Origin of the sequence: Pseudomonas sp. P179, assembly GCF_000478485.2 — a bacterium.
Classification (GTDB): domain Bacteria; phylum Pseudomonadota; class Gammaproteobacteria; order Pseudomonadales; family Pseudomonadaceae; genus Pseudomonas; species Pseudomonas aeruginosa.
On record NZ_KI517354.1, the window covers coordinates 730,708 to 782,633 of the forward strand.

The 51,926-nt window shown below is 61.7% G+C and carries 69 protein-coding genes and 1 pseudogene (2 of these 70 only partly in view); 24 read left to right on the plus strand and 46 right to left on the minus strand.

Annotation, left to right across the window (positions count from 1 at the left end):
* From HMPREF1224_RS15940 to HMPREF1224_RS15960, 7 genes are all read right to left on the minus strand, one after another.
* Window positions 1-89, minus strand: the 5' portion of a protein-coding gene (locus HMPREF1224_RS15940) for a DUF2388 domain-containing protein (RefSeq protein WP_010793114.1). Its footprint begins 259 nt before the window's first position; 89 of the gene's 348 nt are visible here — the first part of the coding sequence; the start codon lies at window positions 87-89; its stop codon lies beyond the left edge, outside the window.
* A 129-nt stretch (window positions 90-218) separates the two neighbouring features.
* Window positions 219-464 (minus strand): hypothetical protein, encoded by a 246-nt coding sequence (locus tag HMPREF1224_RS0111920; protein WP_004354886.1) that lies wholly within the window; start codon window positions 462-464, stop codon window positions 219-221.
* Window positions 461-949, minus strand: a complete 489-nt coding sequence (locus HMPREF1224_RS0111925; RefSeq protein WP_031628295.1) for a hypothetical protein — start codon at window positions 947-949, stop codon at window positions 461-463. Before HMPREF1224_RS0111925 ends, HMPREF1224_RS0111920 begins: the two co-directional genes overlap by 4 nt.
* A 104-nt stretch (window positions 950-1,053) precedes the next feature.
* Complete coding sequence (locus HMPREF1224_RS15945; RefSeq protein ID WP_003160542.1) at window positions 1,054-1,317, minus strand: hypothetical protein; 264 nt, start codon at window positions 1,315-1,317, stop codon at window positions 1,054-1,056.
* 35 nt (window positions 1,318-1,352) lie between these two features.
* Window positions 1,353-1,616, minus strand: a complete 264-nt coding sequence (locus HMPREF1224_RS15950) for a hypothetical protein (RefSeq protein ID WP_003160543.1) — start codon at window positions 1,614-1,616, stop codon at window positions 1,353-1,355.
* On the minus strand, window positions 1,613-1,981 hold the full coding sequence (locus tag HMPREF1224_RS15955) for a hypothetical protein (RefSeq protein ID WP_003160544.1): 369 nt from the start codon (window positions 1,979-1,981) through the stop codon (window positions 1,613-1,615). The genes HMPREF1224_RS15950 and HMPREF1224_RS15955 overlap by 4 nt, the downstream gene beginning before the upstream one ends.
* The gene (locus HMPREF1224_RS15960) at window positions 1,978-2,607 is read right to left on the minus strand and encodes a glycoside hydrolase family 19 protein (RefSeq protein WP_010793116.1); all 630 of its coding nucleotides are present in this window, start codon (window positions 2,605-2,607) and stop codon (window positions 1,978-1,980) included. Before HMPREF1224_RS15960 ends, HMPREF1224_RS15955 begins: the two co-directional genes overlap by 4 nt.
* 59 nt (window positions 2,608-2,666) lie before the next feature.
* On the opposite strand from HMPREF1224_RS15960, the gene HMPREF1224_RS44040 reads away from it, so the two are divergent.
* Complete coding sequence (locus tag HMPREF1224_RS44040) at window positions 2,667-4,310, plus strand: D-glucuronyl C5-epimerase family protein (protein WP_157787407.1); 1,644 nt, start codon at window positions 2,667-2,669, stop codon at window positions 4,308-4,310.
* Between the two features lie 62 nt (window positions 4,311-4,372).
* Here the strand turns inward: HMPREF1224_RS44040 and HMPREF1224_RS15965 are convergent, their stop codons facing one another.
* From HMPREF1224_RS15965 to HMPREF1224_RS15980, 4 genes are all read right to left on the minus strand, one after another.
* On the minus strand, window positions 4,373-4,612 hold the full coding sequence (locus HMPREF1224_RS15965) for a hypothetical protein (protein WP_010793118.1): 240 nt from the start codon (window positions 4,610-4,612) through the stop codon (window positions 4,373-4,375).
* Window positions 4,609-4,911 (minus strand): hypothetical protein, encoded by a 303-nt coding sequence (locus HMPREF1224_RS15970; protein ID WP_010793119.1) that lies wholly within the window; start codon window positions 4,909-4,911, stop codon window positions 4,609-4,611. The genes HMPREF1224_RS15965 and HMPREF1224_RS15970 overlap by 4 nt, the downstream gene beginning before the upstream one ends.
* Window positions 4,911-5,720, minus strand: a complete 810-nt coding sequence (locus tag HMPREF1224_RS15975) for a hypothetical protein (protein ID WP_010793120.1) — start codon at window positions 5,718-5,720, stop codon at window positions 4,911-4,913. The genes HMPREF1224_RS15970 and HMPREF1224_RS15975 overlap by 1 nt, the downstream gene beginning before the upstream one ends.
* 979 nt (window positions 5,721-6,699) lie before the next feature.
* On the minus strand, window positions 6,700-10,362 hold the full coding sequence (locus HMPREF1224_RS15980; protein ID WP_010793122.1) for a TipJ family phage tail tip protein: 3,663 nt from the start codon (window positions 10,360-10,362) through the stop codon (window positions 6,700-6,702).
* Window positions 10,363-10,486: 124 nt separating this feature from the next.
* Here HMPREF1224_RS15980 and HMPREF1224_RS45290 point away from each other — a divergent pair, with 124 nt between their 5' ends.
* Window positions 10,487-11,011 (plus strand): hypothetical protein, encoded by a 525-nt coding sequence (locus HMPREF1224_RS45290; RefSeq protein ID WP_128706894.1) that lies wholly within the window; start codon window positions 10,487-10,489, stop codon window positions 11,009-11,011.
* On the opposite strand, the gene HMPREF1224_RS15985 is transcribed toward HMPREF1224_RS45290, so the two are convergent.
* Window positions 11,008-11,619, minus strand: a complete 612-nt coding sequence (locus tag HMPREF1224_RS15985; RefSeq protein ID WP_010793123.1) for a tail assembly protein — start codon at window positions 11,617-11,619, stop codon at window positions 11,008-11,010. The genes HMPREF1224_RS45290 and HMPREF1224_RS15985 overlap by 4 nt on opposite strands.
* Window positions 11,620-11,684: 65 nt before the next feature.
* Window positions 11,685-12,023, minus strand: coding sequence for an SPOR domain-containing protein (locus HMPREF1224_RS46165; RefSeq protein ID WP_139273656.1), 339 nt, complete (start codon window positions 12,021-12,023; stop codon window positions 11,685-11,687).
* A gap of 796 nt (window positions 12,024-12,819) precedes the next feature.
* Here HMPREF1224_RS46165 and HMPREF1224_RS15995 point away from each other — a divergent pair.
* A complete protein-coding gene (locus HMPREF1224_RS15995; RefSeq protein ID WP_010793124.1) occupies window positions 12,820-13,053 on the plus strand; it encodes a hypothetical protein in 234 nt (77 codons plus the stop codon).
* Here HMPREF1224_RS15995 and HMPREF1224_RS16000 read toward each other — a convergent pair.
* The 27 genes from HMPREF1224_RS16000 to HMPREF1224_RS16120 form a co-directional block, all read right to left on the minus strand.
* Complete coding sequence (locus tag HMPREF1224_RS16000; RefSeq protein ID WP_010793125.1) at window positions 13,034-13,276, minus strand: hypothetical protein; 243 nt, start codon at window positions 13,274-13,276, stop codon at window positions 13,034-13,036. The genes HMPREF1224_RS15995 and HMPREF1224_RS16000 overlap by 20 nt on opposite strands.
* A 25-nt stretch (window positions 13,277-13,301) precedes the next feature.
* Complete coding sequence (locus HMPREF1224_RS16005) at window positions 13,302-14,063, minus strand: C40 family peptidase (RefSeq protein WP_010793126.1); 762 nt, start codon at window positions 14,061-14,063, stop codon at window positions 13,302-13,304.
* 2 nt (window positions 14,064-14,065) lie between these two features.
* Entirely contained in the window at window positions 14,066-14,815 is a 750-nt protein-coding gene (locus HMPREF1224_RS16010) for a phage minor tail protein L (protein ID WP_003160549.1), read from the minus strand.
* Window positions 14,812-15,150 carry a phage tail protein gene (locus tag HMPREF1224_RS16015; RefSeq protein ID WP_003160550.1) on the minus strand — a complete coding sequence of 113 codons (339 nt, stop codon included), beginning with the start codon at window positions 15,148-15,150 and terminating at the stop codon, window positions 14,812-14,814. The genes HMPREF1224_RS16010 and HMPREF1224_RS16015 overlap by 4 nt, the downstream gene beginning before the upstream one ends.
* A 5-nt stretch (window positions 15,151-15,155) precedes the next feature.
* Window positions 15,156-18,347: a phage tail tape measure protein gene (locus HMPREF1224_RS16020; RefSeq protein ID WP_010793127.1), complete on the minus strand. Its 3,192-nt coding sequence runs from the start codon at window positions 18,345-18,347 to the stop codon at window positions 15,156-15,158.
* On the minus strand, window positions 18,344-18,607 hold the full coding sequence (locus tag HMPREF1224_RS0111935; protein ID WP_012075338.1) for a DUF1799 domain-containing protein: 264 nt from the start codon (window positions 18,605-18,607) through the stop codon (window positions 18,344-18,346). Before HMPREF1224_RS0111935 ends, HMPREF1224_RS16020 begins: the two co-directional genes overlap by 4 nt.
* Before the next feature lie 62 nt (window positions 18,608-18,669).
* Complete coding sequence (locus HMPREF1224_RS16025) at window positions 18,670-19,050, minus strand: phage tail assembly chaperone (protein ID WP_010793128.1); 381 nt, start codon at window positions 19,048-19,050, stop codon at window positions 18,670-18,672.
* 9 nt (window positions 19,051-19,059) lie between these two features.
* On the minus strand, window positions 19,060-19,713 hold the full coding sequence (locus HMPREF1224_RS16030; protein ID WP_010793129.1) for a phage tail protein: 654 nt from the start codon (window positions 19,711-19,713) through the stop codon (window positions 19,060-19,062).
* A 67-nt stretch (window positions 19,714-19,780) separates the two neighbouring features.
* A complete protein-coding gene (locus HMPREF1224_RS16035; protein ID WP_010793130.1) occupies window positions 19,781-20,191 on the minus strand; it encodes a phage tail terminator-like protein in 411 nt (136 codons plus the stop codon).
* Window positions 20,188-20,862, minus strand: a complete 675-nt coding sequence (locus HMPREF1224_RS16040; RefSeq protein WP_010793131.1) for a hypothetical protein — start codon at window positions 20,860-20,862, stop codon at window positions 20,188-20,190. The genes HMPREF1224_RS16035 and HMPREF1224_RS16040 overlap by 4 nt, the downstream gene beginning before the upstream one ends.
* A 3-nt stretch (window positions 20,863-20,865) precedes the next feature.
* Window positions 20,866-21,255 carry a hypothetical protein gene (locus HMPREF1224_RS16045; RefSeq protein WP_003103397.1) on the minus strand — a complete coding sequence of 130 codons (390 nt, stop codon included), beginning with the start codon at window positions 21,253-21,255 and terminating at the stop codon, window positions 20,866-20,868.
* A complete protein-coding gene (locus HMPREF1224_RS16050) occupies window positions 21,255-21,719 on the minus strand; it encodes a DnaT-like ssDNA-binding protein (protein WP_010793132.1) in 465 nt (154 codons plus the stop codon). Before HMPREF1224_RS16050 ends, HMPREF1224_RS16045 begins: the two co-directional genes overlap by 1 nt.
* A complete protein-coding gene (locus HMPREF1224_RS16055) occupies window positions 21,703-22,188 on the minus strand; it encodes a hypothetical protein (RefSeq protein WP_010793133.1) in 486 nt (161 codons plus the stop codon). Before HMPREF1224_RS16055 ends, HMPREF1224_RS16050 begins: the two co-directional genes overlap by 17 nt.
* Window positions 22,189-22,229: 41 nt before the next feature.
* Window positions 22,230-23,201, minus strand: coding sequence for a major capsid protein (locus HMPREF1224_RS16060; protein ID WP_010793134.1), 972 nt, complete (start codon window positions 23,199-23,201; stop codon window positions 22,230-22,232).
* 9 nt (window positions 23,202-23,210) lie between these two features.
* Window positions 23,211-23,954, minus strand: coding sequence for a DUF6651 domain-containing protein (locus HMPREF1224_RS16065; protein ID WP_003103389.1), 744 nt, complete (start codon window positions 23,952-23,954; stop codon window positions 23,211-23,213).
* Window positions 23,955-24,082: 128 nt separating this feature from the next.
* Entirely contained in the window at window positions 24,083-25,162 is a 1,080-nt protein-coding gene (locus tag HMPREF1224_RS16070) for a structural protein (RefSeq protein ID WP_010793135.1), read from the minus strand.
* Window positions 25,159-26,514 carry a DUF4055 domain-containing protein gene (locus HMPREF1224_RS16075; protein ID WP_010793136.1) on the minus strand — a complete coding sequence of 452 codons (1,356 nt, stop codon included), beginning with the start codon at window positions 26,512-26,514 and terminating at the stop codon, window positions 25,159-25,161. Before HMPREF1224_RS16075 ends, HMPREF1224_RS16070 begins: the two co-directional genes overlap by 4 nt.
* A 2-nt stretch (window positions 26,515-26,516) precedes the next feature.
* Window positions 26,517-27,812 carry a terminase large subunit domain-containing protein gene (locus HMPREF1224_RS16080; RefSeq protein WP_010793137.1) on the minus strand — a complete coding sequence of 432 codons (1,296 nt, stop codon included), beginning with the start codon at window positions 27,810-27,812 and terminating at the stop codon, window positions 26,517-26,519.
* Window positions 27,796-28,395 carry a terminase small subunit gene (locus tag HMPREF1224_RS16085; RefSeq protein ID WP_010793138.1) on the minus strand — a complete coding sequence of 200 codons (600 nt, stop codon included), beginning with the start codon at window positions 28,393-28,395 and terminating at the stop codon, window positions 27,796-27,798. The genes HMPREF1224_RS16080 and HMPREF1224_RS16085 overlap by 17 nt, the downstream gene beginning before the upstream one ends.
* A gap of 8 nt (window positions 28,396-28,403) precedes the next feature.
* Window positions 28,404-28,688, minus strand: coding sequence for a phage holin family protein (locus HMPREF1224_RS16090; RefSeq protein WP_010793139.1), 285 nt, complete (start codon window positions 28,686-28,688; stop codon window positions 28,404-28,406).
* Window positions 28,681-29,070 (minus strand): putative holin, encoded by a 390-nt coding sequence (locus HMPREF1224_RS16095; protein ID WP_010793140.1) that lies wholly within the window; start codon window positions 29,068-29,070, stop codon window positions 28,681-28,683. Before HMPREF1224_RS16095 ends, HMPREF1224_RS16090 begins: the two co-directional genes overlap by 8 nt.
* Before the next feature lie 309 nt (window positions 29,071-29,379).
* Window positions 29,380-29,568, minus strand: a complete 189-nt coding sequence (locus HMPREF1224_RS16100; RefSeq protein ID WP_010793141.1) for a hypothetical protein — start codon at window positions 29,566-29,568, stop codon at window positions 29,380-29,382.
* A gap of 140 nt (window positions 29,569-29,708) precedes the next feature.
* Window positions 29,709-30,395, minus strand: coding sequence for a hypothetical protein (locus HMPREF1224_RS16105; protein WP_003116756.1), 687 nt, complete (start codon window positions 30,393-30,395; stop codon window positions 29,709-29,711).
* 28 nt (window positions 30,396-30,423) lie between these two features.
* Window positions 30,424-30,867 carry a RusA family crossover junction endodeoxyribonuclease gene (locus HMPREF1224_RS16110; protein ID WP_010793142.1) on the minus strand — a complete coding sequence of 148 codons (444 nt, stop codon included), beginning with the start codon at window positions 30,865-30,867 and terminating at the stop codon, window positions 30,424-30,426.
* A complete protein-coding gene (locus HMPREF1224_RS16115) occupies window positions 30,860-31,615 on the minus strand; it encodes a replication protein P (RefSeq protein ID WP_010793143.1) in 756 nt (251 codons plus the stop codon). Before HMPREF1224_RS16115 ends, HMPREF1224_RS16110 begins: the two co-directional genes overlap by 8 nt.
* Complete coding sequence (locus tag HMPREF1224_RS45865) at window positions 31,518-32,402, minus strand: hypothetical protein (protein WP_031628304.1); 885 nt, start codon at window positions 32,400-32,402, stop codon at window positions 31,518-31,520. The genes HMPREF1224_RS16115 and HMPREF1224_RS45865 overlap by 98 nt, the downstream gene beginning before the upstream one ends.
* A 2-nt stretch (window positions 32,403-32,404) precedes the next feature.
* Window positions 32,405-32,977 (minus strand): hypothetical protein, encoded by a 573-nt coding sequence (locus HMPREF1224_RS16120; RefSeq protein ID WP_010793144.1) that lies wholly within the window; start codon window positions 32,975-32,977, stop codon window positions 32,405-32,407.
* A gap of 103 nt (window positions 32,978-33,080) precedes the next feature.
* Between HMPREF1224_RS16120 and HMPREF1224_RS16125 the strand changes: the two genes are divergently transcribed.
* Complete coding sequence (locus HMPREF1224_RS16125; RefSeq protein WP_175571053.1) at window positions 33,081-33,572, plus strand: hypothetical protein; 492 nt, start codon at window positions 33,081-33,083, stop codon at window positions 33,570-33,572.
* Between the two features lie 239 nt (window positions 33,573-33,811).
* On the opposite strand, the gene HMPREF1224_RS44050 is transcribed toward HMPREF1224_RS16125, so the two are convergent.
* Window positions 33,812-34,015 (minus strand): Cro/CI family transcriptional regulator, encoded by a 204-nt coding sequence (locus tag HMPREF1224_RS44050; protein ID WP_003103358.1) that lies wholly within the window; start codon window positions 34,013-34,015, stop codon window positions 33,812-33,814.
* Between the two features lie 109 nt (window positions 34,016-34,124).
* Between HMPREF1224_RS44050 and HMPREF1224_RS46170 the strand changes: the two are divergent.
* From HMPREF1224_RS46170 to HMPREF1224_RS16140, 3 genes and pseudogenes are all read left to right on the plus strand, one after another.
* A pseudogene (locus tag HMPREF1224_RS46170) lies at window positions 34,125-34,391 on the plus strand (helix-turn-helix domain-containing protein); the annotation flags it as partial.
* 265 nt (window positions 34,392-34,656) lie between these two features.
* The gene (locus tag HMPREF1224_RS16135) at window positions 34,657-35,538 is read left to right on the plus strand and encodes a hypothetical protein (RefSeq protein ID WP_010793146.1); all 882 of its coding nucleotides are present in this window, start codon (window positions 34,657-34,659) and stop codon (window positions 35,536-35,538) included.
* Window positions 35,535-36,410: a hypothetical protein gene (locus tag HMPREF1224_RS16140; RefSeq protein ID WP_010793147.1), complete on the plus strand. Its 876-nt coding sequence runs from the start codon at window positions 35,535-35,537 to the stop codon at window positions 36,408-36,410. The genes HMPREF1224_RS16135 and HMPREF1224_RS16140 overlap by 4 nt, the downstream gene beginning before the upstream one ends.
* 612 nt (window positions 36,411-37,022) lie before the next feature.
* On the opposite strand, the gene HMPREF1224_RS45305 is transcribed toward HMPREF1224_RS16140, so the two are convergent.
* Together HMPREF1224_RS45305 and HMPREF1224_RS0111960 are read right to left on the minus strand one after the other, a co-directional pair.
* Window positions 37,023-37,274 (minus strand): hypothetical protein, encoded by a 252-nt coding sequence (locus tag HMPREF1224_RS45305; protein ID WP_124147894.1) that lies wholly within the window; start codon window positions 37,272-37,274, stop codon window positions 37,023-37,025.
* Window positions 37,275-37,465: 191 nt separating this feature from the next.
* On the minus strand, window positions 37,466-37,942 hold the full coding sequence (locus HMPREF1224_RS0111960) for a GNAT family N-acetyltransferase (protein WP_049875563.1): 477 nt from the start codon (window positions 37,940-37,942) through the stop codon (window positions 37,466-37,468).
* A gap of 876 nt (window positions 37,943-38,818) precedes the next feature.
* Here HMPREF1224_RS0111960 and csrA point away from each other — a divergent pair.
* From csrA to HMPREF1224_RS16175, 8 genes are all read left to right on the plus strand, one after another.
* A complete protein-coding gene (gene csrA, locus HMPREF1224_RS46090; protein WP_010793148.1) occupies window positions 38,819-39,187 on the plus strand; it encodes a carbon storage regulator CsrA in 369 nt (122 codons plus the stop codon).
* 13 nt (window positions 39,188-39,200) lie between these two features.
* Entirely contained in the window at window positions 39,201-39,449 is a 249-nt protein-coding gene (locus HMPREF1224_RS16150; protein ID WP_010793149.1) for a hypothetical protein, read from the plus strand.
* Window positions 39,450-39,876: 427 nt separating this feature from the next.
* A complete protein-coding gene (locus tag HMPREF1224_RS45570) occupies window positions 39,877-40,029 on the plus strand; it encodes a hypothetical protein (protein ID WP_010793150.1) in 153 nt (50 codons plus the stop codon).
* On the plus strand, window positions 40,013-40,234 hold the full coding sequence (locus HMPREF1224_RS16155; protein ID WP_010793151.1) for a hypothetical protein: 222 nt from the start codon (window positions 40,013-40,015) through the stop codon (window positions 40,232-40,234). Before HMPREF1224_RS45570 ends, HMPREF1224_RS16155 begins: the two co-directional genes overlap by 17 nt.
* Window positions 40,231-40,440 carry a hypothetical protein gene (locus HMPREF1224_RS16160; protein ID WP_010793152.1) on the plus strand — a complete coding sequence of 70 codons (210 nt, stop codon included), beginning with the start codon at window positions 40,231-40,233 and terminating at the stop codon, window positions 40,438-40,440. The genes HMPREF1224_RS16155 and HMPREF1224_RS16160 overlap by 4 nt, the downstream gene beginning before the upstream one ends.
* A 10-nt stretch (window positions 40,441-40,450) precedes the next feature.
* Window positions 40,451-41,359, plus strand: coding sequence for a YqaJ viral recombinase family nuclease (locus HMPREF1224_RS16165; RefSeq protein ID WP_010793153.1), 909 nt, complete (start codon window positions 40,451-40,453; stop codon window positions 41,357-41,359).
* A gap of 12 nt (window positions 41,360-41,371) precedes the next feature.
* Window positions 41,372-42,244, plus strand: coding sequence for a recombination protein RecT (gene recT, locus HMPREF1224_RS16170; RefSeq protein ID WP_010793154.1), 873 nt, complete (start codon window positions 41,372-41,374; stop codon window positions 42,242-42,244).
* A 6-nt stretch (window positions 42,245-42,250) separates the two neighbouring features.
* On the plus strand, window positions 42,251-43,996 hold the full coding sequence (locus tag HMPREF1224_RS16175) for an AAA family ATPase (protein WP_010793155.1): 1,746 nt from the start codon (window positions 42,251-42,253) through the stop codon (window positions 43,994-43,996).
* Between the two features lie 163 nt (window positions 43,997-44,159).
* Here the strand turns inward: HMPREF1224_RS16175 and HMPREF1224_RS45310 are convergent, their stop codons facing one another.
* Window positions 44,160-44,486, minus strand: a complete 327-nt coding sequence (locus HMPREF1224_RS45310) for a hypothetical protein (RefSeq protein WP_124117754.1) — start codon at window positions 44,484-44,486, stop codon at window positions 44,160-44,162.
* Window positions 44,487-44,601: 115 nt separating this feature from the next.
* Here HMPREF1224_RS45310 and HMPREF1224_RS16180 point away from each other — a divergent pair, with 115 nt between their 5' ends.
* Window positions 44,602-46,380, plus strand: coding sequence for a DNA cytosine methyltransferase (locus tag HMPREF1224_RS16180; protein WP_010793156.1), 1,779 nt, complete (start codon window positions 44,602-44,604; stop codon window positions 46,378-46,380).
* Between the two features lie 51 nt (window positions 46,381-46,431).
* Here the strand turns inward: HMPREF1224_RS16180 and HMPREF1224_RS45315 are convergent, their stop codons facing one another.
* Window positions 46,432-46,605, minus strand: coding sequence for a hypothetical protein (locus tag HMPREF1224_RS45315; RefSeq protein WP_010793157.1), 174 nt, complete (start codon window positions 46,603-46,605; stop codon window positions 46,432-46,434).
* Between the two features lie 85 nt (window positions 46,606-46,690).
* On the opposite strand from HMPREF1224_RS45315, the gene HMPREF1224_RS16185 reads away from it, so the two are divergent.
* The 7 genes from HMPREF1224_RS16185 (at window position 46,691) to HMPREF1224_RS16210 (ending at window position 50,412) form a co-directional block, all read left to right on the plus strand.
* Window positions 46,691-47,302, plus strand: coding sequence for a dATP/dGTP pyrophosphohydrolase domain-containing protein (locus tag HMPREF1224_RS16185; RefSeq protein WP_010793158.1), 612 nt, complete (start codon window positions 46,691-46,693; stop codon window positions 47,300-47,302).
* Window positions 47,299-47,622 (plus strand): DUF4406 domain-containing protein, encoded by a 324-nt coding sequence (locus HMPREF1224_RS16190; protein WP_003160553.1) that lies wholly within the window; start codon window positions 47,299-47,301, stop codon window positions 47,620-47,622. Before HMPREF1224_RS16185 ends, HMPREF1224_RS16190 begins: the two co-directional genes overlap by 4 nt.
* A complete protein-coding gene (locus tag HMPREF1224_RS16195) occupies window positions 47,619-48,173 on the plus strand; it encodes a hypothetical protein (protein WP_010793159.1) in 555 nt (184 codons plus the stop codon). The genes HMPREF1224_RS16190 and HMPREF1224_RS16195 overlap by 4 nt, the downstream gene beginning before the upstream one ends.
* Window positions 48,174-48,282: 109 nt before the next feature.
* Entirely contained in the window at window positions 48,283-49,554 is a 1,272-nt protein-coding gene (locus HMPREF1224_RS45875) for a hypothetical protein (protein WP_010793160.1), read from the plus strand.
* On the plus strand, window positions 49,547-49,669 hold the full coding sequence (locus tag HMPREF1224_RS45880; protein WP_010793161.1) for a hypothetical protein: 123 nt from the start codon (window positions 49,547-49,549) through the stop codon (window positions 49,667-49,669). The genes HMPREF1224_RS45875 and HMPREF1224_RS45880 overlap by 8 nt, the downstream gene beginning before the upstream one ends.
* Entirely contained in the window at window positions 49,666-50,052 is a 387-nt protein-coding gene (locus HMPREF1224_RS16205; protein ID WP_025991793.1) for a DUF7740 domain-containing protein, read from the plus strand. The genes HMPREF1224_RS45880 and HMPREF1224_RS16205 overlap by 4 nt, the downstream gene beginning before the upstream one ends.
* 75 nt (window positions 50,053-50,127) lie before the next feature.
* The gene (locus tag HMPREF1224_RS16210; RefSeq protein ID WP_003160559.1) at window positions 50,128-50,412 is read left to right on the plus strand and encodes a pyocin activator PrtN family protein; all 285 of its coding nucleotides are present in this window, start codon (window positions 50,128-50,130) and stop codon (window positions 50,410-50,412) included.
* 9 nt (window positions 50,413-50,421) lie between these two features.
* Here the strand turns inward: HMPREF1224_RS16210 and HMPREF1224_RS16215 are convergent, their stop codons facing one another.
* Window positions 50,422-51,528, minus strand: coding sequence for a tyrosine-type recombinase/integrase (locus HMPREF1224_RS16215; RefSeq protein WP_031628314.1), 1,107 nt, complete (start codon window positions 51,526-51,528; stop codon window positions 50,422-50,424).
* A 103-nt stretch (window positions 51,529-51,631) separates the two neighbouring features.
* Between HMPREF1224_RS16215 and dusA the strand changes: the two genes are divergently transcribed.
* Window positions 51,632-51,926: the 5' end (the start) of a tRNA dihydrouridine(20/20a) synthase DusA gene (gene dusA / locus HMPREF1224_RS16220; RefSeq protein WP_023911957.1), read on the plus strand. The gene runs 710 nt beyond the window's last position; only the first 295 of its 1,005 coding nucleotides appear in the window; it begins with the start codon at window positions 51,632-51,634; the stop codon falls past the right edge of the window.

The window sequence follows — 51,926 nt, forward strand, 5'->3', positions numbered from 1 at the left end:
CCGTCCGAGACCTCGGCGGCGACGCATATCTGACAGGAAAATACGATGTGGAAGAGCCAGATGCGGCCCCGACGTTTTTTCGTTTCCATAACTTGAACATCCTCTGTTCGTCATCGGCTATACACCGCTTGTCCATTACCAGACGGCCAAGCCGGGGGCAGGGTCTTGGGCTGACGTAGCGTTTTTCAATACCATCACTTCGGCCGGCCTGCGCGCCATCATTCATCTGCTTTTGAGAACTTGTCCCGTCGAAAAAAAAGGTCAACCCCGAGGATGCCAAGGCAAATCCCCAAGATGTCAAGACCAAAGCCTGCCAACTTGACCGAGGAGAAGCGAAGAATAAGCACCCAAGCCGCAACAAACACAGCGATTCCAAGCCACTTCCGGACCTCCCTGTTGCGCACTAGGTGACCGACCGCAACAATGACTACAGTCCAGATGGCGAACTGGATGACATCATTCATGCAGGTTCTCCAGCACTCTGGACGATCTCCGACTTGACAGAATGCTGGGGCCCGATCCCGCCGGACACCTCCCCTTCAACGCTGATAATGACGTCTCCAGCGTGGTAGGTCGGCAAGGCCTGCTGAGTAGCCCAACGAACTGCGAGGCCGCTGCCAACCCCAACAAAAGTGTTGATGCGTTTACCGGCTACACCCGCAAGCATACCGACCATGCCAGCAACGGTGACACGCTGCTGGTTCAGAGAGTCAGCCTGAGCTCGGGTCAGGGGCAGCGAGACAAAAACCCTCAGTATGCAAGGTCGGTCCTTTGCCTGCATCCGGTCGAAAACCTCAACCGCAAGATCAGCAGTCGCGTGACTGGCTTTCACTGACGGACAGTACTTCATGTGAAGCAGCCGGCTGCGCTCCGCCCATGCGAGGCGAATGATCGCCAAGCTGAAGTTGATGCCGTGCTGGCTGTGAATATGCGTCCGTTCGATATCCATGGCGTTCCTTCCGTGCTTCGAGCGCGCAGTTTCGGTAGCCAACAACACCGCAACCACTAGCAAAACAGCTAGCTCTCAACATCCACGCCCAGACGGAGTTAGACTCAGCGCTCCGCCTCATAGGCAGCAACGCCCGTCCCTATGGCACGCCACTCATTCTGCGGCATGCGCGCGTCGCAGATGAATACCTCGACTTCGCCGCTTTCCTTCGGCTCCGCCGGCCGGATCGCTGCATGCCGGAGAATCGTCTGCATGTCTGGGACGTAGCTGCTCTCCGAGCCGTGGAATGACCAGATGCCAAACTTCCCTGCTCCACCCACCTGGTGGTCGAGTTTCACCGACCAGCCCTTGAATCGAATGACCAGCATCGCCCTGCTCCGTAGGAAAAGGTTGTAGTCTACTCCTAATTCTGACAGGCCCTGTTGGCAGCCAGCAGTTGGGCTTCATACCCGATCCGCTGCCGCCGCTCGGCCAGCAGCGCGCGGACCTTGGTCTGTAGGTCGTCGCTCTTCTTCAGCCCAGCCGCTGCCCAGGCCGGCACCTCGACCGCGGGCGCTCGGCACGGCACCGCCACCGGAACTTCTACGCGCACCGTGCGCGGCTCGGCTTCCTGCCGGCCGGCGCATCCCACCAGCGCGACAATCATCAGCATCAGCACCACCCTCATAGACCCAGCTCCTGATCGATGACCGCCTCGGCGGCCGCACACTGCTCACCGGCGGTTCGCTGACTCAGCAGGCGTTGGGCTCCGGCATACTGCTCCGCGGCCTGCTGCCGCCCCCGCTCCACAGCCTGCGCGGCATCCCGGGCGCGCTGCTCGCCGGCCATGCGCAGCGCGGCAACCTGCCGGACCTGCTCTGCCACTGCGGACTCCAACTCTCCCCGGGAGGCACGGCAGGCAGCCAGATCCGCGCTCGCGGCATCCAACTGCGGCCGGTAGTGTCGCGCGCCGAGCCAGACACCGCCGGCGGTGCCGAGGCCGACCAGCACCAGGCAGGCCAGCGCGACCGATAAAGCGCGGGCGGAGATCACGACAGCACCCTCTTCGCCCGCTCCCACAGCGCCAGGCGCTCCGCATGGCCGTTGAGTCCACCGTTGATCCGGCGGGTGATGGCTGCGAACTCGCCGCGGTCGGCCAGGTCGTTCAAGCCGTGACTGGCCCACCACCAGGCCGCCGAGATCGCCGCCCACTCCGGTTGCTCGAGCAGTTCGGGTTCCTGCTCCAGCGGCTGGCCCAGCCCGGTGCCGGCGGCGCGGTAGTTCGACCGGCCGGTGATCTGTAGCAGCCCGCGCCCGCGGTACCGCCAGCCGTCGCCCGATGCCTCGTCGCCATTGCCGTTGCGCGAGGCGTAGGCGTTGTTGGCGATGGCTCGGGGGTTGCGCGCCAGGCGCTGCGCCAGGGCGTTGGGCTGGCCGTCGGCGCCGAGGTACCGGCTCGGCCAGGTCGCAGCCAGGCCGCGGGCGCTGTAGTTGAGGTTCTCCACCAGGTGGGTCAACTGGCCGCTTTCGTGGCCAACTTGGGCGAGGAACGCCGCCGCGCGCACCGGCGACGTGATACCGAACCGGGTCATCCCGCGGTTCAGCGCACCAACAAAAACGCCGGCTCGAGGGCCGGCGTTCGGGAGGATATGCAGCAGTTGCTGCTCGGTGATGGGCATAGACAACCTCACTTCAGGTAGAATTCTGCCGCCTTGTAACTATGGATGAATGCAAGCCAATGAAACGCTCCGCCTCGTTAATTGCTTTTCTGCTCCTATCAGCCTCCCTGCACGCCGCTGAACACCCTCAAAAGTCTCTTGCCGCGAGATCAGCGGTAGAGCTAGCGCCATTCCAGTGGTCTTGGATGGATCCTGTCTCATACGATGAAGCAGGTCTTCAAAAAACGGCGGCCAAAAAAGATCCGCTTCGACCATTCTTCTTAGCGTTCAGACTTCTTGTGGAGCACGAAAAAACCGGGGAAGAAAAAAGTCTGACCAGTGCAAAGAGAGTACTGGACTTCATGCTTGATGAATATCAGCCAGCAACTAGAGAGGCAGATGGGACTCGATGGTTCTATGGCTTTGACTATGACCGAGGCATCAAGGCGCCTTGGTGGTCAGGAATGGATGGCTTCTTCGGACCAATGACACTGTTTGCAGGGTGGCAAGCCACTGGTGAAGAGCGCTATCGAGAAGCCGCATTGAAAAGCGCGAAACTCATGATTCGACAGCCAACCGAAGGCGGATCTCTTTGGAGAGATGGTGACTCCTGCTGGATTTCAGAATACTCCTGGAATGGGATAACTAGGGATAAAGAGTACCATGTGCTAAATGGCCACCTTTGGGGGCTTCAGGCGCTCTATATGCTAGCAGAAGCATCTGGTGATAAAGCCCTAAACGAAGCATACCAATGCGCGCGCAAGGGTACGCTTGACAGACTCCCGGAGTTCTATAACTCGACAGGAAGTTGGACTTGGTACCAGCTTGTCCCAAAGGTTATAAACCCAACACACTATAACATATTAGAAACCGCACAGTTCAGAGCGCTGCATGCAATAACCAGAGACAACGCTTATAAAGACCCGGAACAGCGCAGAATCGCGGCATTTCAAAAAGCATATCCTCTATACTTAATCGAAACAAAAAAAGGACTTGAAATACAGTTCTCAATGATGGGGGCGCCAAATGCTTACTGGACAGATACTTACCCGGTTACAGTAAGCTGTACTGTTGGAAACAAAACCGTAAGCCAAACCAACAAAGACGCCTACAGCACCAAACCAATTCATGAACGGATGATATTACGACTTCCAGTCAATAAAGTTCCGAAAAAGTGCTCAGTATCCGTGAAAAGCAGCATGGATATCGCCATGTACACTCAAAGTAAGTTCAAAACGATCAAATCACCAGTTGAAGATTTTGTAAAATTCACACCATTACCATCTATGCAAGCCTCAAGTCTTCAAGAAGGAATTATACACATCACCACAGAGAAAGGTGATACCGCAAAGCCCGGTGAGGGAAGAGTCATGTTTGATGTAAACCGAGATCTATCAGAGTCAGAAATGATTGGCATGGTAATACATACAACTGAGGACTCTCAGCTAGGAATTGTTCTTGATGGCGCAAACGAAAAACGGGCAAGCAGCTACTACCCCGTAATAAAGTCAGGAAAAGACAATATAGTAATCTTCAACAAGCTTGGATTTGATAAAGGCTCAGAGCTAGAAGGCCACATAGCTAAAATTATGCTTAGGTTCTATACAAAACCTAACGAAAGGGACAGAGACATAGAAATCAAGGAAGTATCAGTTATCAGAAATACTGCAAACCTTGAAGATTTCTTAAGACGCAACCAGTCAGCAAATTTCCATCAGCAGTAAAAAAATCGGCGCATATTCAATTACCGCATATGCGCCGATAATATTCTATATCTCCCTGATTCCTACACGCCGCCCGTCTCCGGCAGCGGATACCTGGCCTTGATCTCCTCGACCTTGGCGACCCAGGCGCTGTAGTCCGGCTCGGTACCGGCCTTGATCGCAGCGAATTCAGCCTCGGTCTTGAGCGGGTCACTCTCCAGGCGGTAGGCATTTGCTCGCGCCACGGCTGCGGCATCGTACTCAGCCTGCCTGCGCTCTTGCGCCTGCTGTTCGGCGGTCTTTACCTTGCTCCAGTCGATCATCGCGGTAACTCCACAGGTCCATCGGCATCGATCAGCAGCGGTTCAGGGAAGCGAGCAGCGGCACTGGCATCATCGGCCAGCGGGAACCGCAGACTCAGCTCCAGCCGGCCGGCACGTCGCACTGCGGGACCAGCAAACCACTTCGACCCGATAGCCTCGGCCGGCAGTTCACCGCCGTCCGGGAGCGGAGTGAAGTCGAACGCCTGGCCATTCACGATGAGCACATCGCCATCTCTGCTCAGTGACAGGCGCTCGTCGCTGCCTGGCAGTGGTGCGTACGGTGACAACTTGATGATCATCAGAACCACCTCCCGATGGCGACGACCCTGTTATTCCTAGTCTGAGCGCCTGATGTGAATGATGCCGACGATATGCAGAAGAACCCCACCCCAGCCGTACCCGCGGATGGATTGAAGTAGGTCGCTCCCTGGTTTCTCGCCGACACGCCAGAGTCATAGTCTCCACCAGCACCAGAAGCGGAGACAGCCCCAGCGATGGGGTACGAGGAACTAAAGCTCGCCGGGTACGACCAGTTCGCACCGACCGACGTGACCCCAGCGGTGAAGGTGAGAGTGTTCGTCCAACAAATCTGCGTCCCATCCGCGAACCGCACATACTCCCCGTTCGCGTTACTCCCGCGATCAATCACCGCACCGGTCGGTACGCCGCTCGACTGCGAAACGGCGCCGAGGATGCTGTCTCGCGAATACAGCGCGCCCGAACTACCGAGCGCTTCGCGGACAGCCGCACTGCCGAGGCCGAGATCCCCCCGCGCTGCCGCCGCATTTGCAGAGAGCGCCCAGGGCTTAATCCCCGCCAGGGTTGCCCCCCACTGGCTGGCGATCAGGTTGAATCGATCCGACAGGTCCTTGTCGTAGCCCAGGATCGGCGCCACCGCATAGGCCTGGCCGCTGGCCGTGCTGCCCTGGTAGTTGGGCTTGATCGAGATGACCGTCGAACTGGCGACGTTTGTGACCTCGTACCAACGTCCATCGGGTCCGCGAAATGCGTCGCCGACTCGGGCATTGGACGAGAACTGTGTGCCGGTACCGGTAACGGTCGGGCTATTTGCGGTCACCGCCACGGTTCCGGTTGAGTACCACGCCATAGAGTTCTCCTGCTATGCAATGGCCAGAAGAGGCCATGGGAAAGGTGTTCGTATTGCGTCTTGCCCAGGTCCGCCGACTTGAACAGTTGCTACGACAGTGTTTCGGGCCGAAGTAACAAACCCAATGGAGCACTCTCCAGTATCACCTTGGGGCGGTTGCGCCTGTACATTGAAATGACTAACCAGAAAATACCCATCGGTCCCATGCGGCCACGGCGCTGACCATGAATGCAACGTGTAGTACCCAAGATAATTGCCATTCGTTCCGTAATAATTCAGCAGCTGGGTACCACTTATGAACCGAACAAGATCCCTATTACTGTCAAATACCACTCTTGACTGATTGTCAAATATTTGCATCCCCCATCCGCCAGTTTTCGGCATGAACACCGCGCATGCCTTCCACTTCCCTCCCAGTACGACACCGCTTGTGTCTTGAAACACCTTCACGTAGAAGCTGAAACCCGTCCAGTTCCCAGACGAACCAGCATGTTGGAACATCGTTATGTGATGCGAACCATTAGGGCAAAAGAAAACAAACGGCGGGAACGGGCTCTGCACCGGAGATGGGTACGAGACGTTGATGATCTGGGCATTAGTGGCTGGGTAGGTACCAGACGCAACCAGATGCAGACAAGGGTGGTCCTGATCGATTATCACCTGACCGGCATTCCCAACAAACTTCGCACCGAAACTCATGAGAACATCACCGCATACAGAGTGTAATTCACTGTTACATCGCCGGACCAACCAAACGTAATAGTCGAGCCGCTAATGGTATGTCTAGGAATCCAAGACCTAGAGTCCGGCGTATTGCAGACGACAAACATGACACCTTTAGAACCGTCGAACCCAGGGACCGTAACTGAAAGCCCCTGGGGGATGTTCCCCAAGTCCCGACGATAGACCATCCTCAATGAGTAATTATTGCTGTCAAAGAGTATTGAGCCGCCGGCTGAACGTGTTCTCATTCCGTAACTCATACATCAAGATTCCCGATCTGGACTCGAAGTACCAAGTTTCCGTCATACACTTTTATTGCCTCTGCAGTCTGGCGCATAAACCCTCCCGACGTTGCGCTGTTCATTGTGAACGCGCCGCCCTTATCCAACTTCCACAGCGGCTCACCGTTGGCACCGAGGGCGGTCGACTGAATCACGTTGCCGATCTTCGCGTTGGTGATCGAGCCGTCCTGGATCATCGCGTTGTTGATGAACATCTGGCCGCCGACGATCGAGACCGGCGCCACGGTCTGCCCGCTGGAACTGTTGAACCAGAGGAAGCGATCAGCCTGGAACGCCATGGTCGTCACGCTCGTACCGCTGTCGAAGCCCAGCTGCCATCCCGCCGCATACTTCTGCCCGTTGGCATGCGCCTGGAGCTTCACGCTGTAGAGCGCCTTGACGTTGCCATCCAGCGAGGTAACCGCTTGAGATGTGGTCTGGATGTTCGCCTCGTTGGTATCGGTGCGCGCACTGACGGTATCCACCCGCTGCCCCAGGGCGCTGTCCGCGTTGGCGCGGACGGTCTGTTCGGTGCTGATGGCCGAGGCGTTGCTCGCAACCTGGCCGGATAGCTGGTCCAGCCGCTGGACGGTCACGGCATTGTTCGACGCAACGACCGACTCCACGGTGGCGATCCTGCCCTCCGCGGTCCCGGTACGCGCTTCAAGCAAGCTCGTCCGCTTCGCCTGCGCTTCATCCTCGTTCGCCCGCACGGTGACTTCGGTGGCGGCTCGAGCAATGGTGTCCCAGCCCTTCAGCGCATCGGCCTTCTCTCCGGTCGCCGGCTCCCGGCGGGCGACAGCCTGCAGAACATCCAGGCTCGAAGCCGCCGCTTCGACCTTACCGTCGAGCTCGGTGATATCCGCGGTGTTGGTGGCCACCTGCTGGGCCAGGCCGTTGGCCGTCTCGATCGACTGTCCGATGTCGGCCCAGTAGGTCGCGTTCGGCGGCGAGGCGTTGAGCGGCACCGCCTGCTTCGCTTGATACAGCCGGCTGCCGACCCGCACGATATCGTTCTTCGCGTAGGTCTTCGTCGGGTCGTAGGCCAGCACATCGGTCAGATTGTCGATCTGGTCCTGCAGGCCAGTGATATCGACCTGCATCTGATCGATGTCGGCGAAGAACTGCTCGCCCAGCGCGGACTCGACGTACTCCTTGGTGATCAGCTCGTTGTACTCGCTCGCATCCGTCGAGCTTATACCGTCGACCCAGGCCGACCAGGGGCCGACGTTGCCGGTCCGGTCGATCAGCCGCCCGCGGAAGGCCAGGCGAGCGCCGGCCGCCAGCGAGGTCAGCGTGTGGGTGTCGGTCGGGTATGCGAACAAGCCCAGGGCAGTTGCGTTCTGTTCGCTGCCGCCCGGGGTAACCGACTGTTGGATCTCGGTGTAGGCGGTGTCCGCCGCGCCACTGGCCGGGAATGCCCACTCCAGGCCGATCTTCCACGGTCCGCTGGTGGTACGCAGGAACGCCAGCGCCGGTGGCGCGCCGGTCTTACCGCTGAGCTGGGTCAGGATCGAGCTCTTCCAGACCGACGTGATGTCGAACGCCGACACCGCGCGCACCCGCGCCAGATAGCCTCCTGCGTAGATGCCGGTCACATCGACGCTGGTGGTGCCGGCACGCGGCAGGCGGATCCAGTTGCCGCTGTCCTTCTTCCACTCGACGTCGTAGGCGACAGCCCCTTCCACGGGGGGCCAGGCGATGGTCATCGTGCTGACCGCCAACCCCTGATCGAACTGGTAGTGCGAGGTCAGCGTGACGCTCGCCGGCGGCGCCACGGTGGTGATCGGGATAACGCTGATCGGCCGGCTCTCCAACTTGGCGCCAGTGTCGATCGCTGAGAACTTCCCGGGCTCGTACTGCAGCGCAGTGATCTCGAAGACACCCCGCTCCGGCTGGCTGACTTTCATCACACGGTAGAGCGGCACCGCCAGGTCGTCGGCATCGAGGGTCCAGACCAGTTCCGGTAGCGGGGTCTCGCTGTAGGCTGTCGTCACGGTCACCGCGCGCCCGGCAACCGACTGCACGGTTCGCGCCTCAGCCTTACCGCTGGGCAGGTTCAGGAGCAGCCGGTCGCCAGCCTTTGCCTGGGTATCGCGATCCAAGGTGATCACTCGGCCAGCAACCGCAGAAACCCGCCCCCCAATCTCCCGTCCAGCCAGCAGCGCGTCAGCCACCGGAATCACCCATCCCGGCAGCGGAATCGCCCCGTCCATACCGGTACGGAACGTTACCGTGCGATCCTGGCTGTTGGTTAGGATCGCCCATTTTCCGCGCCGCTGGGCCTCACTCTCGCGGGTGCAGCCAATGGCTGCCACCTCGACCGGGTTGTCGCCGTAACGCCGCTGCAGGCGCTTATCGGTGGCCACAGCCACGTCGGTGTCGTAGTTGTTCGCCGGATTGTCGTAGCTGACCAAGGCACGGCTGTAGCGAGTGCGCTCACTGGCCGAGCCGTAGCTGAAGCGGCCGTCGATGACATTGGCCCTGGTGTAGGCGAAATCGACGTCGGTGGCGCGCGGGATATCCGCCTGGATCTTCAGTTGGCCCTGGGCCCAGTACGCCATACCACGGTAGATAGCGGTGAGGTCGCGCAGCAGCTCCCAGGCCCCGGCGCGGCTTTGCAGGTTCAGGTTGCAGGTGTGTCGCGGCTCCTGGCCACCCTTCCCATCCGGCACCAACTGGTCGCAGTACTGGGAAATCCGGTACATCTCCCAGCGATCGACCATCCAGGCCTTGATGCGTTTACCCACACCGAAACGATCGTTGGTCACGATGTCGTAGGTGTGCCAGACCGGGTTGTCGGTCCAGGCCTGTTTCATCGTGCCGTCCCAGATGCCGAGGTAGGCCCGGGTCTCCGGATCGTAATTGCTCGGCACTTGGACCTTCCGCCCGCGGCAGTGGACTGTGACAGCCGGAATGTTGCTGAACTGCTCTGCGCTGAACTCGACGTACAGCAGGGCCGTGTTCGGGTAGCGCAGCTTCGCGTCGATCACCTCGGTGTAGCCGGCGATCAGCATGGTGTCGGCGATGCGGTTGTTGTTCTGGTTCGGCGTCAGGCGGCGGACGCGCACCTGCCAGCCATTGGTGGCCGCCGGCAGGTCGATCCGGCGGGAACGCTCGTAGCGGGTGGTGGTCTTGCCATCGACGGCCTCGCGCAGCACCTCCTGATAGGCACCGCCGTCGGTGGCCAGATCTACGGCATATTCGATCCGGTACCCGCCGATGTTGCCGTTGGTGTCCTGCTGCTGGAGCGCTGGCCAGGCGAAGCGCAGGCGCACTGCGGAAAGCTGGGTATTGCTCAGCGAGCGCACCCAGGGCGTATCGCTGCGCAACTCGACGTTGACACTGGTTTCGTTCTCAACGGCAGGGATGCCCGGGATGTAGTCCTGGTCCACCGACCCCGCGCGCCACTCCCACTTAACGTTGGGGAAATTCAGGTTACCGCTCGGATCCATCAGCGGGGTGTTGTCGAGGTAGATGTCGCGCTCGCTCGGAACGCCGGCGAACTCGCCCTCGCCCACGGCGAGCAGAATCTTGGCCATCGCGACCGAGCGCAGGCTGTCGGGTGCCTCGACCGGCTGTTTCGGCTTGCTACTGCCGCCCTTGCGGCCGGCCAGGTGCTGGTGTTCTGCGCCCATGCTTTCCTCCGGGCATGAAATAGCCCGCACATAAGCGGGCTATCTAAAGTGCTAGTAGAAATTCACTTAGCGGGTTTATCTATATAAATTGGAAATTCAAATTCACTTTCAAGGAATGAAAATCATGAGCAACCAAGAGAAGGCCTCACGATCACATTGGATTGAGTGGTGCGCCCTGATCACTTCAATAACTGCCGTAACCCTAAGCGCATATCAAGCCTATACCCTTAAGGAACACAACTACATAAGCGTCGAACCAAGAGTAAACTCATACCTATCCCTTAAAGATGATTACAAAATGATAATATTTAATAACGGTCTAGGGCCAGCATATATAGACAAAGTAACATTCTACGAGAATGGCAAGGAGATAGATGGAAACATTCTACACGCACTAGCTAAACAAGGAGTATCCCCATACTGCGCAATTGCCGGAATGCCTCGCCCCAACGACTCACTAAAAACAGGGGAGGAAATCGTCCTTGTAGATATCCACGATAACAAAGAGTGCACGACCTCAAGGCTTATATTCACAACATTACAGCCGCCAAACACAAGTTTCGACTACCAAATAGACTTCAGCTCTATATATGGCAAAAAATTCTCTTACAGATACTCTCTAAACAAGCAAGAAAGCATTCCTAATTAAATTTTGTCTTCCGAATAAATCGACGCAGAAATAATCGCCCCGCCCCAGCGGCGCTTTCCATAGCAGATCGGCACCGGGTTCCCGCTGGCGGTGGTGTTTCTGGCGCTACCGAAGGCGTAGCTGGGAAGGTTCTCCGGAGCCGCGCTCTGCTTCAGGCCCTGGGCTTGGGGGCTGAGCATTTGGATGACGCCGCCGATCGCCATCGCCACACCGGCTGTCCCCATAGCCCCCGTCAGACCACCGGCAGCGGCGAAACCACCTGGGCCGGCCATGATGGTCGCCGCCACGATAAGGGCAACGCCCACAATCGTCTGCACCAACCCGCCACGCTTCCGGCCACGCATGACCGGAGCAATGCGAATTTCCTCGGCGCCCCCGAACTGCAGCTCATCTTCGGAAATGTTCCGTTTCCCACGGAATACAGCGAACTCCAGACCTCGCAGGTGGGCATTGGCGAGGAAGCGCTCGAGGCCTGGAATCTGCACGCACAAGGCCTTGATCGCTTCAGCAGTCGACCCGACGAGCATACGGTACTCCCGACCGAACTGCCGGAGCGCGCCGTAGAGTTTGATGGTGGTCATCGGAGTGTGGTGCGCTGCGGTGGTCATGTGTTTCTCCAGGTAATAAAAAACCGCCCGGAGGCGGTTTTCAGAAGTTCAACACGGTTCAAGAGCTAGTTCTTATACATCATGACAAATCCATCGACACCCATTTCTACTCTAAGCATAGCAAGCTGAGCTTCAGCACTTTCTCTTTTCTTCCATGGCCCAACGAAAATCCTCAAGACTCCATCACCACTTTTCTCGGTGAAAACCGGGTAATGAAATTTCTCCAGATTACTCAGCAACCATTCCGACCTACCTGCAACTGAAACTCTTGTAACCCAGTATGGGGTAGATGCACTAGGGTTAGGGACATCGGGCTTTATTGGCATAAACGCAATAACGCCTTTGGGCAGCTTACTTGGTTGACATGCACCTTCAACTACCCAAGGATCAATATCTCCAACCATGGCGTCAAGGCCGCGCTCTTCGCGATTGACCACAATATAAGGCTGAAAACCGGTATATCCTCCGAAAGAGTTCTTGGCGTTTACTTCTCCGCAATATAGACCCTTCCGAACCTCACGTTCATTCTGAAATTTGGAATTGCGGATCCTTCAACTTTTCGGAGACCGCATTCCGAACTTCACGCTCTTTGCTGCAGCCTACAAGGGCGACAGCAAAGCAAGTCATGACGAATATCCCCTTCATACCCCCTCCATAGCTATTGATGGGACTCTACCATCACCGCTCCAGCGCCAGAACCCAGCAGGTTGTTGGCCTGAGGTAGTCAAGGAGCGTTCTCGGCGCCGCAGTACCAGACGCATCCGGCCGTACCTCTGGGTCTACCTCAGTCGTTTCAAGACTGGATAGAATCACAGTGCCACCACCAACTCAGGTCCCGTAATCTTAAACAGCCTCGTCAAAACAGAACGCGAGGCCGCAATAGATATCTGCCACAGCTACAAGGAGCATTTTATGGCCGAAAAGTCGTATCTAACTGGGAAGTGGGCAATCTTCAAGAGCAGAGCCTCGACGGAGGTGCTTGGTTACATCGTGGATGGCATTGGACAAACGACAGTCCCTGGACAGCCACCCTTCAGCATTATTGACTCTGCGCTCTTTGCCCCTGACGGCACCAGGCTCGGCTACCTAGCTCCATTGGAAGGAAGCTGGGTGGTGAACCTGGGCGACTATGAGATAGGACACGTACTGCGTGCCCTGCCGTAAGACACTGGAAGGTATTCACCTGACCATGGAGATCGCATGACCATTAGAAGTCTCGTCCACAACCTGCCTAAAGACCCGGACAATCCCGGCTGGGTTCTAGGCTGGGCGGTTGTCCAAAGCGCGCCTTGGAGATTCATGGATATTTATGCGTCCAAGGAAGCAGCGGACGCCGAGGCGGTACTGCTCGGCGAAGGCTTCGCCGTCGAATACGGCTCGCACGAGGTGGGCACTGACAACTTTGTCGGCGGACTCACTCCACCGTCAGCGTGATACGTGCATCCTTCGGCCCAGACAGCCTGAAGTCGAAGGAGCACTCCCCGCTCTTCAACTCCGCGGTAAGCCCTACCTCGCCATGAACCATCCGGCGATAGCCGGGGCCGCCACAAACCTTCCCAGAGAATCGCTCAACACCCACTTCTTGGCTTCCCTTCAGCACAGCGATCTCCGCATTCCCTGCGAGATAGCTGATGCGGAGTTCATAGACTTGAACCATTGATTCCTCCAGCGGCAGCGCCGCTTCAGTTGGTTTTCGCTTCTCGATGACGCAATACCAGTCGCGCCCGTTCAAGCCACGGCCCGCCGAACACGATGATTTCTGAGGGTTTCCCATACAGGTGGTGCAACAGGAACGGCCCGGCGCCGAAGTGTTGCGCATCCTCGCCAGGTAGTGATGGGTCGTCCGCCAGGTAGATCCCAGCGTGGTTCGGGTGCGCGGTGCGCCCCACCGCCATCACGATCATGTCGCCGCGCTGCGGCCGGTCCACCCGGATGAAGCCAGCAGCCTCGAACCGCTGTTCGTAGAGGCTTGGACCGTCTGCCCGCTCCCACCAGCCATCGGCACGCTCGAAGTGCGGGAACTCGATGCCCCACTCCCTCTGGTACCAGTCGGCGCAGACCTGCCAGCAGTCCTGCACCCCATGCACGAACGCGCGCCCGAGCAGCGGCACCTGATCGACGGGCTCGATGGTACGCAGGTCGCCCTCCGGCCAGCTCAGGATGTGCCAAGTCAGGCCCGAGGCGTTGCACATCGCGACATCTGCGGCACTCGGTCGGCTGGTGGCATCGGGGTGGCTATGCACCACGGCGACGATCTCTCCCTGGTCCTCTGCCTCTGCATACGCCTCCGGCGCGATGCGGAACTCCTCGCCGGCGTCGGCAGCGGTGTTTTCGCAGGGAACGTATCGCTGGCTCCGGCCAGAACGGATGATCAGTCCGCAGCACTCGCGCGGATACTCTGCCGCAGCGTGCTTCTGCACGGCAGACAGGATGTGCTTGAGCATGGTCAGCTCCTGGCGATGATCGAGACGGCAGGGAAGCCGCCGAAGGGCAGTTGGTTGCCTTCACCGAAGCGCGGGATGCAACCGGTGCCCAGGCAGCCATCACACTCGTCCCGGGCTGGGTCATCGGTGGGGTTGCCGTCGATGTCGAAGTACGGGCCGGTGTAGCCGCAGTCGGGCCCGCGGTACCCGCCCGTCATCGCCCAGTGGCACAGGGTGGTCATCTGCCGGCCGACCTGCTCGCCGCCAACGTCGCCTGGCGAGGCCAGTTCCCAAGCGACGTACTGGCCGTCCTCGTTGGTTTTCTGGTCCAAGTACCAGATCTCGACGATCTCCTGGGAGGGATCAGCGTCGGGATTGCCGCCAGGGAAGTTCGCCGCGTCCAGATACTTCGCCAGCGTCGTCCGGATGGTGAGGCGGAACTGGAGCAGGTCCTCGAACGCCAGGCAGAGCGCCGTAATCCGGCCATTGACGTTGCCGGCGGTGAAGCTCGGCCGCGCCGCAGTACCATCGCTGTTCGCCTCAATGCCCTCGATCTGCACCGGCCAGGCCGCGTATTCATGTCCCTGCCACCAGATCGGTTTCGCCGGTAATTGGTCGGCGTTGGCGCCGGCGGCGGCCAGTTCTTGGGGACTATGCGGTATAGCGTGTCCATGGAACCGGACCACGTCGGCGCCGAAGTCGCTGCCGTCAAGTTCGAACAGCACGACCTCGCCGCCGGGCTCCAGCTTCTGGATATCGGTGATCAGTGTCATGGATGGAATGCCTGTTCAAAGGTCGCGGTCAGCCGGTAGACCCGGCCGCCGAGGTTGACGGGCCGGTAGCCCGCACAGGTGTAGAAGCCCAGGCCGCCCAGGGGCGGCGTCCAGAGGAACGCCCGCGCTCCAGCGTGGCGGTCCAGGAAGTCCATCGCGGCCTTGATGGTCGCCGCCGGCCCGGTGATGGAAACCGGCCAGCTCTGGGACTTGCTGTTCAGGCCTTCGCTCACCAACTGCTTGTAGCCGTCACCGAATTGCGCAGACCTGGTGGCGAAGGTGATGTCGCCCTCGCCACCGCTCTCGGTGGCCCAGGTGAAGGTTTCGATTGCCATGTGCCCTACCCGTTGATGGCGCGGCCGATCGCACCGTCACGCCGCAGATCACGCGCCAGGAGTTGTCGGTACTTCTGCTCGACGAACGTCCCGATGTCGCGACCGAACTGGTCCAGGCCAGGCTGGCTGCTGGAGACGTTGGCCGAACCATCCGAGGCAATGTTCACCTCGACGTTGATCTGCGAGCTACTGCCGCCCATAGCGCGCACACCGAGGGCCCCGGACGAGGTTCTGGTCAGCGGCATCACGGCCTCTGGCCCCGCTTCGCCCATCACACCCATACGGCCGCCGCTCATGCCGAACGCAGTTGGCGTGCTGACCACGCTGTTGGTGAAGGCCCCGCCAGTGGCGAACATCTGCACGCCGCCGGCGAACGCACCACCGTTGGCGAACAGCCCGCTGTTGCTCACCAGGTTGTCGACACCAGACTGCGCGGCAGCGTTTCCATCGCCGAAGAATCCGCCGAAGAGGGACGAAAGGGCCTGCGAGGCAGCGGCGCGCGTTGCAATCCGCGCCATGTCGGCCAGGATGCTCTTGGCGAAGTCGGAGAACGACAACTTGCCGGTCGTGGCGAAGTTGGCGATTGAGTCCTCCATGCTGCTGAACGCGCTGGTGAACAGGCTCTTGGTTTGACCCGCCACGTCCCGAGCACTCTCCAGATAGGTCTGGAAGGCAGAGGAAGCACCGCTGCGCCAATCCCCTTGGGCCTTGGTTATCTTGTCGTAGTTCGAGATCACCGTATCCCGGTACTTGTCTTCGGCTTCCGCCAAGATCACCAAGTCACGTTTGTAGTCTTCCTGCGAGTACTTGTCCGGCGCTGTGCGGCGGCGGTCCAGCAGTTTGGCGCGCTCGTCATTGAAGCGGTCCGTTGCGCCATCCAGACTACTCTGAAGCCCAGCCTGGCGATCACCAAGCCCAAGGGAGTTCGCCGCTCGAGTCCCGGCTGCCGCAAGCGCAGCCCGCTGCCGCTCCAATTGATCGACATAGGCCTTAGTGGCGGCCTTCTGCCGGGCGAGCCTGCCATCCTCGTTCGCAGCCAGAATAGCCAATTCCGTGTCCGCGTCCTTCTGCGCCTTGACCATGGCCGACCTGGCGTCGGCGATCTTCTGGTCGAGTTGGATTCGCTGGGCTGCCGACGTTCCTTGCTTCGCCCTGGCAGCCTCCAGCGCTGCGATTTCACGCTCGTAGGCATGGGTGACCTCATCCCGCTCCTGCTGGATGATCGAGATCCGCTGCTGCGCGTAGCTTTCCGCGCTGATCACGCCTGCGCGTTGGGATGCCTCCAATTCCTTTTGCGCGTTACGGTAGGTCGCGGTGATCTCGGCCAAGCTGTTCTTCGCGGCATTGGCCGCGCGTAGGTCCACCGAACCGGCGGAGCCCTTCTGGTCCTTGTACTTGGCGTTGATGTTGGCGATCTCGCGATCGATGGTCGCCTGCTGCAGGCGGTCATCGTTCGGGTTCACCTCGCGGATCGCCTGTAGATCCTTCTTGTACTGCTCCAACTCCTTGGCGCGCTTCTGCTGGTTGGTCAGCGCCTCCCTGGAACGAGCGTCGATCCGGTCAATAGCATTCTGGGCGGCCTGTTCAGCCCGAGCGCGCTCGCCGGCGGTTCTGGCATCGTCCTCCATCGCCTTCTTCCGCTCGCGGAGCATGTCGAGCTCTTCGCGCAGGCGGTTCCGACTCTCGTCGCGGTTGCCGACCAGGCCGAAACCACCTTGATCGAGCTGGGCAAGGCGCCGCTCCACGTCGGCGATCTGGGAGTCGATGTCCTGGCGACCAATGCTCTTGGCATCATCCCACGCGCGCTTCGCAGCACGTGCGACTCCATCCCAAGCACGCTCAATCCAACCCAGGTTCTCCAGAATCTTCGGGGTCCGCTGGTTGATTGCGTCAGCGTAGGCCTCAGTCGCCAGCTTCACCGCGCCGGCGTGATCCCCCTGCTCCTCCAGCGCCTTGATCTGCGAGTAGACGGATGCGGTGAGGTAGTTGTACTGCTCGTTCAGGGCCTTCGAGGCCTTCACAGGGTCCTCTCCCAGCCTCACGAACTCGGCGACGGTATCCGCTACCGCGCGGCCAGTTGCCTCCTCCATCGAGAGCGCGGCCTGAGTGATGGCAACGAAGCTTTCGCTGGCCAAGTCTCCCTTGCCCGCCAGGGTGGCCAGCACTTCGGCAGCAGCTCCGGTCGTGCCAACCGTATTGCTGACTTGGCGCGCCATTTCGCCCAGTCCAGAGGCACTGGTACCAGCGTAGTTGCCGGTCATGATCAGCGCCTTGTTGTATTCGCCCTGTTCCTTGCTTCCCAGGTACGCCGCCGCAGTCACACCACCGATCGCCGCTGCCAGCAGCCCAATCGGGGCCAGGACGCCGATAACACCGCGAGCGGCGCCGCCGGCGTTCACACCGATCTCGGCGATGTTGTGGGCGGCGACCCGCCAGTTACCGGTGGAGAGGGCGTTACCCAACTGCAGCACGTTCTCGCGCGCTTCCTTGCTGGTCAGCCCGAGCTTGTTGATCGCGCCGCCGGTCCCTTCGATGTCCCGCCGCTTCGCCGCGATCTTCTCCAGGCCTGCGGCCAATCCGGCGTCATCCAGCCCGCCGGCGGCGCGCAGCCCACGCAACGCGGCTTCCTGCTTCTCAAGCCTGGCCAACGCGGCGGTCACCGGATCGATGCTGTTGACCGTGCGTTGCATCGCTTCGATCTGACGGTTCTGCGCCGCGACCAGGCGCTGCTTCTCGGCGGCCTCCTTGGTTTCCGCTTTCTGCAACCGGTCATAGGCCGCACCCAGGCGATCCTGATACTGCGCTTCGTCCTGCAGCGTGGTCAGGCCGGCCTTGCGCGCCCGCTCGAGCAAGCTCTCGGCGCGAATCAGATCGTCGATGTTGGCGACGTTGCCGGAGAGCGCCCGTTCCAACTGGCTGATGATGGATATCTCGCCAGCGGCACTGTCGTATACCTTCCGGCTGGCAGCAGCCTGGCGTTCACGCGCACCGGCCGCCTTGTCGACACTGCGGGCAGCGTCCTCCTCCGCGCGCGACACTCCCTTGGTGGCCTGCTCGAGGCCCTTGCTGGCGTCGGACAGGTTGTCGATCGCCTGTTCGGCCTGATCGGCGGAGTCGACCAGCTTGTCGAGGTCCTCGGCCGCCAAGGCGGCCGGGCTCGAATCGACCTTGATGCCCAGTTCGGCGAAATTGCTCATCCCGACTCCCTCTGCTCGCGGAAGGTCCGCAGAGCGGCGTCTTCCATTACCCGGATATCCGCGAACACCGCGGCTTGCTCACCAGCGGCTACGCCGCACATCTGCATCACCACCGGCAAAGCGGTGTAGTCCAGGCCTGTTGCGCCACACATGCCGGCCCGCCACTGGGTACTCATCGCCTCGAAGACGATGAAGGCCGTCCAGTTGCAGGGCCAGAGTTCCATCTGCTCGTCGCTTTCGTCGAAGTCATCCGGCGACAATCCGAACTGCGCCAGCTCCTGGGGGCTGGCTACAGGCCGATAGAGTTCCTGTGCGGCGCGCTTCAGTTTCCCAAGCGCCCTCTGCTGTAGGCGCTCTGGTAAGCCTCGAGGATGGCCTCGGGCACGCTGACTAGGGAGGACACCAGCAGCCGGACGTTGGCCTCGGTGAACGCCTCGTCGAACCCCCACCCGGCCACAACGGCTTGTACCTGCTCGACCTGGAGGTCGATCTGAGCCGTGGTGAACGCTTCCAGAGACTGCTCGCGAGTCTCCTCGACCAAGCGCTTGAACCGCTCTCCCCAACTGCTGTAGAGGTCGGCCAACGCTTCACGATCCAGGTACTTGAAGGTGAATGGCACCTGGATGGACTCCCCGCCGAGGCGGGGAATTTCCACACTGGATTCGAAGGTGGGTGCCTGCGCGATGCTGAACTTCTTCGCCATGACAGCTCCTTAGGGGGCCGGGTTGTAGCGAACCGGGCGGCCATCGAGAGCGATGGTCAGGGTCCGGGTCATGATTTCGTTGACGTTCAGGGTCGGGGTGTCGCTGACCGAGACGTAGCCGTTGTAGAAAACCTCCGATCCGTTGCGCAGCGTCAGGCGGATCACCTGCAGCGCTTTACTCTGGTCCGCCGCCTCAATCACCGCCCACTGCGGCAAGTTGGGGTCGTCGGCGATCGGCATCGAGAACGACTGCGCGTTGCGGAAGGTAGGCAACTGGCGCTGGTCATCGTCCTCGAGGTACTGGTACTGGACGAACTGCTGCTCGCCGCCGGAGGTAGTCGGGTTCATCACCTGCTGGATCTGCTGCCAGGCGAGGACCTTCTTCGCCGAGCCGATACCGCCGCCGGCCGGGTAGCGGATCACATCGGTGGTATCGATATTGCCCAGGGAGAAGGTGTCCTCGGTGGAAACTGCGACCTTGACGGCTCGGCCGTTCAGGCCAGTCCAGCCGGACACCAGCGACACGACGTCACCGACCAGCAGGCCGTGAGCATCTGCGGTAGCAACCGCTGGCCTGGCGTTGGAGACAGCGGTAATCGGAATAGCCGGGCCGTAGGTGGCAGCAATGGCCAGCAGCGCGCCGTTGGGGAGGCTTGCGGACATGGAGTTTTCCTCGTGTGGAAATGAAAAAACCCGCTCATGGCGGGTGCTGGTGTGCCCATGCGGGCGATCAGAAGATGTCGGCGCGATAGCCGATGGAGACTGGTTTAGTATCGGCGATGTCCCCCGATATCCAGGGTCCCGGCGCTGGTGGGCTCACCACCTGCACGGAGAAACCGGGGCGAGACAACTCGCTGTAGAGAGGGAACTGCTGACCTAACTCGGCGATGATGTCTGCGGCAACGCCGGTGCCCTGCCCGCCTGGGACCACGATGCTGATCTGGAACACACCGGTGAAGCCCCGGTGGTAGCCGCCCAAGTCGCTACTGGTCGTGCCAGCGGGCAGCGTGAAGCAGCGTAGATATATGGCACCCGACGTCGGTTCGAACGTCACATTCGGGTACGCGACCGGGATCCCCTTGGCCTTCGCCCAGACGTCCAGGCGAGCCTCGAACAGTTGCTGAATGATCTCGTGACTCATACCTGGTTCGCCCTGACGGCGGCCTCCACAATCTGCTGGAATTCGGCGATGGTCACCCGGACCATGCCAGCCGGCGCCTGGCTGGAGTGCCCGTACTCCAGCGGTACCGCATACGGCAGGTTGTTCACCAGGTAGGCGGTATCACCGAGCTTCAGCGGCTGGACCCCAGCGGTCACTGCAGAAATTGCCTTGCTGCCAGTCGGGTCGACGTCATCAATCTCCCCCTGCGCGGCCGTGCCAATGCTGAACTGCCAGTTGGCCCGAAAGCGCCCGCCAACATACCCGCGCCCGACCACCATCCCGTTGACGTCGAAGTTCTGGTCACGCTCCGCCTTGGTCAGCGGCTTCGCGTGCTTCACGCCTCGACGTAGCTTCCCGTTCCTGGTGAAGTTGCTCGGATTCAGGTTGATCAGGGTGTTGCGAATCGCAACGTTCTCGTCGTAGCGGTCCGCCGCAGCACTCGCTCGCTGGCGGTAGGCGACGTTCGCGGCCCACCGCTCCGGGTCACCGACTGGAGATTTCTCGATCACCTTGACGGACAGGTCCAACATGATCCGCTGGTAGATCGCATTGCCGGCAGCCAAGGCTTGGTCGCGGAACTGCGCCACCGCTGCAGCGAAGCTGCCCTGGCGCCCTGAGTAGCGTTGACGCATGCGAGAGCCACGGGCCATGCGCTACCTCCTCGCCTGCGCGACGAAGCCGATGTCCAGTCCGGCGTAGTTCCAGGCTTTCGCAGTCACCACCTTGAAGGCCTCGCCGTCGAACTCGATACGGTCGCCGTTCCTCGGCGCCGGCATGTCCTGCCCCCCGAGCTGCACTGGTGACATGATGATCTCGACATCACCCTGTTGGATCAGCGAGCCATCGATAACCCGCACATCGTAGTCCTGGCGCATGCCGGAACCATCGAAGCGGCGCTCTATGGTTGGACTTCCACCGGTCGCCGGGTCGTACTCGCCCTGCTCGAACTTGGTCAGGCGTAGTTCAAGCCCCCTACCGCCCTTACTCCGCGGTGCCAGCATACGAATGGCCATCGCCCGGGAACGGTCGTAGATATCAGCCATCAGCTCATCCTCGACACCCTGACGTTGAACATGCCGCCGCCGACTGTCAGCGCCTCCACAAGCCGATCCACTGCAACGTAGCGCGGCTGCCCCTGGTTCACCGGATCGGCGTAGACCGTGGTGAGGGGCCCCACCGTCTCGGATTTCACAGCGGAGGCCTGCTGTACCGTGTCCAGCGGCCCGTCGAGGGCCAGCAGGGCCAGTTCGCAAGTTGCGGCCTGCAGTTTCCGGTTCGGCCAGGCCAGGCCGGTGCGTGGAAACTCCAACGGCTGGTCCGGGTCGACCTTCGAGCCTCGGAATTGATAGCTGCGGTCGATGTAGTCGGTCGCCCTGATCAGTGCCGAGGAGCGGCTGTCATTGGAGGCCGACGCCCAGGCAGCATTGCCGCGCTGAGCGTGATACTCGGTAGCCTGGTCGACGGAGACGTAACTGTTGGCGCTGTCACCCTCAGTCACCACCGCCATTGGCTTTCTCCTCGGTCGCCTTCAGGAGCTCGCGCAGCGAATCGGACGTGGCGCCTTCCGGCACCTCGACACCCCGTTCAACGAGACGCGCCAGCACCTGCTCGTCGTTCAACTGCGAGGGCTCCTGGGCCGCCTTCGCCTCGGCGAGCAGTTTCGCCAACGCAGCCTTGCCTGCACGCCCATCGAACGCGACGCCGAGGGTCTTCAGGTCAGCCTTGATTTCGTCGAGGGTCGGCTCGCCGTCCTGGCCGCCCGAAGCCTTCGCAGCACCGCTGGTTTGCAGTTCGATCAGGTCGTAGGCCACCGAGTATGCCCGCGGCACCTCGCCAGCCACCGCATCGGCCTGTTCGAGGAAGTCACCCTGGCGATAGGCGAGCGGATCCCGAATCGTCAGCCCATTGCGCTGGGCGAACTCCATCTGGTCCGAGGTCGCCGGGCCAGCTACGAACCACAGAATCTTCTTGGTCATTGTCCACCTCATGAAAAGGGGGCCTGGCGGCCCCTCTGCGGCTACTTGCTCAGCACCAGAACGCCGGCGGTATCTTTGACGCTGGTGGCGGTGCGCTCCCAGTTCGCCGCGGTGCCGATCGCGGTATCGTTCGGCGAAGCGCCGCCCGTACCGGTCTTCCAGGTGTAACCGAGCACGCCCAGGTTGTAGCTCCATTCGGCCTGGTAGACCGAACCCAGGTTCTCCTTGCCGGTAGTACGGTTCAGAACGGCGTCGAAGTCGTTGTTGCCGGTCACCAGCACCGAGCTCTGCACCAGGCCCAACGAGCGGAACGAAGCTGGGTTGGCCTCGGGATCAGCGCCGGCCGGCACGATCAGCGAGTCGGCGTCGGTCACCACGAACAGGCGGCCGAACGGGTCGCGCATCACGTTCACGCCGTCGTAGGTGAACAGATTCTCGGCGTTCGCAAGAGCGTTGTCGTAGAGATCGCTGACCACGCTGGAATGGAACACCCAGGCCGCGATGGCGTTGGCGCGGTCACCGAACTTGAACGCCGCCTTGTTCAGGGTGCGGAAGGTTGCGGTCTCGGTGGCGCTGCCATGGGTCGCGTCGGAGTGACCGCTGATTGCAGCCACCGCGCCGCGGATGGCGGTGTTCAGCATATCCGCGACCCGTGCTTTACCCAGTTGCTCACCGATGGTCAGGGCCGCCAACGCCGGGTTCTGCAACACCCAGTTGTACTGGGCTGCCTCATACTCGATCGGTGGCGTGCCGGCGGCGACCTTCACCGCGGCGTTGAGCAACTGCGTCAGACGAGTCGCAGCCACGTCGCCGTTGCCGTAGACGTTGCGGCGGCGCACCAGATTGGCGATCAGCTTGAAGCTGGCCTTGATGTCGAAGTCGCCCTGCGCCGGCGCGTTCTGCAGAACGATGGTGCCGGCGGATGCCTGGTTGAATTTGTCGATCGCCTGGGCGACGGTTTCGGTCAGAGCCGTGTAGGTCTGCTTGTTGAATACAGCGAGATCGAAAGCCATGTGGCCTCCTTACTTGATCGTTTCGAGGTAGGCGACCTTCTCGGCCTCTGTCTTGCAGTCGGCGAGCGACTTGGCCGTGCTGCCGGAGGGCTTGCCGCCCGGGGGCGTTCCGCCGCCGGAGTGGCCAGAGCCCTTCAGGATCTGGTCGCGGTAGGGGTACTGGTCGACGAGAATCTCCAGCGCTTCATCGAAGTCGGCGGCCTCGCCGGGACGGGCCTTGCTGTACAGCTTGTTGCCGTGGGCGTCGTAGGCCACGACATTGCCGTCCTCGATCTTCAGGTGCTTACCGAACACGGACTGCACCATGTCGGCCGGAACAGCCAGGCGGTCGGCCACGAACTTCGAGCGGGAGAAGCTGCCGCCGATCTTCTCGGCGTAGAGCTGCTGCTCCAACTGCTCCGCGCGCGTAGTGGCCTCGGTCAGCTTGGTGTCGTAGGCCTTGCCGATTTCAGCCTTCACCTTCTCGATCTCGCCGGCATCCACCAGCTTCTTCGCGTCGAGGTTGGCGACGGTTTCCAGGGCTTTACGCGCTGCGGCCGGGTCCTCGATGCCTTCGAAGTCTTTTGCGATCTTCTCGGCCTTCTCCGCCCGCTCGCGGTGCTGCTTGGCCTCTCCGTTCAAGCGGGTGATGGTGGCTCGGGTACCAACCGCATCGAAAGCGATCTCCTTGCCGTCATCCTCCACGTAAACCGGCTTGCCATCCTGGACCTCGGCGTATTGCTTGCCATCGACTTCGACAGTCTTCAGTTTCATCTCGTCTTTCTCCGGCCATCCGGCCATTGCGATGGGCCATCCGGCCCGGAAGGCGCCCCGCTCCATCCGAAACGCAGGCATAAAAAAGCCCCGGACATTGCCGGGGCCTACACGAATTGGTGATCAGATCAGTCGGGCGCGTACAGCGACTTGAGTTGCGCCAGGCTCAGCGGGTTGCCCCGCTGTTCCAACAGGTCGCTCAAGGTGATGACGCCTCGGCGCCAGAGGTCGGCGCGGCCGGGCCCCAGCTTCTCGTCCTGGAAGGCCTTCGACTTACCCTTGAGCCATGTCTCGAAGTTCAGACTGGCCGGCACCTGGCCGTCCATCGACGCCCGGGTACTCTTCACCTCGTCGACGTCGATACCTAGCTCACGCATCGTCTTGAGCCAAGGCAGAGTGGTACTGCGACACCCCCAGTGCCGCGGGCAACCTTGCTTGTACGGCAACGAGTGCCCCACAGGCCTGAACTGCAGATCCCAAGTCTTCTGGTCGTAGACCATGCAGATTTCAGTGGTGTGCGAGTCCAGGGTGCTGAGCTGGCGATACCCTTTCACCGGGCCATTCTCGCCAGAATTGGCCTTGTAAACCTCCATCCTGGCGCCATTGGCCACCGCTTGGGCGCTGTTGTGGACCAAGGTCCGAGCCGCGCGCTTGCTGACATCCATGAAGCCCTTCACCGGCGGTTGGTCGCCCCGAGCCCGGCGACCGACGATCTGGGTGACCATCTGTTCCGTGGTCTCGCCGTTCACGAAGCCATTGCGCACCACACCAGCGAACCGGAACGACACATCCGCAGCCTGCTTGAGCCACCATTGCTTGGTCGGCGCCCCCTCGATGAGCGTATTCGCAACCACAGCGCTGAGTCGGTTCTTGCCGACGCCGAGCATGATTGGCCGGCTCACCAGGCTGTTGACTGAGCTCGACGCGAAGCCTCCTTCGATGACCGCGAGTTGCCGCAGATTGGCATCATGCGCTGCAGCGATCTCGGTGTACTGCGCCTTGATTGCCTTAGCCGCCTCGTCGAGGATCGCGTTGACCTCCTTGACGTTCTTCAGCGGCAACCGGCGGCCCCGCAGCAGCTTCACCAACTCCTCGGCGAGTTCGGTGATCTTCTCCTCGACTTCCTTCGACATACCCGCCGTGGTCCTGATCAGATCGATACCATGGTCGGTATACAGCTCCGCCAGCAGCACCTCCAAGCGAGTCATATCGCAGGCTCCTGGTTGCGGATCCGCTCCTGCTCCGACTCCCAGTCCAGGTCCTCGGCAAGCATGCCGCGGCGCTGGGCCTCGTTGAACAGGGTCTGGTCTGACAACGAGCCGCCATCACGCATACGCTGTAGCACGCCCATGGTCTCGGCCGGAGCGTAATCCGGGTCGAGATTCGGCTGGAGCTGCACGGTGCCGCCCTCGGCGCGGTTGTTCAGTGCGAGGGAGAAGTACGACAGGAACAGCACTAGGCTGTCCTGCAGGCCCTGGCACATCATTGCCAGTTTGCTGGTCTCCTTCGCCGATTCCTCGCCAGACTGCTTCGCCGTCATGACCTGGGTGGACTTCTCCACCAACTTCGCACCGGCCTGTCTCATCTCCTCTTGCAGTGAGTCAAGCTGTTCCCGCGCGGTCTTGATGGCGGCGCCGGTGTGCTCGACGTACTTCATGTCGGCTTCCCGAGGCAACTTCACAGCGGAGCGCGCACCGATGGCCAGTTCGTCGCCGGAGTCGACGCCAGTCATCACCAGGATCGGCACGCAGGCGACATCAACCAGACTGTCCAGGGAGGACTGGAGCCACCAGTGCTTCGCCACCAGGTGGGCGAGTTCGAGCAGCGGTGGCTTCGCCGTGAGGAACCCGGTACGCGCGGTGTAATACGGCACCAAGGGGATGAAGCCGAGCGTGTTCGGCGTGTCCGACACCATCTCCCACCCGTCCTTTCCCTCCTCGAACACTCGATGCCGGTGGGGCTCGATCACGCGGATCTGCTCAACGGATTCGTCGGTGAACTCGTCCACCTCCTCCACCCGGCACGTCCGGAAACGGAACTGGGTCAGGCTGTCGACACCAGCAACCTTTCCGGTCTTCCATCCCAGCACCTGGCCAGGCTCGATCAGCACCCCATAGGGCCTGAAGCCTGCCTGTTGCTCGGCTTGCCGTGTGTTCGGCAGATCCTCTGGCCGTTGCGGTATCTCGACCAGGGCGAACTTCAGGCCATACTCCAGCCCGCCGCGGAACCAGTCCTGGGCGAACACCTGCAGATCACGTCCCTCCGTATCCACGTCGGTCAGCAGGTCGGCGATCTCCTGCGGCACGTCATCACCGATCACGACCGGCTTCGCAAACACCCGCCCCACCATGGCGCCGACCGTTTCCTCGAACGCGGGGTGCAGCGTCGCCAGCTTCAGCCGCGCTTCATAGTCCTCCCTCGTCTCGAGCTGCCGCTTGGGCAGATACGCCTCCCCCGCTTCGCGCATGGCCGAGGTGCCGCCCTTGATGCAATCGACCAGCTTCCAGTGCTCGCGCATCTCCTCGACAGCGGCGCAGCACTGGCAAACGGAATCGCTCATGGTCAGAACCTCAGGGTGGTAACAACGGCCGCAGGTCGCTCGACCGGGAATTCCTTGTGAATGAAGTAGCCCGCCGCATCGTTGGGGTGGTCGATGTCGGCGGACTTGTCCGGCTCACCGTTGGTGCCCCACACCTGCTGCTCGAGGGCGTCGGCATAGGTAGGGCACCGGTCGGGGTTGACCCGATACCGCCGCTCGCCCTTGGCGTTGCAGAACATGGCGTTCATGGAGTTGATCCGGTCCTTGACCGGCGGGTTGGCGGCGGGCGCCGAGACGACGAAGCCGGCCTGCTTGAGCAGCGCGATATCGGTCTCGCTGGCCCGGACGGACTTGCGAGAGTCGCCGGAGGCGTCGGGGTAGATCCTGATCTGACGTGTAGGGCGATATTCGCCGTCGGCGTACAGCCAGAACCGCTCCTTGATCTGGCGGATCATGTCCGGGGTGTCGTACCCGTTGACGATCTCGTCGACCGCGTGCGGCAGGCCCAGGCGCTTCACATGCACGACGGCGGCCATCTTGCCGACGTTGAAGTCCATACCCACGTATATCGGCTCGCCTGGCTGAACCGTCTCCTGCGAGGCGTTGAGCGCGCGGTCGTAGGCGGTGTAGATGGTGCCCGACGTCAGGTTGACGAACTGGCCGCGCAGGTACGCCGCGATCAGTTGCGGCGGGTACGACTCCATCAAGGAATCGATGTAGTCGTCCGGCAGGTTCGCCTCGTTGTCGTAGGTGCTGGCCTGGACCAGGCCATACAGGTCCTGCAGGTGCGGCTTCTCGCGCAACTGCTTCACGAACTGCTGGAAGACGAACTTGAAGCCTTCCGGGGTGGTGGTGACGTCGACGCGGTTGCGCAGGCCGTCCACCTTGTACCGCATCCTCGCGATGATCTTGCGCCAGGCCTGCTGGGCCTTGATCAGCGACAGTACGTCGAGCTCGTCCACCAAGGATCGGCCGACCTTGAAGCCAACGATGGTCTGCGGCTTCTCCATGGAGCGACAGATGATCGTCGTGCGGTAGGCGCTGCCGCTGTAGAGGTGAACCTCGTGGTTCGCCTGGTTGATCCTGGTCCGCAGCCCCCAGTCGAAAGCCACCTCCTCCATCGTTGGGTAGAAGATGTCGCGGATCTGGGCGTAGGTCGGCGCGAAGTAGCCGGCGTTGATGCGCGGCCACTCCCAAGCGTGCTGGGCGAGGCCTGAGCAGCCGACCCAGGTCTTGCCGGAGCCGAACCCGGCCACGAAGCCGCAGAACTTGTGCGGAAGCGCCAGGAACTTCGCCTGGGGCCTATTCAGCGTCGGCATCGCGCACCCTCGCATCGATGATTGTCACCGCGACGCTGGTTGGCGGCGCTTCTTCCTCAGGGTTCTCCAGCAGCTTCAGCTCGGCGCGCTTCTTCGCCACGTCCAGTCGCTTCAACTCAAGGTCCAGCGCAGCCGACTCGGTGCCGACATGACGGCTCAGCAGCTCCAGGTTGCGGAGCTTGTCCGGCCACTTGACCTTGCGGAGCACGCCAGCGATGCGGCGGTCGTCACCGCGGCCCTCGAACAACTCGGCGATCTCGATGCCGGACAGGAACTGGCGCCAGGCCCGGGGCCAATCGCGGATCGACCGGAACGAACCGTCGTCCTCGAGGATGTCGAGCACGTCCATCTCGTCGATCTCGCGGAGCCGCCGGATCACATAGTCGGCCTCGACCTCGGTGCGCTTCGAGCGCTCGGCCATGGCGGCCTGGATGGCCTGGGCGACCTCCGGCCGCTGGAGCAGTTGATAGCCAATCTCCGTCGCGCGCCGGGTGCTGTAGCCGGCCCGAATCGCGGCCTGCGTCGCGTTGAGGTCAAGTAGGTACTCGTCGACGAACAGGCGCTGTTTCTTGGTCAGCGCCATGGATCACCTCAACTGAGCCTCAGGATGGGCGCGATGTTGCCCTTGTTGCGGTAGACCAGCACCAGCAGCACAACCAGGACCGCCAGCAGGTAGGGCGATATTGGCGTCACGTGGCGCGCCATCAGCACAGCCAGGCTTATCGACAGCGCCTGCATGCCGGTCCCAGCGGCGAGGATGTACGCGCAGAGCGAGACGCCGAACCGGTACGTTGCACCGTGGCGCTGGTACGTGAAGATGCGGCAACTGATAGCGCCGCAGACGGCCGCAGCCGCCAGGGTCACCAGGTCAACCATCTTTCCGGCCTCCGATCATGCCGACGATGCGCTGCAGAACGATCTGGAGCCATGCCGGCGCGCGGCCACCGATCATCCAGTCCAGCACGCCGATCAGGATGGTGACGATCAGCGCGGCGGTGACCAGCGCGGGAAGTCCGGAGAACTGAGTCGCGCCCCGTCCGACAGCCTCGGTGGCTGCGTAGTAGCCGCCCACCCAGGACGCCAGCAGGTAGCCGAGGCGCCTGGCGATGGTCAGGTCGTGAGCCCAGAGCACGAACAGCAGCGCGCCGGCGAACCCGCCGATCACTGCATTGACGTCTACTCCGGGGATGATCGCGGTTGCAGTGAGCCCGACGGCGCCGGCTGCTGCTACTGCTCCGCTGCTCGTCGGTTCAGCCATGTGGTACTCCAGATGCAGAAAAGCCCAGGCAATGACCTGGGCCTTGTCATAGGTCGGACGATTCTGGCCCTGTGCTATCGTTTCGCTTCCACACTAAACGACGGTCAAGGAGACCAAAATGTCCGAAATCGTAAATCCGTCGAGCTCATCCTCTGGGGCAGCTCTTCAAGTCGTAATCGAGTTGATTCGCGCCGGTCAACTGAAGGTTGGAGCAAATGGCCAAGAGGCGGCAGCAATTATCGCCACCTACGACCAGATATTTGAGCACTTCAGGGACCTCGGAAGGAAGCCGACTCGAACACTCGGAAGCTAATCGTCAACCTTCTCCAACTCACGATATGCAGCTCTGACGGCCCGCGCGCACTCCACTGCAACGTCCGTCAGACTGTATCGATCGCTACCGGGCAGAACCTTCGCCAGAACTTCGCGCAATGCCTCCATCTCAGCCAGGGAAGCTGCCTCGCGCGCAAGCGAGAAATCGAGGGGCTCTTCGTTCATTCTTCTCTCCTGAAAACGAATTCTGACAAGGCCGCCGAAAACGAAAAAACCCGGCGCCAGGGCCGGGTTTTCGGGGGAATTTTTTGATTGGGTGCTACTTCGCAAACTGGGAAAATACTCCCAAATCTCTTATCAAAATGTCAAGCGGCGTCTCGTTGGGCGGCAACGACCTGCGCCACCGGCACCAGCGCCTGGGCGTCCAGCCGATTGAGCTCCTGCATGAAAATCTCCCAGATCGCCGCCCAGTCACGTTCCCAATTGGCGGCGTACAGTACGAACCCCGGCCAGTCCGCCAGGAACTGGATTACCTTGCCAGGCCACCACTCCTCCCGGCCGTTGACCATGTCCTTCCACGAGTGCATCGCCGCCAAGGCCACCCAGTAAGCGACCTCCTGGCGGGGCTTGTTCATCTTCGGGAGATCCGCCGAGAAGTACAGGAAGGACTGCGCGCGGTTCTGGTCGACCCCGTTCGCCAGCGGCGAGTACAGGAAGTGGCCGAGGTGCTGCAGTGGCGCCGGAAGCGTGCTGATCGCATGCATCACCTTGCCGGCGGCGAGCATGTGCTGGCAGCGGTTCAGGTTTCCCGCGGCCCGCCCTGTCCGCGTCTCGTAGGCGGCGATGATCTGGGAGTCGATGGGGAACAGGCCCTCCGGCTCCTTGCTCTCGCCCTGGTACCCCTCGGGGAAGCGGGCCACCAGTTTCTTGCGGCGCTTCGCCCTGGTCTTCCGTGTCGCCTCTTCGGCATCTTCGATGGCTTTCGCCATCACCGACGCGCCCGGGATGTGGTACGCGTCCTGCCAAGCCTGGCGCGCGCTGATCAGTCTCATTTCGACTCTCCCCTGTAGTTTCCTGTAGTCACTGCTCGCCCTCGAGGAGAGGGACGACTTTCACTCGCACGCCTGGCGTTTCGCCGTAGCGCTTCCCCACCACCGCCTTCACGACCTGGACGTCGTCCTTCCAGACAACGCCGTTCAGGCCGTCGTAGATGGCCTTCTGGACGTTATCCAGGTCCGGTTTCTTGGTCGGGTGCAGTTGCCCGGACAAGGCCAGGGCCTTCCGCTTTTTCGACATCGATTGAGGGATGCTCAGCGCGATGTCGAGTTCGACCAGCACTGGGCCCTCGAACAGCGCGCGACCTGCCATGGCTTGCTGTCCGCTGTGTGCGATCAGCCCCTCGTAGTTCGCCGTCTTCGCCGGAGTGAACATCCTGACGTGGGCGCCGACGCGACCGATACGCGGCCTCCCCTTCCCCACCGGCTCGCCGGGTACGGTGAACATCACCGGGCGGAAGTCATGCATCACGGCGCACCTCCGGCGCTTTCCGGCGCATCTTGGCCAGCAGCAGTTCCCGCGCCTGGGCGCCACTGAGACCATCCAGCCCCTGGGCCTGCATCCGGTGGAGCAGTTGCTGCTCGGCAAGCTCATCAGCGCGCTGCAGCTCCGACTTCTGGCTGTCGAGGCCAATCGCCTTGGCGACCTTTCCGTCCAGCGGCTCACCAGCCTCGAGGCGTCGGACCACTACGGCATAGTTATGCTCGAACTCAGCGCGAAGTCGCTTGTCGCCGTACTGGGCCCGACGAAGCTCGAACAGGCCTGTGAGTTCGGCAGCCACCTTCACGACCTTGTGGCTGTAGCGCTGCTCCAAGGCTTCGTACCAGGCGCCCTCGGCGCTCGGCAAACCGTCGATCTTGCGGCATAGCCGCAGGAACTCCTTGAGGCTCGGAGGAAAGTCCTGATCCAGCACCATCCGCTGGAGGCCTCGGTCGACCTGCATGTCGCTCAGGTGCTTGATACCGGTCAGCCAGACTCGCTTGGCGAGCGTCTCCGCACGACGTTCCCCGTAGTGCTTCTCGTACCAAGCCGGATAGCTGGTTTTGAGGGTGGCGAACACGCGCTTCACCGCCCTGCGCGCCTGGGCGTCAAGTTCGACCAGATTCTCGATCTGCGGCTCACCAGTCGTCGTCGTGGAGGATGTCAACAGCGTTGCGCGAACGTCGTGCAGCGGGTCGCTGACGTGCTTGGGCGTTTCGTCCGTCGGTTTGCTCATGGCGGTGCTCCGCATGCGGTGCTGTTGCCATCCGGTGGCGCTCCAGCAAGAGTTCATCGAGAAAATTTCGGTAGTACAGGGGGGAGTCAGGCGGGGCGCCGAGCTTGGCTTCGGCGATCTCCATTGCCGCGAGCATCTGCTCCGCGGTGACACCGCGCTCGACCCAAGAGGCGAACAGCGGCATGGTCCTGGCGGTCTGCACCGCGTGGATCTGGAATCCGCGCTCGCGGATGAAGAACTGGCACCACTGTCCCGCAGTGGCCGGATCAGCTGGGCATTCGCGCACGCACGCGTTAGGTACGGTACGGTTATTACCGGATACCGGAGGTGTGCCCACTTTTTCACTTTCCCCCCCTCCCACATATCTGCCCTCTTTTTCCGGGAAAGCCGCGTAGTTACTGGGCTCTGACCCTTCCACATAACTGCCCGCTTCATCTGCCCACTTAGTGCCCACTTTTTTTCGGACGGATTGATCCCGTGAAGCCTTCGGCAACTCAAAAATCAGGCGCCTTTCGGCCAGATTGGGGCCTACCAGACCCACCTTCTGCAGCCAGACCAGCGCCCGCCGCAGTTCCTTTTCGGAAGGCTCGCCGCCCTTGATGCCTTGGTGCGGCTCGACGTAGAGCTCCTCGGCGATCGACTTCCAAGAGATCCCTCGCCGCTCTCCGACAATGCCTGTTGCGAAGTCCATGAACGGACGTAGGGCGAACACGTAGATCTCGCGGGCAAGCATGGGTAGGCCGCGGAGCGCCTCCCGCTCCTCGTCGTTGATCTGGAAGGACGGCACGGCTACCCCTGAACAAGGCGCGGCCGGCGCATCTGATCAATCATCCGCAGCGCCTCATCGGTCGCCGCCCTGGATTCGGAGAGCTCCCGGTGGGCCTCCTGCAGTTCCTGGTCATCAGCGCCGTCGACGAGGTTGGCAACAGCCTGCTGCGCCTCACCGTTCTCCTTGATGAGCGTCCGGAGCATGCAGAGCACCTCCGGTCGTTGACCGGCATCGCCGCCGATCAAACGTACCGATACGCCCAGCGGCGTCAGGATGTCGCCCAGGGCCTGGACCTTCAGGTCAGTCGGCAGCGCGGCGAGGATGCTGGGTACGAAGTTCGCCGGCACCAGGTTGGTGTCCTTGGTGCCGTCGTCAAGCCAACGGAACACGCGGTCGGCGTTGACCTTCATCCGCTCGGTTGTATCGCGCGTTGGCGGGTCGAAGATGATGCCGGTGACCAGCGCTCCCTGGATGCGCTCGTGCGCCTCCACGATGTGCTGGACGACGGTCTCTCGGCTCCACCCCTCTCGGCGGCGCCATTGGTTCACCACGCCGAGCAGCGTGGAAATCAGGGTGTGCGACTCATTCCGCATGCACTGCGTCTCCCACACGGTTACGATCATTTCGCAATGACGCACGGATGAACGCGCTATCCCTGGCTCCCCTTACAGCGCGATGGCCGAGGAGGCTGAAAACTTGAAAATCGATCGCACGATTCAGAAAGCCGTTCTGGACCGCTTGGCGGACGCGTATCCCAATCCGGTACATACCGATGGGCTCTCCGACCTCTTCGACGACACCAAGATGCTCACCGCCTGCTGCGCCTACCTGCACGAGCACGGCCTGGCAAGGGCAAAAATCTCGGAATTTTTGAGTGAAGGCCGCGAACTGCTGTACGCGGAAATCACAGCCAAGGGGATCGACTTTCTGGCAGATGACGGAGGCCTGAGCGCAATCCTGGGGCCGGTGACGATCAAGTTTCATGAGGACTCTCTCCGCCAGATGATCGAGCTACGTCTCGCCACTGCGAGTGATCAGCAGGTGACGCCGGAGGAGAAAACCCAGCTTGTTCAAGCGCTTCGAGGACTGCCCGCCGATTCCATAAAACACCTGACAACGCGACTACTGGACCTGGGCATGGACAATCTGCCTCGAGCAGTCGAGATAGTTCGTACGTTCCTGTCGTGACGCCCCCCACCTCCTCCGTTGAGGCCAGCGTGAAATGGAGGAACCCGATCCGGGGTCCACGGCTGGCGTGTAGTGGTGTGCAGAACTGGTCAGGCAGGATCTGGGCGGTAACGCGGAGGAACAGCTCAGTGCTGGCCGACCCGCGGCGATTGGCGAGCATTACCAGGCCAAGCTGGGACTGCGTGAAGATAGGGCCGCCTGCCCCCCTGCCGAGTCCACCATTCCGGTTGGCTGTCATGTCAGGACGCCCATTTCTGATGCCCTTGGAAAGGAAACGGGCGGAGCTCTTCAGCAGTGAAAGTACCGTCATCATGCTCCGTAACGAACACCGCACGACCGACACGTAGCGCTTTGCTGATTGCAGGTGGAGTAATTCCAAGGAGCCTGGCGGCCTCGGCCTGGCCTTTCTCGGTAGCAAATTCCTCAAGGGGAATCTGTTTCATTGGGTGCGTCTCCGCAGTTGCAGATGGCACCAATAATTAACCATCGGTTAGTTTTTATCAATACCGATGGTTTCTTCCATTGTGTTAACCGCTGGTAAACACTTGCCGCATGACGAAGAAACGCGCCCTTCCTCCAGACCGAATAGCCGAATGCACCGCGGCGCATGAGCTTTTTCTGGCCAAAAAGAACCAGCTCAAGCTCAGCCAGAAGAAAATTGCTGAGATGGCGGGCATAACCCCCGCTGCTGTCAACCTTTACTTCAAGGGAATCAACCCCTTGAACGCTCAGTTCGCTGCTGTCCTGTCCAGGGCGCTTGGTGAGCCGGTCGAGCATTTCAGCAAACGCTTGGCCAAAGAAATCGCTGACATGGCTAGTGCCGTTCAATCTCCCTCAAGTCAGGGCTCATTCTCCTCAGGTAACAGTGGCGAGCATGCAGATCGCGCTGAAGCACTGATGGATTTCGCATCTCCGCGCACAAGAACAGTTCTTGAGCGCATCAACCAGGCTGCACGGGACGGGCGCCTCTCGGAGGCTGACCTAGATCTTCTAGACCAAATAACAGCGCGCTTCGAGCACGTCAGTGACCAAGATACCGTCAGCCAAGGAAGCCACAAACGCCTAAGGGATAGGCTGCAGAACGATGATTCACACCCTAAGCAGTGACGCATTTGCAGGGGTGCTGAAGGCGCCAAAGGTTACCGGCCTCAGCCCCCTTTTCCGCGCAAAGATCCGCGTGAATGGCGATAGCGTAAGGTGCTATGTCAAGCCCCTGCCGGACATGCTTGACTGCCCGGTACGGCGCACGCCAGTCAATAACCAGGAAGTGATCAGCGAGGCGCTTGGCTACGTTCTTGCGAAGGCATGCGGGTTCAAAGTGCCAACGGTTGCCGGCATCATCTTGCTTGAACAGGAGCAGATCCCGGAGTCAGCGCTTGCTGGACTAAGAAGCCTCGGGCGTGGGCGCCTACAGCCAAACTACTTCTGCTGGTTCACAAAGGATATGGTCTACCCGAACCTGGTCCAGAAGCACATGCAAGGCGTGCAACTCGAATTTCTGAAACAACGACGGTTGCGGCGACTCGTTAAGCATCTGGCAGAGGCAGAGGATACGCCGAAGGTCGTCGCCTTCGACGATTGGCTTCTGAACTCGGATAGGCACCCTGGCAATCTACTCGCCAGCAACGACAACTTGATGCTGATTGACCATGGACGCATCTTTGTTTATCCGAACTGGCAGCCTGGCACCATAGGCTCGCTGGGGTCCGGCCATCAGCCCGGTAATCGGTTGAGGAACTTCATCGATTCTTACGAGCCGAATTGGAGTGCGAAGCTACCCAAGAAAAGCCAAATGATCATGGCATACAACGCGTTTGCCGTTGGCTTTAGAGACCGCGGAGAAGGAGCGGCGCGCGCCGTGCTGGCTGAGTTCTTCGACAACATCGATATCGACGCTATCATCCACCTGCTGCAATCGCGGCATGACCCAGCAGCATACGCCAAAGAATCCGGCATGGTCCTATGAGCAATCTTGCAAGACTACGTGATCGCCTGAGCGGGGCCGAACAGCCGGTTGTCAAGGGTGTGTGGCGTCCCATCAGTGCGTGCCTGGATGAAGACACCGGCGAATACCTCAATGTCGGGGTGTTGTTCCAGTATGCTGGCAAGGTTGAGGTACGAATGCTTGATACGTTCGAGCGCATCAAGTGCCTCTACGGCAATCGCATCGACCTTGCCAGCCTCAGCCATCTGATGGTCGATATCGAAGACACGATCCGGCTTCACCATGCCGACCTACCAGATGAGTTGAGCGATACGATACGCCTAGGCCAGTCGCTGTATGCAGCGGGCACTGATGCTGAAAGCGTGGTCGACGAGTTCTTCTTCGATGTCGTTACCCTGGGCATGCCCACCGAAAAGCAACGCAATCATAACTTCCGCTATCGCTCCAATCACAAGGTGCGTGAGACTCTCTTCGAGATCATGCGCGAGAAGATGGCGCTCGATGCTGAACGCATTATCTGCTCAGAACCGTATCGGCTGAGGTTAAACAATAACGCGACCATCGACGTAGACATCCCTCTTCTGAACGAGCGCGCGGCCGGCGCGGTGGTGTCCGCCTGGTACAAAAGCCCTCTGGTGGTAGAGAACAACCTCCTGCAGGCAGCATCTGACCTGCTACTGATTACCAGCAATTCGGATCGAAAGCTGTCCTCAATGTCCGTGCTGATGCCCCAGGAATCTAGTGGGATGACTCGTAGCGAATTCACTAAGCACCAAGATGCAACGCGGCGTCAGCTTGATCGATTTCAGCGATCCGGTATCGACGTGATCGAGGCGCCGTCAAGCGATATCCTTGCGAATCGCACCATTGAGTGGTGGAAGGCAGTGGCCTAACCCCACCTCAGCCCCCTCCAAAGAGCCCGCTTCATGCGGGCTTTTTCATGCCTGGAGAAAATAAATTAACCATCGGTATTGACGAAAATATTTACCGATGGTTAATTTAATACACCAGCAGCACACCGCTGGCCAGGCCACCGAGCCGCGCTCTTTCACAACCTGCGCCATGAACAGCTAGCCGCAACGCGGCGAGGCAGCCCCGGCCATCACCCGTGGGGCGACAGAAAGTCGGGTGAGCAACATCAACAGCAGAACGCATCGCCTCTGCGGCGACCGGCGATCAGATAGGTGCTGAGGCAACACCTACCAACGCGATGGCGACCCTTACTCAGGGCGACCAGAGACGGCTGATCGAGGACGAAATGCCCGAACCGTGCGAACGACCCGCATGCGATGCGCTCCGCCACCCCGGCGGTAATGGGCAAGAATCTGGCTGCGCCGCGCGGCAATCGGCGCTGCAGTCAGTGGATGACATCGAATAGGAGCTGATAACTGCCGCCAGTAACGGGGTTCAGCTCTCGGTATACCGGTCTGTCTTGCGCAAGCCGGGAATCAACGGCTCTGCTCACTTCCGGCTTAGCCGCCAGGAACATTGCCAATGAGGCGGCCTCAGCGGGTCCGGCGACCGGTGCCATAGCACCCAGACACAGTGTGATGGTGAATTCGATTGAATCCTGAAACTGCATGGACTCGCTCAACGCTCAAGAGCCGGCGCAATTGCAGAATCCTATTCGCTAAACCAACGCCACGTCCTGGAGCGAGCGTCGCCAAGAGCGCTTCCGCCTCCAAAATCTGCTTTTCAAGCTGCTCGATACGCTGTTTTGAAGTCTCGCGTTTGGCTTTCTTCTTCGTTTTTTTCATGGGCTCCCTCCGTAGAGACGGAGATTCGCGCCTAATGGAGAGAAAAACAACATCCGCCTCCCCAGTCCGCAGCGGTATGGCTCGGAGAGGTCCCGGATCGTCAGGGCTAGCGCCGCAAAGTCAACGAACACCAGCACGAAGGCCTATGAAAATAGGCACCGGTATCTGTAACGATGCTAAATCTTCCTGCCCTACCAATCAGTGACGTAGATACTCTGAGCTTCACCAAAACGCATTATCTCCCGCTCAAACTTCATACCGACGCGATTAAGTAGGCGGATTGATGCATCGTTCTTGCTTTGCGTTTCAGCAATCACCCTCTTCAACGCCAAGGTGTCACTTGCATACTGCAACGCAAGGGTAACTGCCTCAGTCGCGTACCCCATCCCACAGTGCTCTGGAAGCAACGCGTAAGAGACTTCTACGTCATTACCATCATGATGAGTATCTAACGAGATTACACCTGCAAACTGCTCGCCTTGCCTTGTTCTGATTGCCCAAAATGGAAGCTCTCTCTCGATTGAAACTTCTACCTGAGCTCGCCGCACCGCAACCTCCCGATCAACGGGACCTCCTAAATAGGCACGCACGTCTGGATTGGTGTACAACTCCACCAAGTCGGAAGTATCTTTCTCTTGAACAGCGCCAAGATAAATACGAGATTGCATAAATACCTCATGAGAAAACCCATCATCTTTTTCTATTTATACTAAATTTCTTGATCGAGGACTATCTGGTAGGAGCCTCGAACGAATCTCGATAGGCCTTGAAAGCCTCTATCGCATGCTCATTTCTATTATTTCCGTCAGAGTCATCGAGCATCCTTTCCTCTGGCGTCTTGCCTCCATAGTAGTCTTCGAACCAACCGAAGTACTGCAATCTGATAGAGCCGGGGTGAAACTTACTATCAAGCGCCTTCCACCAAGTCAAACAGGCTGGGCAAGGTGGAAGCTCCGTGAAGCATATAATTGTTCGGACTCCTCGCGCATAGAGTTCTTTTCCGATAGGGCCGGGAGAATTCTGCATGCCAAGTATCATTATATTGGTAAGCGGAGGCTCCCAATTGGCCCTAACACATCGCTCCAAGGCAACCCGCTCGCTGTGGAGCCCAGCTGATCCAGCTGGGGTGCTTGAAGCCTTATGGTCTTTTCCAATTCGCGTATTGTTATTATCAAGCAACCTTATTGCGCCGAAACATTTTCCCAACCTAATATCCCCCGACCTTCCACGACCTTTTCGTGCTTTATAAGCGACAACATCAATCCCACGAAAATCAACGCCCTCAACATCGAGCGGCTCGAAGCTAATCGCCATATCGACAACCTCCCTGTTGTGCTCGCGTCAATATATACGCACCAACTCAGGGATTCAGTGTAGTCATACTCAAGACCACCCATAGAACAAAAAACCAGCAGCATAATTCTCATTTGAAATAAATCCCTTTCCCCCTCCCGCTTGCAGTTTCCAATGCGGGCGACCGACCTCTACCACTGCGAACCGAGATAGATCGGTTGCTCTCGAAATCCCTCGAACGGAGTTACGCCATGTTGATCTTGACCCGCCGACCCGGCGAAACCCTGCATATCGGCGACAACATCACCGTCACGGTCCTCGGCAGCCAAGGCGACCAGGTGCGCCTCGGCATCACCGCCCCGGACGACGTCGCCATCCACCGCTCCGAGATCTACCAGCAGATCGGCAACGTCCGACCGGTGCCGCCGGCGGAGCTGGTCGAGGCCTGGAACCGAGAGCACCCGGCGCCAGCGCTGATCGAGTACCGCCCGTACCGCGGGGCCGAACCGCAGCGCACCCGCACCGTCGGCCGGGCCAGCGTGTCGCTTGGCGGGGCGGCGGTTATCTGGATCGAAGGGCAGTCGGCGCCGGTCGCGTTGCGGGCCTGCACGGCAATCTGAACAGGAGCGCACGATGCGACGTGTCATGACTATGAAGGTGGTGTGCGACAGGAATGGTCGGCGCACGGGTTACGAAGAAAGTGGCGAAGCACTCTTCCACCAGTGGGGTGTCGACTTCGAAGAGTTCGAGACTGGGGCGGGCAACTACACCGTTGCTGTCGTTGAGCGCCCCGGAGGCACCGTTGAACTCCTGCAGCCTCACCTTATCCGGTTCCTCGACAAGGCGCCGGACTTCCCCGATATGGAGGACATCACCATGTAGCCCAGCCCCAACGGCAGATCGCCAACATGCGGTCGAGCCTGCACCCAACCGCTTTCACATAAGGCGGTGCATGTAAGTGGAGACAGGGCGCTTGGCGGCGCCCTTCTCTTTCCTGCTCCTGGCTCGGCCAGGGCGCAGCGGGGAGTGATTTGAATGCGTAGGTCGATGCGCAATGGGACGTGGCTGACTCATGAGGATGGCTCAAGCAAATAAGCCAGCTCGATGCCGCCTAAGAAGCGCCTTACGCCGGAGATCGACACCGGCCAGATCACTCCCCGCTGCGCATGCAGCGTTCCCCCTCTTTGCCCGGCTCCGGCCGGGCTTTTTTCAACCTCCATTCGAGAGCACCCGCCACGGCGCCCCACCGGGCACGACTGCCGTGTGCCTGGGTGCTGCCGAATGCAGGTGAACCACGGAGAGCATCCCGATGTGGACATACCGCGAGCGCCGCAACCGCGCGGCTATCAGCAACGCGCAACTCGCTTACGACCGTGCCGTCGACCCGCTCTGGGACCAGCCGGACCCGGAACCAGAGCACGAGGACGAAGAGCAGGAGGACGACGATGGCCTTCAGCAATGAACGCGCGGTTCGGATGATTGAGGAAGGCATCACGGCCATGCGCCGGTCCCACTTCCCGCGCCCCGAACAGAGCTTCCTCCACGGCCAGATCGAACTGGCCTACGCAGTGGACTTCATCGACACCCGCCTCTACGACGACATGCGCCGCCGGCTCGACGCCGCAGCGGATTCGCGCTGGGCAGAACTCAGGAGCACGAACACATGACCACCCGCCCCGTTCGCTCGATCATCGACGACCAACTCGACGATATCGAAGAGTTTGCCGGAAAGAGCATCCGCCAGGCCGTCGAGTTGGCCAACCGCCACGGCTACCACAACCCGCTCTTCGCCAACATCTGCGGCGACCTCTGCGTTCTGCGCTTCCGGCGCAACCCCCGCCTTCACGCAACAACCACCCTCACCCTGAAATGAGACCAGCCACATGACTGCAGCTCTCGCATCGGTCGGCGCGCTCGACCGCACCAAGTACCTCGGCGGCAGCGATGTCGCCGGCATCCTCGGCATCAGCCCCTGGCGCACTCCGTTGGACGTGTACCTGGATAAGGTCCAGCCGCGCACCGGTCCCGTCGACCCGGCGAAGCAGAAGATTTTCACCCGTGGCCAGCGGATGGAGCCCTACGTCATCGACCTGCTGGCCGAAGAGACCGGCCTGAAGATCGTCGGCCGCGGTAACCGCTACCGCGACCAGCAGCACGACTTCATGGCCGCCGAGATCGACGCGGAGGCCGCTAGCGGCGAGAACATCGAGATCAAGACGGTCAGCCCGTTCAAGGCAAAGGACTGGGGTGAGGTTCAGACCGATGCCATCCCAGTCCACTACACCGCCCAGGCCATGCACGGCCTGATGGTCACCGGCCGCCAGGTCTGCATCTTCGGCGTGCTGATCGGCGGCGACGACTTCCGCGTGTACCGCGTCGAGCGGGACGACGAAACCATCGCGGCGATTCGCGAGAAGGAGGTCGAGTTCTGGGGACGCATCCAGCGCCTGGATCCGCCTGAAGCAACCGCTGTCAGCGACATCCTCCGGCTGTTCGAGCGTGACGCCGGAACCAGCATCGAGGCCGATGGCAAGGTCGTGGAGGTGTTCAACCGCCTGCGCGAACTGAAAGCCAAGGCCAAGGGCCTGGAGTACGAGATCGAGTCCGCAGAGGAGCGCATCAAGCTCTTCATGCAGGACCACGCCCAACTCACGGTCAACGGCAAGTCGGTACTGACGTGGAAGTCCCAGACCACCAACCGCTTCGACCAATCCGCCTTCAAGGAAGCCCACCCCGCGCTGTTCGAGCAGTTCAAGAAGACCAGCGAATCCCGCGTTTTCCGCCTCAAGTAACCGGAGCCCAGCATGTCCGCAACCGCCCTGAAAGCCGCCGCGACCGGCAATGTCGCCAACAACGGTCAGTCGAAAACGCTGGCCCACCTGATGACTGACCCGAAGATCAAAGCCCAGATGGCCCTGGCGCTTCCGAAGCACATGACCGCCGACCGACTCGCGCGCATCGCGCTGACCGAGATCCGCAAAGTACCGGCCCTGGCGAAGTGCAATCAGGAGAGTTTCCTCGGCGCCGTGATGCAATGCGCGCAGCTCGGCCTGGAACCGGGTAACGCTCTCGGCCATGCCTACCTGCTGCCGTTCGGCAACGGCAAGGCGAAAGATGGCCTGTCGAACGTCCAGTTGATCATCGGCTACCGCGGGATGATTGACCTTGCCCGGCGCTCCGGCCAGATCGTTTCGCTCACCGCGCGCACCGTGCACCAGAACGACCAGTTCAGCTATCGCTACGGCCTCGACGAGGACGTCCAGCACGTTCCGGGAGAAGGTGAACGCGGCGTCATGACCCACGTCTACGCGGTCGCCAAGCTGAAGGACGGCGGCGTGCAATTCGAGGTCATGAGCAAGGCCGACGTCGACAAAGTACGCGCCACCAGCAAGGCATCCGGAAACGGGCCTTGGGTCACCCACTACGAAGAGATGGCCAAGAAGACCGTCATCCGCCGGCTGTTCAAGTACCTGCCGGTCAGCATCGAGTTGCAGACCGCAGTCACCCTGGACGAACGCGCCGACGCCGGATTGGACCAGGACAACGCGTCCATCCTCACCGGCGAATACAGCGTTGTTGACGACCAGGTCCCGGACGGCGTGAACACCGAGACGGGCGAAATCACCGAACCCGCCCCGGGCCAGCAGTCGGACACCGGCGAGCTCAATCTGGAGTAACCGGCCATGCGCATCACGAAACTCGAAATCACCAACTTCCAAGGGCTGCGTCATGCGGCCCTTGATGTTTCTGCGCCGGTGCTCCTGGTGGCCGGCCACAACGGCGCCGGCAAGAGTTCGCTGCTCGACGCCATCAGCCACGCCTTCACCGGTAAGCCCGGCCGCGTTGCGCAGAAGCAGCATATCGGCCAACTGATCACCGAGGGCGCCAAGAAAGGGGAGGCCCGCGTCGAGTGGCTGGACGATGCCGGCGAGGTGCAGGCCTGCGGGGTCGCGCTGCCCAGCGGCAAAGGCTCCCCGCTCGCCGACTCGCCGTTCCTGCCATACGTGCTCGACGCCAGCCTGTTTGCCGGCCTGAAGGCGGATGATCGCCGCAAGCTGCTGCTCAGTCTGACCGGCGCCAGCGCCAGCCCGGCCGAGGTCGGCAAGCGCCTGAAGGCCAAGGGCATCGACCTGGCGCTGTTCGAGAAGGTGAAGCCCCTGCTCCGTTCCGGGTTCTCCGCCATGGTCGGCCAGGCAAAGGACTACGCCAGCGAAGCGCGCGGCGCCTGGAAAGCGGTCACCGGCGAGAACTACGGCAGCGAGAAGGCGAACGGGTGGGAGCCGGAGGCGCCGCCGGTCATCGTCAGCGAGGAGGAACTGGAATCGGCGCGTGCGGAACTGCAAGCCACCGCCCAGGACCTGGACGAGGCCCAGCAGACCCTGGGCTCCAGCAAGCGCGCCCACGCCGACGCCCAGGCGCGGGCCAGCCGCATCACCGCTCTGCGCGAAACCGCAGCGCTGGCCGACCGGCGGCGCAACAAGCTGGCCACCGACGAGGCCAATCAGGACGAGTGGTCGGAGAAGGTCATGGCAGCCGAGGCCGCCGCCAGCGGCGAGCCCGCCCACCAGCCGCTGACCTGCCCTCATTGCCAGGGCGCCGTGGACCTGCAGGCCGGCCAGTTGGTCGCGCACCAGCCGCCGGCGAAGGTTGCCGATCCCGAGGCGGCGAAACGTCTGGAGGAGTACCGCGGGTATCTTGCCAGCGCTCAGCGGGCCGTCGCCAACAGCCAGCGGGACCTGAAGGAGAGCGAGGACGCCGCCGCGCAGGCCGCCGCGCTGGAAGCCGAAACCGCCAAGGCGCCCAGCGCCGAGGCGATCGCCAACGGCGAACAGGCGATCAATGAACTGCGCCAGGCGCGTGACCGGCAGCAGGCCAAGGTGCAGTCGCTGCAGGAAGCGTTCAACGCCGCCGCGCAGCGCCAGGACGTCATCAAGCAGGCCGCCGGCTTCCACGCCGAGGTCTGCGCCTGGAGCGCCCTGGCCGATGCCCTTTCCCCCACGGGCATCCCGGCGGAGATACTGGCCGATGCGATCAGGCCGATGAACGAGCTGCTGCAGCGCCTATCCGGCACCGCCGGCTGGTCGCCCGTGCAGATCAGCGCCGACATCGACGTCACGTTCGGCGGCCGGCTGTATGGCCTGCTGTCCGAGTCGGAGCGCTGGCGGTGCGACGCGACGCTGGCCCTGGCCATCGCGACGATCTCCGGCCTGCGCCTGGCGCTGCTGGATCGCCTCGACGTGCTGGATATCCCTGCTCGCACTCAGCAGGCGATGAAGCTGTTCCAGAGCCTGGCCGCCGGCGGCGAGATCGACACGCTGATCGTCGCCGGCACGCTCAAGGAACCGATGGCGAAGACGCCGGCCTGGCTACAAGCGGTCTGGATCGACGCCGGGCAACTCGCCGACCAGCAGCAACAGGCTGCGGCCTGACCCTCGATACAGCGCCCCACCTGGGGCGCTTTCTCTTCCAGCACGCACCGGACGCCGCCCTGTGGGCGATTCAACCATGCCTCGTGGGCCGCCCTGTCAGGCAGGGCGGCGTCCAGTGCCTGTTCACGGAGTACTGACGTACTTCTAGCGGGTCGCGTACAGCCTAACGACTCTGGGTGTTGAGAACCTCATAGTTACGATCTGCATGCGCCTTGGTTACCCAAGTGTTCTTTGTCGACCTGGCTTGAGCCTTGGATCCGCTCAAAGTTTGGACCACTCGTCCCACGGCCTTCGATGCAACAAGTGCAGCGCTTTCAACCTTTGTCGGAGAACCCCGATAGCCTGCGGCAGACCGAAAATGATTGAGGATGATGTCTTGCTGATAAGCAGGTGTTTGCTCTCCACCGATTGTTGATGCACCCACCGTCTCATACCGGTAATAGACCTTGGTGTCATCGAACACGATCTCGACGATTCTGAAGTCAGGCATCTCTCCTCCCTGATCCGGCCCCATGCCGGGCCTTCCAAATCTAACTCCAACGACATCACTGCGCCATCACGCATAGCGCAGTGCGTCCTCACGTTCGCGAAAAGGAACCCGCCGCATGATCAAGCGCACTCTCTACCACTTCCACTTCTGCTGCGGCCTGGGCGGCGGTGCCGCCGGTTTCAACCGGGCGCGCCCGCGGGTCGGCAACGTCGAGGCCGAATGGGTCTGCCTCGGCGGGATCGACGTGGACCCGGCCGGATTGCGCGACTTCGAGCGCCTGGCCGGTGTCCCGGGCACCCTGCTGGACCTCTTCACCCGCGACCAGTACGTGCGGTTCCACGGCAAGGAGCCGCCGACAGGCTGGCGGGAGGCCACCCCCGAGGATGTGCGCCGCGCCGCCCAGGGCAAGCGCCCGGACGCGGTGTTCATCTCCAGCCCCTGCAAGGGGGCCTCCGGCCTGCTGTCCGAGAAGTTGAGCCTCACCCCAAAATACCAGGCACTCAACGAATTGACTCTGCGCTGCATCTGGCTCATGGGCGAAGCCTGGGCCGATGACCCGGTGCCCCTGATCGTCTTCGAGAACGTCCCGCGCCTGGCCAGCCGCGGTCGGCACCTGCTGGACCAGATCAACAGCCTGCTCGGTGGCTTCGGCTACGCCGTGGCGGAAACCACTCACGACTGCGGCGAACTCGGCGGCCTGGCCCAATCGCGCAAGCGCTTCCTGCTTGTCGCGCGGCACGTCGAGAAAGTGCCGCCCTTCCTATACGAGCCAGAGAAGAAGTCGCTCCGCGCCGTCGGCGACATCCTCGGCCGCATGCCGCTTCCCGGCGACATTGAGGCCGCAGGCCCGATGCACCGCGTGCCGTCCCTGCAGTGGAAGACCTGGGTGCGCCTCGCCCTGGTGCGAGCCGGCAGCGACTGGCGCAGTTTGAACGACCTGGCCGTTGAGGACGGCTACCTGCGCGATCTGATCATCGTCCCGAAATATCAGGCAGGCTACATGGGCGTTCACGGTTGGAACGACAGCATGGGCACCATCGCCGGCCGCAGCGGCCCCACGAACGGGGCGTTCTCGGTAGCGGACCCGCGCGCACCGGCAAACGCTATGCAATACCAGCAGTACGGCGTCCGCCGCTGGACCGACACCTCCGGCGCCATCATCGGCGTCAAGTCGCCCGGCCAGGGCACGTACTCCGTCGCCGATCCGCGCGGGCAGAGCTTCGGCAAGTACCCGGTCACTGACTGGGACGGTCCGTCCGGCACCGTGATCGCCGCCAGCACCACCGGCCAGGGCGCTTTCGCCGTGGCTGATCCGCGCCACAGCGGCCCTGCCAAACACTCGAACGAGTTCCGCATCGTGCCTTGGAGCCGCCATGCACAAGCGGTTACCAGTGCCCACGGCACAGGGCAATGCGTCGAAGACCCGCGGGTGCTCAACCGGACGAAGGGAGACTCCTACCTCACCGGCGGCCACTACGGAGTGGTGGGCTTCAACCAGTCCGCCGGCGCAGTGTCGGCCAGCGCCAGGCACGACAATGGCCGGTGGAGCGTCGCCGACCCGCGCATGCCGGCGGCGAACGACCGGCTGACCTGCATCATCCAGTCGCTGGACGGCACCTGGCACAGGCCGTTTACCACCCTGGAACTCGCCGCGCTGCAGAGCTTGGTCGACCCCGAAGAGCAGTTGGTCCTCGACGGCCTGAGCGACAGCGACTGGCGCGAGCGCATCGGCAACGCCGTACCACCGGCCGCGGCCGAGGCCATCGCCGGCGTGATGGGCACCACCCTGCTGCTGGCCGAGCAGGGCGAGACGTTCATGCTCAGCAATACGCCCATCTGGGTGCGGCAGGTAGCGGTGGGGTTGAGTGTGGATCAGAAAGAAGAGCGGCCCTGAAAAGGGCCGCCGCAATAAACAGTTGCACTACAAAATCACTGGTGGATCCCGTTAGATTGGGGATTCCTCATCAGAGGCCAGGCGCTTCACGTCGTCCCGGGGGACAACGGCAAGAACCGACTTGAAAGGGCCGTAAACCACGTACTTGTCCCCTTCGACCTCGACCTTCACGGCCGTATCGTAGATCTGGGTGTGGCCATCGTTATCTTCAATTGCTACTGCCATTTGCATCTCCTTGCTCCGGCCCCATGCCGGGCTCCCGAACCTACCCCACTCCATGCCATTGCGCCAGCAGGCGAGAGGTACTCCTATGTCCGCAGAAAACAACAACTCCGCCATGACGACGAACCAGAACCACCCCGACGATCACCTCCTGATGTTCCAGGACGAGGCCTACGCGCTTGGCCGCGCCCAGGGGCGCCTGGACGTGTTCCGTTTCGACCTGCACCTGGAGCGCCAGCGCCGGTTCAGCGAACGCACGTTCGGGCCAGGGTCGCGCGCCGCCGGCGTCATCGACCACATCCGCAAGGAGCTGCGCGAGATCGATGAAGCCCCTGGCGACCTGGCCGAGTGGATCGACGTTGTGATTCTCGCTCTGGACGGGGCTTGGCGTACCGGCGCCACTCCGGCGCAGATAATCGACGCCCTGGTCGCCAAGCAGACGAAGAACGAGGCGCGCACCTGGCCGGACTGGCGCACGGCGCCGGCCGACAGGGCAATCGAGCATGACCGAGCGGACGAGCCGGTCGACGACAACACCTACTTCGTCATGCGCAACGCCGGCGGCGCCGTGTTCGTGAAGCACGGCCCGTTCTTCGTGAGCCAGGGCGGCCTGACGGAGGACTGGGGGAAGAACTGGAAGCGCATCAGGGCCGGCAGCCTCAAGCATGCCCGCCAGGTCGGGGAGGAGTTGCTGCCGTGACCCAGCGCATCTACCTCGCAGGCCCCATGACTGGCCTGCCCGAACACAACTTCCCCGCGTTCCACGCCGAAGCCGCGCGCCTGCGAGGCCTCGGGTACCAGGTCGAGAACCCCGCCGAGCACGGCGAGATTCCGGGCTTCGAGTGGGCCGACTACCTGCGGCTCGACCTGCAGAAGCTGCTCACCTGCCAGGCAATCGCTCTGCTGCCCGGCTGGATGGACTCGAAGGGCGCCAGGCTGGAGTTCACCGTAGCCACCAATCTGGGAATGCGCGCTCTGCACGCGGAGCACATCACCGGTCCTGCGGAGGATGCGCCATGACCGACCTCTTCTACCTGCAAGACAGCCGCAGCAACGTCGGGAGCCGAGCAACGTTCTGGCGCGCCGGCGGCGGCTACACCACCAACCTCGACGAAGCCGAGACGTTCACCAGCGCCCATGCCGTTCGGCAGTACAAGTGCCGGGAAACCGATCTGCCCTGGCCGGTCGACTACGTGCGCGCCCGGGCCGAGTACGGCGTCGATCACCAGGACCTGGACCTGTCCCGGACGCAGGCACTCGCCGGCGCGCCGGCGGACGACCGCATCTACGTCGCCTACGACAGGGACTGGGACGGCAACTGCCTGGTCTGGGTACCCGAGGCCGCCGGCCGGACATCCAACCTGGCCGCCGCACGGACCTGGCCGCTCGACCACGCCGGCATACTCACCGCGCGCGGGCGCGCGCCCTGGCCGAAGTCCTACATCGACCAGCATGCCAGGCCTGTTGCTGTGGCGGCCTCCCTCAACCACAAGCAGGCCCTCCGGCTGTGCGGCCTGAAGTTGCCCAAGCAGGCGCTGGACAAGAGCGCCCAGCCCACCCTCTTCACCTGAGTACCGCAATGAACCGCCCCACCATCTGCCGCACCACAGGCCAACGGATAGGCCTGTGCAAATGCTTCCGCTGCCGGCCGCCGGCGCCGGAGCAACCGGAGACACCGCAATGTCCTCTACCCAACACCAACTGATCGAGCAGTGCGCCACCCGCCTGCGCGGCATCGTCGAAGCCCTGGACAACATCCACGACAACACCCCGCGCCGCTGGTCGACGGAACTCGACGACGTTCACTCCTCAGCCGAGAGCCTGCTGGCCCTGATCAAGGACCAGGCGCCGGCTCGATCGGAAGCCAGCTTCGAAGAGTGGCTGGCCAACGAACTCGAGGGCGAGGACGGCCAGCCTGTTCCAGCTGCGGTATGCGACATTGCCCTCGCCCGTCGAGCATTCAACCATTGGCCCAAGCTGGAACAGCCAGCCAAGGTCGGTGGCGTCCGCTTCAGCGCTGGCGTGTCGTCGCGGCTGGTAGTCGAAGCCGCCCAGCGGCTGTACGAGTTCGAGTCCACTCCGGAGCAAGAGGCGGAGCGCATCGAGCGGCTCCAGGCGTTTCGCGAGCAACTCGACCCGCTCAACCTCGCCCCGCATGCGAAAGCGTTCAACGAAGCGCCTGCCGAAGCACTCAAGTCCGAGCAGGCAGAGGCGGAGCTGGAGAAGCAAGAACCTGTGGGCGAAGTGCGTGAAAGCGGCGGCACCCTGACAGCAGTGATCGTTCGCCACAGCTATGCGACGAAACTCCCTGTCGGCACGAAGCTCTACGCCGCCCCTGTAGCCCAGGCTCAGCAACTCCACGACCTGGACAAGCAGTGTCGCGATGACGTAGCGCGTGCGCTCGGCTTGCGCCCGTCCCAGGAGCGCGGTTTCGCATGGTCCTACCTGCTGGCCTCGATCAAGTCATGCGTGAAGGCGTCCGAGGATGCCGCCCAGGCTCAGCACAGCGTGCCGGAGGGGTGGAAGCTCGTACCGATGGACCCGACGTCGCAGATGACCTTTGTCGGCCAGTCCCTGCGTTATGACGCGGTAAACAGCATCGGCGAGATTTACCGGCAGATGCTCGCCGCCGCGCCCGGCAAGGAAGTGCCGCAGGCCTGGCTCGATGTTCAAGCCGAGCGCCTCCGGCAGGTCGAGGCAGAGGGCTGGATGCCGGAGCATGACGATGCGCACGACACCGGCGCGCTGGCGTCCGCAGCGGGCTGCTACGCCATGTTTTCTCTCGCATATCCTGCTGGCGACCCTTCGCGTTTCTGGCCATGGGACAAGTCGTGGTGGAAACCAAGTCCTGACGGGCGGCGCAACATGGTCAAGGCCGGCGCCTTGATCCTGGCCGAGATCGAACGCCTCGACCGAGCAGCGGCGAGCCAGGGAGGGCCAAGCGATGCGTAGAGCACTGACCGCCCTCGGCATCATCGCAGCCCTCGGCCTGGCCGTGGTGGGGCTGGTGGAGATATTCCCGATCATCCGCACGCTGGCGGCATGGCAGACGGGGTGCTTCGGATGAAGCAGAAACCAGGCATCGCACTTCCCCGCTGGCTCCTGCGGACCACAACGATGCAGATGCACAGCGTCGACGTGGTATTGGTCATGGCGCTGGTGCTCCAGCACCACGGCACGGCCGACGCTGTTCGCCGCGCCGCCGGTCAGCTTCGCGACAGAGTGTGTGCCGAGCACCGGCCCAAGATGACCGCGCTCATGCGCATGCAAGACGACGCGGCGGCGCTGCAAGTGGCGCTCAACATCGTCCAACGCGCCACCGACGCCCTGGGCATCCTGCCGGGAACGCCGTTTCCGGCCAGACCTTCGCCCAGCGAAAGCCCACCGGATCAGGGGCACATGCCCGCCAAGGCTGGTCCCGTCACCGGTGAGCCGGTACATCCTACCTGAAATCATCCATGCCCGCGGCCCAACGGAAAGGGTCGCGGAACAGCCCGGCCGGAGAGCTGGGATAGGTAACGCCCAATGAACACCCTGTTTCTGTTGATGGCTCAGTACGATGGCGCCGCCATCATTCCCCTCGAACGCGTCTGCGCCGACTACTTCAGCCACCTGACCCCCGAGAAAATGAAGATGAAGGTAGCGGCCGGCGAAATCGACTTGCCGCTGGTACGCATGGAGAACAGCCAGAAGTCTGCGCGTGGCGTACACCTGACGGACCTGGCGAACTACCTTGACGAACGGCACAGAACGGCGAAGGAGGAGCACGAAAAGCTCATGGGGCGCAGAACCCTGCGCCGTGCATCCTAACCCTCCCGCCTACCGGGCCTCGATCGTGGGGCCCTCTATTATCTGCTCCAACCACGGCCAGTCTTCGTACTTGTCGCCGTTCCCTCTCAGATGCGTGTATCGCCGCATCGAATTCCAGTCCCGGTGGCCCGAGACGCTGGCCACGCGCGGAATATCCCATCCGATCTCGAAAAGCCGACTGATGCCGTCATGGCGCAGGTCGTGAAAGTGGAGATCATCGATCTCCAAGAAGCTGCAAGCCCTGGTAAACGAAGCGCTGACCGACTTCGCGTTATAGGGGAACACGAACTCCTCGCGCCGGGGCATCGAATGCAAAATTCGCCATGCCTGATCTGGCAGGTGGCACCAGACATCATTCCCGTATTTCTGGCCCGGATTCTTCATGTCGGTGATCAGCACTGCCTGGCGTGCTTCGTCGATGGCGTCCCAGCGGATCCGGGTGATCTCTTCCTGGCGGCGCGTTGAGAAAATCGCAAAGCCGATCATCCGAACCATGTCGATCTGCTGCTTGCGACGCTCCCGCATTTCAACGAAGTAGGCAAGGATGGTGTCAAGCTCCTCCAAAGTTGGGCGCCTGTCCCGCTCGTTGCTCCTGGAAACCCCTCCCATCTTGCGCAGAACGCGCCTGGCGTCGGCCATGGCCACCGGATCCACCTCGTAGCCCCATGCTGGGCGCGCAACCGTCAAGACGGCACCGAGGTGAGAAAGATCGTTGCCTACAGTCTGCGGCTGCACGCCGCCCTTCTCGATGCGATCCATTGCGTACTCGACCAACACCTGGGAAGTCAGGTCCCGGTCGACCACATCCCCCAGCCATGTCGCAGCTATCGCCTGGAGCGTCGCCTCCTTAGTCCTGCCCAACGGTCGCAGTTTCCCGTACTCCTCAAGATACTGCTTGATCATTTCCCGTACAGTGACGCCCTTGCGATTGGCTCGCTCGATCGCGCCTGGCGCTGCCAACTCTGCCTCTCGGCGCTTCAGCCAGTTCTGGGCCGCCGCCTTCCGGTCGAACGTCTGGCTTTCCTGATAAACTGCCTTCCCCTGTCGCATGATGCGGATCTGAGCCGTAAAAGCTGCGGACCCATCCTTGCGCTTCCTTTGAGTAATCGTCCCCATTTGCTACACGCCCGTCTCGCGTTGCTACATTTAAGCAAAGGAGATTAAGCAATAGTGCTAAACGGTAGCAAATCGGAGTGAATCAGCAGCAACCGGAAACCCCATGAAACCCGCAGAAATACTCGCAAGCCCAGCAACTACGGTATCTAGGAGGTTTTCTGTCGCACCGATGATGGACTGGACCGATCGCCACTGCCGCTTCTTCCTGCGCCAGTTGTCCCGTCACACCTTGCTCTACACCGAGATGGTCACTACCGGCGCGTTGCTGCACGGCGATCGCCAGCGCTTCCTCCGCTACGACGAATGCGAGCACCCACTGGCGCTGCAACTGGGCGGCAGTGTGCCGGCGGAACTGGCGGCCTGCGCGCGGCTGGCGGAAGAGGCCGGCTACGACGAGG

Excerpts from the sequence above, each read along its gene's own strand:
- HMPREF1224_RS16000 (WP_010793125.1), bottom strand. The coding sequence starts at position 13,276 with ATGGTTCAAGTCTATGAACTCCGCATCAGCTATCTCGCAGGGAATGCG.
- HMPREF1224_RS16090 (WP_010793139.1), bottom strand. The coding sequence starts at position 28,688 with ATGGTTGACCTGGTGACCCTGGCGGCTGCGGCCGTCTGCGGCGCTATC.
- HMPREF1224_RS16005 (WP_010793126.1), bottom strand. The coding sequence starts at position 14,063 with ATGCTCAAGCACATCCTGTCTGCCGTGCAGAAGCACGCTGCGGCAGAG.
- HMPREF1224_RS16010 (WP_003160549.1), bottom strand. The coding sequence starts at position 14,815 with ATGACACTGATCACCGATATCCAGAAGCTGGAGCCCGGCGGCGAGGTC.
- recT (WP_010793154.1), top strand. The coding sequence starts at position 41,372 with ATGTCCGCAACCGCCCTGAAAGCCGCCGCGACCGGCAATGTCGCCAAC.
- HMPREF1224_RS16180 (WP_010793156.1), top strand. The coding sequence starts at position 44,602 with ATGATCAAGCGCACTCTCTACCACTTCCACTTCTGCTGCGGCCTGGGC.
- HMPREF1224_RS16015 (WP_003160550.1), bottom strand. The coding sequence starts at position 15,150 with ATGGCAATCGAAACCTTCACCTGGGCCACCGAGAGCGGTGGCGAGGGC.
- HMPREF1224_RS16095 (WP_010793140.1), bottom strand. The coding sequence starts at position 29,070 with ATGGCTGAACCGACGAGCAGCGGAGCAGTAGCAGCAGCCGGCGCCGTC.
- HMPREF1224_RS16165 (WP_010793153.1), top strand. The coding sequence starts at position 40,451 with ATGACTGCAGCTCTCGCATCGGTCGGCGCGCTCGACCGCACCAAGTAC.
- HMPREF1224_RS16045 (WP_003103397.1), bottom strand. The coding sequence starts at position 21,255 with ATGGCTGATATCTACGACCGTTCCCGGGCGATGGCCATTCGTATGCTG.
- HMPREF1224_RS15980 (WP_010793122.1), bottom strand. The coding sequence starts at position 10,362 with ATGGGCGCAGAACACCAGCACCTGGCCGGCCGCAAGGGCGGCAGTAGC.
- HMPREF1224_RS15970 (WP_010793119.1), bottom strand. The coding sequence starts at position 4,911 with ATGATCATCAAGTTGTCACCGTACGCACCACTGCCAGGCAGCGACGAG.
- HMPREF1224_RS45315 (WP_010793157.1), bottom strand. The coding sequence starts at position 46,605 with ATGGCAGTAGCAATTGAAGATAACGATGGCCACACCCAGATCTACGAT.
- HMPREF1224_RS45875 (WP_010793160.1), top strand. The coding sequence starts at position 48,283 with ATGTCCTCTACCCAACACCAACTGATCGAGCAGTGCGCCACCCGCCTG.
- HMPREF1224_RS15965 (WP_010793118.1), bottom strand. The coding sequence starts at position 4,612 with ATGATCGACTGGAGCAAGGTAAAGACCGCCGAACAGCAGGCGCAAGAG.
- HMPREF1224_RS15975 (WP_010793120.1), bottom strand. The coding sequence starts at position 5,720 with ATGGCGTGGTACTCAACCGGAACCGTGGCGGTGACCGCAAATAGCCCG.
- HMPREF1224_RS16025 (WP_010793128.1), bottom strand. The coding sequence starts at position 19,050 with ATGGCGAAGAAGTTCAGCATCGCGCAGGCACCCACCTTCGAATCCAGT.
- HMPREF1224_RS16055 (WP_010793133.1), bottom strand. The coding sequence starts at position 22,188 with ATGACCAAGAAGATTCTGTGGTTCGTAGCTGGCCCGGCGACCTCGGAC.
- HMPREF1224_RS16160 (WP_010793152.1), top strand. The coding sequence starts at position 40,231 with ATGACCACCCGCCCCGTTCGCTCGATCATCGACGACCAACTCGACGAT.
- HMPREF1224_RS16100 (WP_010793141.1), bottom strand. The coding sequence starts at position 29,568 with ATGAACGAAGAGCCCCTCGATTTCTCGCTTGCGCGCGAGGCAGCTTCC.
- HMPREF1224_RS15995 (WP_010793124.1), top strand. The coding sequence starts at position 12,820 with ATGACCATTAGAAGTCTCGTCCACAACCTGCCTAAAGACCCGGACAAT.
- HMPREF1224_RS16080 (WP_010793137.1), bottom strand. The coding sequence starts at position 27,812 with ATGCCGACGCTGAATAGGCCCCAGGCGAAGTTCCTGGCGCTTCCGCAC.
- HMPREF1224_RS44050 (WP_003103358.1), bottom strand. The coding sequence starts at position 34,015 with ATGAAACAGATTCCCCTTGAGGAATTTGCTACCGAGAAAGGCCAGGCC.
- HMPREF1224_RS16075 (WP_010793136.1), bottom strand. The coding sequence starts at position 26,514 with ATGAGCGATTCCGTTTGCCAGTGCTGCGCCGCTGTCGAGGAGATGCGC.
- HMPREF1224_RS16035 (WP_010793130.1), bottom strand. The coding sequence starts at position 20,191 with ATGAGTCACGAGATCATTCAGCAACTGTTCGAGGCTCGCCTGGACGTC.
- HMPREF1224_RS0111960 (WP_049875563.1), bottom strand. The coding sequence starts at position 37,942 with ATGCAATCTCGTATTTATCTTGGCGCTGTTCAAGAGAAAGATACTTCC.
- HMPREF1224_RS16070 (WP_010793135.1), bottom strand. The coding sequence starts at position 25,162 with ATGACTCGCTTGGAGGTGCTGCTGGCGGAGCTGTATACCGACCATGGT.
- HMPREF1224_RS16110 (WP_010793142.1), bottom strand. The coding sequence starts at position 30,867 with ATGCATGACTTCCGCCCGGTGATGTTCACCGTACCCGGCGAGCCGGTG.
- HMPREF1224_RS16215 (WP_031628314.1), bottom strand. The coding sequence starts at position 51,528 with ATGGGGACGATTACTCAAAGGAAGCGCAAGGATGGGTCCGCAGCTTTT.
- HMPREF1224_RS16065 (WP_003103389.1), bottom strand. The coding sequence starts at position 23,954 with ATGAAACTGAAGACTGTCGAAGTCGATGGCAAGCAATACGCCGAGGTC.
- HMPREF1224_RS45310 (WP_124117754.1), bottom strand. The coding sequence starts at position 44,486 with ATGCCTGACTTCAGAATCGTCGAGATCGTGTTCGATGACACCAAGGTC.
- HMPREF1224_RS45570 (WP_010793150.1), top strand. The coding sequence starts at position 39,877 with ATGTGGACATACCGCGAGCGCCGCAACCGCGCGGCTATCAGCAACGCG.
- HMPREF1224_RS46165 (WP_139273656.1), bottom strand. The coding sequence starts at position 12,023 with ATGGTTGGAGATATTGATCCTTGGGTAGTTGAAGGTGCATGTCAACCA.
- HMPREF1224_RS16060 (WP_010793134.1), bottom strand. The coding sequence starts at position 23,201 with ATGGCTTTCGATCTCGCTGTATTCAACAAGCAGACCTACACGGCTCTG.
- HMPREF1224_RS15945 (WP_003160542.1), bottom strand. The coding sequence starts at position 1,317 with ATGCTGGTCATTCGATTCAAGGGCTGGTCGGTGAAACTCGACCACCAG.
- HMPREF1224_RS16185 (WP_010793158.1), top strand. The coding sequence starts at position 46,691 with ATGTCCGCAGAAAACAACAACTCCGCCATGACGACGAACCAGAACCAC.
- HMPREF1224_RS16120 (WP_010793144.1), bottom strand. The coding sequence starts at position 32,977 with ATGCGGAATGAGTCGCACACCCTGATTTCCACGCTGCTCGGCGTGGTG.
- HMPREF1224_RS16020 (WP_010793127.1), bottom strand. The coding sequence starts at position 18,347 with ATGAGCAATTTCGCCGAACTGGGCATCAAGGTCGATTCGAGCCCGGCC.
- HMPREF1224_RS16115 (WP_010793143.1), bottom strand. The coding sequence starts at position 31,615 with ATGAGCAAACCGACGGACGAAACGCCCAAGCACGTCAGCGACCCGCTG.
- HMPREF1224_RS16085 (WP_010793138.1), bottom strand. The coding sequence starts at position 28,395 with ATGGCGCTGACCAAGAAACAGCGCCTGTTCGTCGACGAGTACCTACTT.
- HMPREF1224_RS16140 (WP_010793147.1), top strand. The coding sequence starts at position 35,535 with ATGAGCAATCTTGCAAGACTACGTGATCGCCTGAGCGGGGCCGAACAG.
- HMPREF1224_RS16155 (WP_010793151.1), top strand. The coding sequence starts at position 40,013 with ATGGCCTTCAGCAATGAACGCGCGGTTCGGATGATTGAGGAAGGCATC.
- HMPREF1224_RS16040 (WP_010793131.1), bottom strand. The coding sequence starts at position 20,862 with ATGGCCCGTGGCTCTCGCATGCGTCAACGCTACTCAGGGCGCCAGGGC.
- HMPREF1224_RS16205 (WP_025991793.1), top strand. The coding sequence starts at position 49,666 with ATGAAGCAGAAACCAGGCATCGCACTTCCCCGCTGGCTCCTGCGGACC.
- HMPREF1224_RS16105 (WP_003116756.1), bottom strand. The coding sequence starts at position 30,395 with ATGAGACTGATCAGCGCGCGCCAGGCTTGGCAGGACGCGTACCACATC.
- HMPREF1224_RS45290 (WP_128706894.1), top strand. The coding sequence starts at position 10,487 with ATGAGCAACCAAGAGAAGGCCTCACGATCACATTGGATTGAGTGGTGC.
- HMPREF1224_RS15950 (WP_003160543.1), bottom strand. The coding sequence starts at position 1,616 with ATGAGGGTGGTGCTGATGCTGATGATTGTCGCGCTGGTGGGATGCGCC.
- HMPREF1224_RS16030 (WP_010793129.1), bottom strand. The coding sequence starts at position 19,713 with ATGTCCGCAAGCCTCCCCAACGGCGCGCTGCTGGCCATTGCTGCCACC.
- HMPREF1224_RS45880 (WP_010793161.1), top strand. The coding sequence starts at position 49,547 with ATGCGTAGAGCACTGACCGCCCTCGGCATCATCGCAGCCCTCGGCCTG.
- HMPREF1224_RS0111925 (WP_031628295.1), bottom strand. The coding sequence starts at position 949 with ATGGATATCGAACGGACGCATATTCACAGCCAGCACGGCATCAACTTC.
- HMPREF1224_RS15960 (WP_010793116.1), bottom strand. The coding sequence starts at position 2,607 with ATGCCCATCACCGAGCAGCAACTGCTGCATATCCTCCCGAACGCCGGC.
- HMPREF1224_RS45305 (WP_124147894.1), bottom strand. The coding sequence starts at position 37,274 with ATGAAAAAAACGAAGAAGAAAGCCAAACGCGAGACTTCAAAACAGCGT.
- HMPREF1224_RS0111920 (WP_004354886.1), bottom strand. The coding sequence starts at position 464 with ATGAATGATGTCATCCAGTTCGCCATCTGGACTGTAGTCATTGTTGCG.
- HMPREF1224_RS44040 (WP_157787407.1), top strand. The coding sequence starts at position 2,667 with ATGAAACGCTCCGCCTCGTTAATTGCTTTTCTGCTCCTATCAGCCTCC.
- HMPREF1224_RS16135 (WP_010793146.1), top strand. The coding sequence starts at position 34,657 with ATGATTCACACCCTAAGCAGTGACGCATTTGCAGGGGTGCTGAAGGCG.
- HMPREF1224_RS15985 (WP_010793123.1), bottom strand. The coding sequence starts at position 11,619 with ATGACCACCGCAGCGCACCACACTCCGATGACCACCATCAAACTCTAC.
- HMPREF1224_RS16150 (WP_010793149.1), top strand. The coding sequence starts at position 39,201 with ATGCGACGTGTCATGACTATGAAGGTGGTGTGCGACAGGAATGGTCGG.
- HMPREF1224_RS16210 (WP_003160559.1), top strand. The coding sequence starts at position 50,128 with ATGAACACCCTGTTTCTGTTGATGGCTCAGTACGATGGCGCCGCCATC.
- HMPREF1224_RS16195 (WP_010793159.1), top strand. The coding sequence starts at position 47,619 with ATGACCGACCTCTTCTACCTGCAAGACAGCCGCAGCAACGTCGGGAGC.
- csrA (WP_010793148.1), top strand. The coding sequence starts at position 38,819 with ATGTTGATCTTGACCCGCCGACCCGGCGAAACCCTGCATATCGGCGAC.
- HMPREF1224_RS16175 (WP_010793155.1), top strand. The coding sequence starts at position 42,251 with ATGCGCATCACGAAACTCGAAATCACCAACTTCCAAGGGCTGCGTCAT.
- HMPREF1224_RS16050 (WP_010793132.1), bottom strand. The coding sequence starts at position 21,719 with ATGGCGGTGGTGACTGAGGGTGACAGCGCCAACAGTTACGTCTCCGTC.